The sequence below is a fragment of the Mycobacterium sp. IDUB_39 genome, from assembly GCF_055419205.1.
Genome location: NZ_JBVAXF010000013.1, coordinates 1 through 55,903, shown reverse-complemented (window position 1 = coordinate 55,903; position 55,903 = coordinate 1). Strand labels below are relative to the sequence as shown.

Annotated in this window: 57 protein-coding genes and 1 pseudogene (1 of these 58 cut by a window edge); 33 read left to right on the top strand and 25 right to left on the bottom strand. The window is 67.0% G+C overall.

All coding sequences use genetic code 11. The features are described 5' to 3' along the window. Window positions 1-287, top strand: the final stretch of a protein-coding gene (locus tag ACZY0X_RS30150) for an ABC transporter ATP-binding protein (RefSeq protein ID WP_463775639.1). The gene continues 547 nt to the left of window position 1, outside the view; 287 of the gene's 834 nt are visible here — the last part of the coding sequence; the start codon falls outside the window, past its left edge; the stop codon is at window positions 285-287. A 7-nt stretch (window positions 288-294) separates the two neighbouring features. On the opposite strand, the gene ACZY0X_RS30145 is transcribed toward ACZY0X_RS30150, so the two are convergent. Both ACZY0X_RS30145 and ACZY0X_RS30140 read right to left on the bottom strand, forming a co-directional pair. After that, a complete protein-coding gene (locus ACZY0X_RS30145; protein WP_463775637.1) occupies window positions 295-1,011 on the bottom strand; it encodes a YoaK family protein in 717 nt (238 codons plus the stop codon). 38 nt (window positions 1,012-1,049) lie between these two features. Then, complete coding sequence (locus ACZY0X_RS30140) at window positions 1,050-1,721, bottom strand: TetR/AcrR family transcriptional regulator (protein WP_463775635.1); 672 nt, start codon at window positions 1,719-1,721, stop codon at window positions 1,050-1,052. Window positions 1,722-1,814: 93 nt separating this feature from the next. On the opposite strand from ACZY0X_RS30140, the gene ACZY0X_RS30135 reads away from it, so the two are divergent. Further along, window positions 1,815-2,153, top strand: coding sequence for a hypothetical protein (locus tag ACZY0X_RS30135; RefSeq protein ID WP_463775634.1), 339 nt, complete (start codon window positions 1,815-1,817; stop codon window positions 2,151-2,153). Here ACZY0X_RS30135 and ACZY0X_RS30130 read toward each other — a convergent pair. Continuing rightward, window positions 2,150-4,411 carry a M20/M25/M40 family metallo-hydrolase gene (locus ACZY0X_RS30130; RefSeq protein ID WP_463775632.1) on the bottom strand — a complete coding sequence of 754 codons (2,262 nt, stop codon included), beginning with the start codon at window positions 4,409-4,411 and terminating at the stop codon, window positions 2,150-2,152. The two genes, ACZY0X_RS30135 and ACZY0X_RS30130, sit on opposite strands and share 4 nt — an antisense overlap. 73 nt (window positions 4,412-4,484) lie before the next feature. After that, window positions 4,485-5,945 carry a protein adenylyltransferase SelO gene (locus ACZY0X_RS30125; RefSeq protein ID WP_463775630.1) on the bottom strand — a complete coding sequence of 487 codons (1,461 nt, stop codon included), beginning with the start codon at window positions 5,943-5,945 and terminating at the stop codon, window positions 4,485-4,487. Window positions 5,946-6,027: 82 nt separating this feature from the next. Here ACZY0X_RS30125 and ACZY0X_RS30120 point away from each other — a divergent pair, with 82 nt between their 5' ends. From ACZY0X_RS30120 to ACZY0X_RS30100, 5 genes are all read left to right on the top strand, one after another. After that, the gene (locus ACZY0X_RS30120; RefSeq protein ID WP_463775629.1) at window positions 6,028-7,257 is read left to right on the top strand and encodes a DUF7373 family lipoprotein; all 1,230 of its coding nucleotides are present in this window, start codon (window positions 6,028-6,030) and stop codon (window positions 7,255-7,257) included. 110 nt (window positions 7,258-7,367) lie between these two features. Further along, entirely contained in the window at window positions 7,368-7,844 is a 477-nt protein-coding gene (locus tag ACZY0X_RS30115; protein WP_463775627.1) for an SRPBCC family protein, read from the top strand. Window positions 7,845-7,880: 36 nt separating this feature from the next. Next, a complete protein-coding gene (locus tag ACZY0X_RS30110; protein WP_463775626.1) occupies window positions 7,881-8,681 on the top strand; it encodes an alpha/beta fold hydrolase in 801 nt (266 codons plus the stop codon). Then, complete coding sequence (locus ACZY0X_RS30105) at window positions 8,681-9,859, top strand: SpoIIE family protein phosphatase (RefSeq protein WP_463775624.1); 1,179 nt, start codon at window positions 8,681-8,683, stop codon at window positions 9,857-9,859. Before ACZY0X_RS30110 ends, ACZY0X_RS30105 begins: the two co-directional genes overlap by 1 nt. 180 nt (window positions 9,860-10,039) lie before the next feature. Further along, window positions 10,040-10,438 carry a hypothetical protein gene (locus ACZY0X_RS30100; RefSeq protein WP_463775623.1) on the top strand — a complete coding sequence of 133 codons (399 nt, stop codon included), beginning with the start codon at window positions 10,040-10,042 and terminating at the stop codon, window positions 10,436-10,438. Window positions 10,439-10,448: 10 nt separating this feature from the next. Here the strand turns inward: ACZY0X_RS30100 and ACZY0X_RS30095 are convergent, their stop codons facing one another. Next, the gene (locus tag ACZY0X_RS30095) at window positions 10,449-11,615 is read right to left on the bottom strand and encodes a hypothetical protein (RefSeq protein ID WP_463775622.1); all 1,167 of its coding nucleotides are present in this window, start codon (window positions 11,613-11,615) and stop codon (window positions 10,449-10,451) included. A gap of 113 nt (window positions 11,616-11,728) precedes the next feature. On the opposite strand from ACZY0X_RS30095, the gene ACZY0X_RS30090 reads away from it, so the two are divergent. Beyond that, window positions 11,729-12,133 carry a VOC family protein gene (locus ACZY0X_RS30090; protein WP_463775620.1) on the top strand — a complete coding sequence of 135 codons (405 nt, stop codon included), beginning with the start codon at window positions 11,729-11,731 and terminating at the stop codon, window positions 12,131-12,133. Between the two features lie 18 nt (window positions 12,134-12,151). Beyond that, window positions 12,152-16,126 carry an ATP-dependent RNA helicase HrpA gene (gene hrpA / locus ACZY0X_RS30085; RefSeq protein ID WP_463775619.1) on the top strand — a complete coding sequence of 1,325 codons (3,975 nt, stop codon included), beginning with the start codon at window positions 12,152-12,154 and terminating at the stop codon, window positions 16,124-16,126. Between the two features lie 16 nt (window positions 16,127-16,142). On the opposite strand, the gene ACZY0X_RS30080 is transcribed toward hrpA, so the two are convergent. Beyond that, window positions 16,143-18,071, bottom strand: a complete 1,929-nt coding sequence (locus tag ACZY0X_RS30080; protein WP_463775618.1) for a potassium transporter Kup — start codon at window positions 18,069-18,071, stop codon at window positions 16,143-16,145. 321 nt (window positions 18,072-18,392) lie between these two features. Here ACZY0X_RS30080 and ACZY0X_RS30075 point away from each other — a divergent pair, with 321 nt between their 5' ends. Continuing rightward, on the top strand, window positions 18,393-18,560 hold the full coding sequence (locus ACZY0X_RS30075; protein ID WP_463775617.1) for a hypothetical protein: 168 nt from the start codon (window positions 18,393-18,395) through the stop codon (window positions 18,558-18,560). Window positions 18,561-18,627: 67 nt separating this feature from the next. Here the strand turns inward: ACZY0X_RS30075 and ACZY0X_RS30070 are convergent, their stop codons facing one another. The 7 genes from ACZY0X_RS30070 to ACZY0X_RS30040 are packed head-to-tail and all read right to left on the bottom strand — an operon-like array spanning window position 18,628 to window position 24,234. Continuing rightward, on the bottom strand, window positions 18,628-19,263 hold the full coding sequence (locus ACZY0X_RS30070) for an MOSC domain-containing protein (RefSeq protein WP_463775615.1): 636 nt from the start codon (window positions 19,261-19,263) through the stop codon (window positions 18,628-18,630). A 55-nt stretch (window positions 19,264-19,318) separates the two neighbouring features. After that, window positions 19,319-19,945 (bottom strand): hypothetical protein, encoded by a 627-nt coding sequence (locus ACZY0X_RS30065; RefSeq protein WP_463775614.1) that lies wholly within the window; start codon window positions 19,943-19,945, stop codon window positions 19,319-19,321. Beyond that, complete coding sequence (locus ACZY0X_RS30060) at window positions 19,942-20,928, bottom strand: vWA domain-containing protein (protein WP_463775613.1); 987 nt, start codon at window positions 20,926-20,928, stop codon at window positions 19,942-19,944. Before ACZY0X_RS30060 ends, ACZY0X_RS30065 begins: the two co-directional genes overlap by 4 nt. Continuing rightward, a complete protein-coding gene (locus ACZY0X_RS30055; protein ID WP_463775611.1) occupies window positions 20,925-21,893 on the bottom strand; it encodes a hypothetical protein in 969 nt (322 codons plus the stop codon). Before ACZY0X_RS30055 ends, ACZY0X_RS30060 begins: the two co-directional genes overlap by 4 nt. Further along, on the bottom strand, window positions 21,884-22,357 hold the full coding sequence (locus tag ACZY0X_RS30050) for a hypothetical protein (protein WP_463775609.1): 474 nt from the start codon (window positions 22,355-22,357) through the stop codon (window positions 21,884-21,886). The genes ACZY0X_RS30055 and ACZY0X_RS30050 overlap by 10 nt, the downstream gene beginning before the upstream one ends. Beyond that, a complete protein-coding gene (locus ACZY0X_RS30045) occupies window positions 22,347-23,231 on the bottom strand; it encodes a DUF58 domain-containing protein (RefSeq protein WP_463775608.1) in 885 nt (294 codons plus the stop codon). Before ACZY0X_RS30045 ends, ACZY0X_RS30050 begins: the two co-directional genes overlap by 11 nt. A gap of 1 nt (window position 23,232) precedes the next feature. Beyond that, window positions 23,233-24,234, bottom strand: coding sequence for an AAA family ATPase (locus ACZY0X_RS30040; protein ID WP_463775607.1), 1,002 nt, complete (start codon window positions 24,232-24,234; stop codon window positions 23,233-23,235). A 117-nt stretch (window positions 24,235-24,351) separates the two neighbouring features. On the opposite strand from ACZY0X_RS30040, the gene ACZY0X_RS30035 reads away from it, so the two are divergent. Next, a complete protein-coding gene (locus ACZY0X_RS30035) occupies window positions 24,352-25,038 on the top strand; it encodes a GAP family protein (protein WP_463775605.1) in 687 nt (228 codons plus the stop codon). A 126-nt stretch (window positions 25,039-25,164) separates the two neighbouring features. Here ACZY0X_RS30035 and ACZY0X_RS30030 read toward each other — a convergent pair whose 3' ends face one another. Further along, the gene (locus tag ACZY0X_RS30030) at window positions 25,165-25,461 is read right to left on the bottom strand and encodes a hypothetical protein (protein WP_463775604.1); all 297 of its coding nucleotides are present in this window, start codon (window positions 25,459-25,461) and stop codon (window positions 25,165-25,167) included. A 1,009-nt stretch (window positions 25,462-26,470) separates the two neighbouring features. Between ACZY0X_RS30030 and ricR the strand changes: the two genes are divergently transcribed. Continuing rightward, a complete protein-coding gene (gene ricR, locus ACZY0X_RS30025) occupies window positions 26,471-26,761 on the top strand; it encodes a copper-sensing transcriptional repressor RicR (RefSeq protein WP_463775603.1) in 291 nt (96 codons plus the stop codon). A 187-nt stretch (window positions 26,762-26,948) separates the two neighbouring features. Here the strand turns inward: ricR and ACZY0X_RS30020 are convergent, their stop codons facing one another. From ACZY0X_RS30020 to ACZY0X_RS30005, 4 genes are all read right to left on the bottom strand, one after another. Next, on the bottom strand, window positions 26,949-27,389 hold the full coding sequence (locus tag ACZY0X_RS30020) for a DUF5078 domain-containing protein (RefSeq protein ID WP_463775652.1): 441 nt from the start codon (window positions 27,387-27,389) through the stop codon (window positions 26,949-26,951). An 8-nt stretch (window positions 27,390-27,397) separates the two neighbouring features. After that, window positions 27,398-27,730, bottom strand: a complete 333-nt coding sequence (locus ACZY0X_RS30015) for a DUF732 domain-containing protein (RefSeq protein WP_463775601.1) — start codon at window positions 27,728-27,730, stop codon at window positions 27,398-27,400. Between the two features lie 110 nt (window positions 27,731-27,840). Next, entirely contained in the window at window positions 27,841-28,347 is a 507-nt protein-coding gene (locus tag ACZY0X_RS30010; RefSeq protein ID WP_463775600.1) for a universal stress protein, read from the bottom strand. Window positions 28,348-28,390: 43 nt separating this feature from the next. After that, on the bottom strand, window positions 28,391-29,833 hold the full coding sequence (locus tag ACZY0X_RS30005) for an MFS transporter (protein WP_463775598.1): 1,443 nt from the start codon (window positions 29,831-29,833) through the stop codon (window positions 28,391-28,393). A 151-nt stretch (window positions 29,834-29,984) separates the two neighbouring features. Here ACZY0X_RS30005 and ACZY0X_RS30000 point away from each other — a divergent pair. The 9 genes and pseudogenes from ACZY0X_RS30000 to ACZY0X_RS29960 form a co-directional block, all read left to right on the top strand. Next, a pseudogene (locus ACZY0X_RS30000) lies at window positions 29,985-30,140 on the top strand (IS1380 family transposase); the annotation flags it as partial. Window positions 30,141-30,385: 245 nt separating this feature from the next. Beyond that, the gene (locus ACZY0X_RS29995; protein WP_463775651.1) at window positions 30,386-30,811 is read left to right on the top strand and encodes an MmpS family transport accessory protein; all 426 of its coding nucleotides are present in this window, start codon (window positions 30,386-30,388) and stop codon (window positions 30,809-30,811) included. Then, window positions 30,808-33,690: an MMPL/RND family transporter gene (locus ACZY0X_RS29990; protein WP_463775597.1), complete on the top strand. Its 2,883-nt coding sequence runs from the start codon at window positions 30,808-30,810 to the stop codon at window positions 33,688-33,690. Before ACZY0X_RS29995 ends, ACZY0X_RS29990 begins: the two co-directional genes overlap by 4 nt. Window positions 33,691-34,075: 385 nt before the next feature. Next, window positions 34,076-34,285 carry a heavy-metal-associated domain-containing protein gene (locus tag ACZY0X_RS29985; protein WP_463775596.1) on the top strand — a complete coding sequence of 70 codons (210 nt, stop codon included), beginning with the start codon at window positions 34,076-34,078 and terminating at the stop codon, window positions 34,283-34,285. A 1-nt stretch (window position 34,286) separates the two neighbouring features. After that, a complete protein-coding gene (locus tag ACZY0X_RS29980) occupies window positions 34,287-35,255 on the top strand; it encodes a hypothetical protein (RefSeq protein WP_463775650.1) in 969 nt (322 codons plus the stop codon). A 28-nt stretch (window positions 35,256-35,283) separates the two neighbouring features. After that, window positions 35,284-37,581: a heavy metal translocating P-type ATPase gene (locus ACZY0X_RS29975; RefSeq protein WP_463775594.1), complete on the top strand. Its 2,298-nt coding sequence runs from the start codon at window positions 35,284-35,286 to the stop codon at window positions 37,579-37,581. Between the two features lie 350 nt (window positions 37,582-37,931). Then, the gene (locus tag ACZY0X_RS29970) at window positions 37,932-38,705 is read left to right on the top strand and encodes a GNAT family N-acetyltransferase (RefSeq protein WP_463775593.1); all 774 of its coding nucleotides are present in this window, start codon (window positions 37,932-37,934) and stop codon (window positions 38,703-38,705) included. After that, window positions 38,639-39,145 carry a GNAT family N-acetyltransferase gene (locus tag ACZY0X_RS29965; RefSeq protein WP_463775592.1) on the top strand — a complete coding sequence of 169 codons (507 nt, stop codon included), beginning with the start codon at window positions 38,639-38,641 and terminating at the stop codon, window positions 39,143-39,145. Before ACZY0X_RS29970 ends, ACZY0X_RS29965 begins: the two co-directional genes overlap by 67 nt. A gap of 54 nt (window positions 39,146-39,199) precedes the next feature. Continuing rightward, window positions 39,200-39,943 carry a class I SAM-dependent methyltransferase gene (locus ACZY0X_RS29960; RefSeq protein ID WP_463775591.1) on the top strand — a complete coding sequence of 248 codons (744 nt, stop codon included), beginning with the start codon at window positions 39,200-39,202 and terminating at the stop codon, window positions 39,941-39,943. A gap of 14 nt (window positions 39,944-39,957) precedes the next feature. Here ACZY0X_RS29960 and ACZY0X_RS29955 read toward each other — a convergent pair whose 3' ends face one another. Next, complete coding sequence (locus ACZY0X_RS29955; RefSeq protein ID WP_463775590.1) at window positions 39,958-40,851, bottom strand: AraC family transcriptional regulator; 894 nt, start codon at window positions 40,849-40,851, stop codon at window positions 39,958-39,960. A gap of 154 nt (window positions 40,852-41,005) precedes the next feature. Between ACZY0X_RS29955 and ACZY0X_RS29950 the strand changes: the two genes are divergently transcribed. Then, complete coding sequence (locus ACZY0X_RS29950) at window positions 41,006-42,085, top strand: aldo/keto reductase (protein ID WP_463775589.1); 1,080 nt, start codon at window positions 41,006-41,008, stop codon at window positions 42,083-42,085. An 82-nt stretch (window positions 42,086-42,167) separates the two neighbouring features. Here the strand turns inward: ACZY0X_RS29950 and ACZY0X_RS29945 are convergent, their stop codons facing one another. The 3 genes from ACZY0X_RS29945 to ACZY0X_RS29935 all read right to left on the bottom strand — a co-directional run bounded on the left by ACZY0X_RS29945 (window position 42,168) and on the right by ACZY0X_RS29935 (window position 45,027). Continuing rightward, window positions 42,168-42,533, bottom strand: a complete 366-nt coding sequence (locus ACZY0X_RS29945) for a cupin domain-containing protein (protein WP_241401916.1) — start codon at window positions 42,531-42,533, stop codon at window positions 42,168-42,170. 114 nt (window positions 42,534-42,647) lie between these two features. Further along, window positions 42,648-43,838, bottom strand: coding sequence for an acyl-CoA dehydrogenase family protein (locus tag ACZY0X_RS29940; protein ID WP_463775587.1), 1,191 nt, complete (start codon window positions 43,836-43,838; stop codon window positions 42,648-42,650). Then, a complete protein-coding gene (locus tag ACZY0X_RS29935) occupies window positions 43,831-45,027 on the bottom strand; it encodes an acyl-CoA dehydrogenase family protein (RefSeq protein WP_463775586.1) in 1,197 nt (398 codons plus the stop codon). The genes ACZY0X_RS29940 and ACZY0X_RS29935 overlap by 8 nt, the downstream gene beginning before the upstream one ends. A 126-nt stretch (window positions 45,028-45,153) precedes the next feature. Between ACZY0X_RS29935 and ACZY0X_RS29930 the strand changes: the two genes are divergently transcribed. Further along, window positions 45,154-45,963, top strand: coding sequence for an SDR family NAD(P)-dependent oxidoreductase (locus ACZY0X_RS29930; protein ID WP_463775585.1), 810 nt, complete (start codon window positions 45,154-45,156; stop codon window positions 45,961-45,963). Window positions 45,964-45,967: 4 nt separating this feature from the next. Here the strand turns inward: ACZY0X_RS29930 and lipE are convergent, their stop codons facing one another. Beyond that, on the bottom strand, window positions 45,968-47,215 hold the full coding sequence (lipE, locus tag ACZY0X_RS29925) for a lipase LipE (RefSeq protein WP_463775583.1): 1,248 nt from the start codon (window positions 47,213-47,215) through the stop codon (window positions 45,968-45,970). Then, on the bottom strand, window positions 47,212-47,697 hold the full coding sequence (locus ACZY0X_RS29920) for a peroxynitrite isomerase (RefSeq protein ID WP_463775582.1): 486 nt from the start codon (window positions 47,695-47,697) through the stop codon (window positions 47,212-47,214). The genes lipE and ACZY0X_RS29920 overlap by 4 nt, the downstream gene beginning before the upstream one ends. Window positions 47,698-47,784: 87 nt before the next feature. On the opposite strand from ACZY0X_RS29920, the gene ACZY0X_RS29915 reads away from it, so the two are divergent. The 5 genes from ACZY0X_RS29915 (at window position 47,785) to ACZY0X_RS29895 (ending at window position 53,120) form a co-directional block, all read left to right on the top strand. Continuing rightward, entirely contained in the window at window positions 47,785-48,696 is a 912-nt protein-coding gene (locus tag ACZY0X_RS29915; protein WP_463775581.1) for a DUF1295 domain-containing protein, read from the top strand. After that, window positions 48,693-49,808, top strand: a complete 1,116-nt coding sequence (locus ACZY0X_RS29910) for an FAD-dependent oxidoreductase (RefSeq protein WP_463775579.1) — start codon at window positions 48,693-48,695, stop codon at window positions 49,806-49,808. The genes ACZY0X_RS29915 and ACZY0X_RS29910 overlap by 4 nt, the downstream gene beginning before the upstream one ends. 68 nt (window positions 49,809-49,876) lie before the next feature. Further along, window positions 49,877-51,076, top strand: coding sequence for a PP2C family protein-serine/threonine phosphatase (locus tag ACZY0X_RS29905; RefSeq protein WP_463775578.1), 1,200 nt, complete (start codon window positions 49,877-49,879; stop codon window positions 51,074-51,076). Further along, complete coding sequence (locus ACZY0X_RS29900) at window positions 51,073-52,680, top strand: sensor histidine kinase (protein WP_463775576.1); 1,608 nt, start codon at window positions 51,073-51,075, stop codon at window positions 52,678-52,680. Before ACZY0X_RS29905 ends, ACZY0X_RS29900 begins: the two co-directional genes overlap by 4 nt. Beyond that, window positions 52,677-53,120, top strand: a complete 444-nt coding sequence (locus ACZY0X_RS29895; RefSeq protein WP_463775575.1) for a response regulator — start codon at window positions 52,677-52,679, stop codon at window positions 53,118-53,120. The genes ACZY0X_RS29900 and ACZY0X_RS29895 overlap by 4 nt, the downstream gene beginning before the upstream one ends. Before the next feature lie 27 nt (window positions 53,121-53,147). On the opposite strand, the gene mrf is transcribed toward ACZY0X_RS29895, so the two are convergent. Further along, entirely contained in the window at window positions 53,148-54,347 is a 1,200-nt protein-coding gene (gene mrf / locus ACZY0X_RS29890; RefSeq protein WP_463775573.1) for a ribosome hibernation factor-recruiting GTPase MRF, read from the bottom strand. Between the two features lie 111 nt (window positions 54,348-54,458). On the opposite strand from mrf, the gene rpmB reads away from it, so the two are divergent. From rpmB to ACZY0X_RS29865, 5 genes are read left to right on the top strand one after another with little or no spacing between them, the layout of a single operon-like run. Next, the gene (gene rpmB, locus ACZY0X_RS29885; protein WP_463775572.1) at window positions 54,459-54,695 is read left to right on the top strand and encodes a 50S ribosomal protein L28; all 237 of its coding nucleotides are present in this window, start codon (window positions 54,459-54,461) and stop codon (window positions 54,693-54,695) included. Next, the gene (gene rpmG, locus ACZY0X_RS29880; RefSeq protein WP_241401893.1) at window positions 54,695-54,859 is read left to right on the top strand and encodes a 50S ribosomal protein L33; all 165 of its coding nucleotides are present in this window, start codon (window positions 54,695-54,697) and stop codon (window positions 54,857-54,859) included. Before rpmB ends, rpmG begins: the two co-directional genes overlap by 1 nt. Window positions 54,860-54,861: 2 nt before the next feature. Next, window positions 54,862-55,167, top strand: coding sequence for a 30S ribosomal protein S14 (gene rpsN / locus ACZY0X_RS29875; protein WP_463775570.1), 306 nt, complete (start codon window positions 54,862-54,864; stop codon window positions 55,165-55,167). After that, complete coding sequence (rpsR, locus tag ACZY0X_RS29870; RefSeq protein ID WP_463775569.1) at window positions 55,167-55,430, top strand: 30S ribosomal protein S18; 264 nt, start codon at window positions 55,167-55,169, stop codon at window positions 55,428-55,430. Before rpsN ends, rpsR begins: the two co-directional genes overlap by 1 nt. Continuing rightward, window positions 55,427-55,783, top strand: coding sequence for a hypothetical protein (locus ACZY0X_RS29865; RefSeq protein WP_463775568.1), 357 nt, complete (start codon window positions 55,427-55,429; stop codon window positions 55,781-55,783). The genes rpsR and ACZY0X_RS29865 overlap by 4 nt, the downstream gene beginning before the upstream one ends. The last annotated feature ends 120 nt before the right edge of the window (window positions 55,784-55,903 follow it).

Below are 55,903 nucleotides of genomic sequence, written 5' to 3'. Positions count from 1 at the left end.
TTGCGGCATTGGACATCTCGATCCAGGCTCAGATCCTGAACTTGCTGGCCGACCTCCGCACCGAACTCGGCACGGCCTACCTGTTGATATCGCATGACCTGGCCGTCGTCCGTCAGCTCACAGAGGACGTCGTGGTGCTGCATCACGGCAGAGTGGTCGAGGCCGGCGCCACTGACCTGGTGCTGCGCGACCCTCGTGACCCTTACACCCAGCGGCTGAAGGCCAGCATTCCCAGCCCGGCATGGCGTCAGCCCGGTGTGCTCGAACAGCTGTCGTCGACCGGGTGAGCCTGACCTAGGCGGTCTTGGCCGCGCCGTTCCAATAGCGGTGTCCCACAAGCGCAGTCACAAGCGTGGCGGCCGCCGCCAGGTAGACCGGGACACTGATGTGGATCTTCATCATCAAACCGCCGGCCAACGCACCCGCGAAGATCGCGACGACGGCCCACAGTCGGCGATGCCGCAGCGCGGCGAATCCGCCGAGGAAGAGTGTCTCGCTCGCGTAGGACGTGATCGTGGACGTCACGACGACGGTGGTCATATCGGTCACCGCGAGGACACGCGCGGTACACGCCTGAGCGCCCATGACGACGGCGATGGTTGCGGCGACTAGGACGCCGGTGACGGTAGCGCCCGCATCCGGAACGAAGACCAGGACCGTCGCCACGGAGGCGAGCACGACGGCATTGAGCAGGATCGTGGCCGTGATCACCGTGTTCCAGCCGCTGCGACGGCCACGCAGCATCCTGCCCGCCGCGGCGGCACCAATCACATAGCCGAACAGGGCGATCAGAGGCCCGGCGACGGGCAGGCCGTCCTCCGCGGCGATGCCCATTCCGAGGATGACGACGTTGCCTGTCATGTTTCCGGTGAAGACGCGATCCAGGCCGAGGTAGCCGACCGCGTCGAGGGCTCCGGTGACCACTGTCAGCGTCATCATCAGCCATAGATGCAGATGTCGTCGTACGAAGGCGCTACCTCGCACGGCGGGGGCAGCTTGGACTGGACACATCGGCGCAGTCTATCGAACGATAGGGAGTTGTCGGATGCCTATGGGCTCGTTCGAGGTTCATTCAGCCGAGCGGACGTGGCTTCGCGGATGCCCGCAAGGCGGGACTGATCCTCAAGCAGGGAGCGCAGTAGGAACGAAGCAGCCTGAAGCGGTCGGTCGATACGCATCTCACCGGCAGGTCCGCCCTGTTCGCGCAGGGTTTCGAAGAGTACGCCGTTGATCGCCCGCACCACGAAGCTCGGCTCCACTGCGACGAACTCTCGTGCCTCGCGACCGCCTTCGATCACCTGCTCGAGCTGGCCGTGGAACAGCGCGATGCCCTCGCGCTCGGCTGCGAACTCGTCCAATGCGAGCACAGCGTCCTGGTACAGACCTCGCGCATCGAAGGGTTGTTGCAGGATCTCGCGGACGTCGTACGCAATGGACAGGTGCAATTTCTCGGCCCAGCTCGTGTCCTCGCTCAATCGCTCGTTCATCCGGGCGATCGACGGGCCCAGATCAAGTTCGATGAGGGTCCGGAAGATCTCGTGCTTGGCCTGGAAGTGGTGAAACAGCGACGGCTGCTTGATATGTACCGCCTCGGCGATGTCACGCGTCGAGGTACCGAAGTAGCCGCGTTGCGCGAAGAGGACCGAGGCCTCCAGCAGAATCCTTCCCCGCGTCGATGACCAGTCCACGACGGGGAGCCGCCAATTCTGCACGTACTTCACCGAAACACTGTGGCACACGACAGTGGATACCACGTACACACCGGTCGCCGGTGTCGGGTCGCCGGGTCTGGCTATCCTCCAGGAGTGCCTTTGGTGGAGATCACCTACGCGTCGTCGGTAACGCCTGGTGAACTGGAGCGACTGCAAGAGCTTCTGCCGCATGCGGTGAGCGTCGCTGTCAATTGTCCCGAGGAGCCGTACGTTCCGGGGACCTTGCGGCCTGGAGATGTGGATCTCCGCTTCCGGAAAAGGGGTGAATGGGACACCGGCGGTCTCGACATCGTGGTCGAGGTGCGGTCGAAGTGGACGGCGTCCCGAGTGGATTCCAGGCAAGCGCGTGTCGATGGGCTGCATGAGGCGATCGCTGATGCGGTCGACCACGACGTTGGCGTGTTTCTGCAGTTCCCGGTCGCAGCGTGGTCGGAGGGTTAGATGGTGGGTGTCGTGAACACCGCACTTTCGCTGTCTTGCATCAGAAACATGTCCGCGGGTGGTGGTTCGAAGGCCGGCAGTCCGGAATCGGGAAGCCACAGGTAGTCGCTGACGCGCAGCGTCAGCGGACCGGAGGGTGCAACGATCTCCACCTCTAAACCCTCTGGAGGCGGGGCGTAGAAGCGGAAGCCGTCCGAGGGTACCGGTGTGATATCTCGGCCAGCCACGGTCAGGGAACGGATGTCGGCAGCCTCGAAATGAACTCCGATAGCGGTCGCGCCGCGCAATGACCGCAGCCGCAGTCTCAGCCGTCGAGCGTCGGACTTGACGGTGTCTGACGTGATGTCGACCGCTGGTGCCGGAAGGTCTGCGGCAGAGGCGGGTCCGCTGTGGGACGTCTCAGTCCACAGTTCGCCAAACGGTCCCTCGGGGGACGCGTCGGAAACGAAACCACCACTCCATCGATCCGGTGGTGTCCGCGATATCCACTGTGCGGAGGCGTTGTCGGCGTCGAGTGCGTACTTCAGCTCGGACGGCATCGGATGTGATTCATCGAAACGATCCACCGCGAGCCCTGTCGCCGCCAATACGAGCACGAGCGCCAGCGGCACCGCGGGCAGTAAGCAGGCGTAACGCCGCGAGCGCGGGGCTCCCGGCGGCCCGACCTCGAGTAGAGGCAGCATCAGCCCGGTGAGCAGCACCACGGCAGGAACGACCCCGAATGGTGCTGTGCCAACGCCTAACTGAATGCTCGGCCAGACGCTTCCGCTGAGGAAGATTGCTGCCGGGACCAGTGCGACAGTCATCGCCACCAGGTGCCCTCGACCCGCTGTGTACGTGATCAGCCAACCTGCGAGGGCTGCCACAGCGGGGATCACCAACACGTGGCCGGCGGTGGGCACGGTGAAGGACAGCAGCGCGCCAGAGACCACAACGCAACACAGCATTCCCAGCGCAGTCGGCCTGGAGCCGAACCATCTGCGCGACAACACGTACCACGTCAGCAGCACGGCCACGGCGAGCAGCACCATGGCCCCGTAGTACGGCCATGGGCGGTACGGATCGGCCAGCTGGGTATAACCGGGACGGATTGTCGTCAGTAACCACCAAAGGCCGAAGGTCGTCGCCACGGCGATGGCCGTCGCGGCCAGCGCGGTCACGGCAGCCGCCAGCACGCGTGTGAGCGTGGCCTCGCCCGCACGTCGCGCCAACTCAACGACAACGGCCAATCCGACCAGCGCGAGAACCGCGAGGGCGATTGTCACCCAGGAGGGGAACACGAGGAGTAGACCTGCGGGCAGCTGGAAGTACGACCGATTGCGATCGTCGCTGAGCGATGCCAGGTCGCGCTGTCCCAGTTCCCGCGTCAGCGCAATTGTGTTGTCGCCCATCTGCTGCACCGTTGCCAGATTGACATGGGCGGGGTCGTCCAAGCGGTTGTGGTAGTAGGCTCCGCCGCCGACGTACGCCCAATCCAGCACCGCCAGCCCACCCGGGTCGAACGCTGCGAGGTCCGTGGTGCTGGACGTCAGGCTGGTGCCAAGCGCCGTCGACAACGAGTCCGCCGCCGGATGAGGCGCGGCGCCTTCGACGGCTCCGATCAGACCCCCGTCCGGCGCGGTGATCCGCCAGAGCAACGGCGGACCACCAGCACCGCGCGCCTCATGGTTGATCACTATCCCCGGTTGTGTGCTCTGCGGCAGGGCGTGCACGAAGGCCTCGGCGCCGAGCAGGCCGGGTTCCTCACCGTCGGTGAGCAGCACGACCACGTCGTTGCGCAGCGTGATTCCCGGGCTGCGCAGCGCCCGCACAGTCTCCAGTACCGCCGCGACTCCGACACTGTCATCGTTGGCGCCGGGCCCGGAGGGAACCGAGTCGTAATGCGCCGCAAGGTAGATCGTGCCAGAAGGATCTGAACCCGGCACCCGCGCAATGATGTTGGAGACGTGGCCGACGGAGAGCGTGTCGCGGTCGATGCCTTCGGGCCACCGTCCGACCCCTTCGTGAACTTCGGGCTCCAACCCGATGTCTCTGAGTTCGTTGACGAGGCGCTCGCGAACACGGGCGTGTGCGGGTGTGCCCATCGGGTGCGGTTCGCGCGCTATGTCCTGCACAATCCGGAACGCCCGCTCGGCGCTGAAGTCCCCGGCGGGAGCGGTTGACCCCTCCTGCCCTCGGGCTTGTTGATCCATGCCGACCGCGACCGCGATCAGTAGCAGGAACGCCAATGCGATGAACTGTTTCGCCTGATCGAGCACGACCCCGAGACTACGGACACAGACTTCGGTGCAGAAGACGGCGATCTCGGCAGGGAAAGTGGCGCGGGGAAAGCTAGGTGCCGCAGAAGGTTTGGTAGTCGCCGAAGTCCGGCGGGGCCGGCTGGGCGAAGCGCTCCAGTCCGGGGCGCTCGTCGTACGGGGCGCTGACCGCCTCCAGCAGATACTGAAGCGGCGCCAGGTCGTCGGCGGTGGCCGCGGCGAGGGCCTCCTCAACGAGGTGATTGCGCGGGATGTACAGCGGGTTCACTCGGTCCATCGCATCGGCATCGGTGGCAAGGGGAGCCCAGCGCGCCAGCCACGCATCGATTCCCGCCAAGTCGATGAACAGACCCCGGGCCGGTTCGGTGTCGCCTCGGACCGCCGCACTCAGCGACCGGAAGAACGTCGTGTAGTCGACGGGGCTCTGGGAGAGCAGGTCGAGCAGATCGCGGTTGAGCGCGGTGAAGACCTCGTCGTCGACGTCGGGCCGCAGACCGAGCTTGGCGCGCATCCCGGCCGACCACGCCCGCTCGTACTGCGGGCCGAACGCACCGAGGGAGGCCGTGGCGACCTTGATCGCACGATCCGCGTCGTCGTCGATCAGCGGTAGCAGCGTCTCGGCGAACCGGGCGAGATTCCACGCCGCGATGGCGGGCTGGTTGCCGTAGGCGTAGCGGCCGGCGTAGTCGATGGAGCTGAAGACCGTCACCGGGTCGAAGTCCTCCATGAACGCGCACGGTCCATAGTCGATGGTCTCACCCGAGATCGTCATGTTGTCGGTGTTCATCACGCCGTGCACGAAGCCAACGAGCATCCACCTGGCGATGAGTTCCGCCTGCGCCGAGACCACCGAGTCGAACAGTGCGACATAGCGATTCGGGGCGTTAGCGGCGGCCGGGTGATGCCGGGCGATGGCGTGATCGGCCAATCGTCGCAGCACATCGCGGTCACCGTGGTTGGCCGCGTACTGAAAGCTGCCCACTCGCAGGTGGCTGGCGGCGACCCGGGCGAGGACCGCTCCGGGAAGCGCGGTGTCGCGGTACACCTGACCGCCCGTCGCGACGACGGCCAGCGACCGCGTGGTCGGGATTCCCAGCGCGTGCATCGCCTCGCTGATCACGTACTCCCGCAGCATCGGTCCGACCGCGGCGAGGCCGTCGCCGCCGCGTGAGAACGGGGTGGCGCCCGAGCCCTTCAGTGCGAGATCACGAAGACCGTCGTCAGTCCTGAACTCGCCGAGGAGTAACGCGCGCCCGTCGCCGAGACGCGGGACGAAACCGCCGAACTGGTGGCCCGCATATGCCTGGGCCACCGGCGTGGCACCGTCGGGCACGGAGTTGCCGAGCAGGAATCGCAGCCCATCCGCGCTGCGCAGCCACGCGGGATCGAGGCCGAGATCGTCGGCGAGCACATCGTTGAGGACGAGCAGTCGCGGATTGTCGGCCGTCGCGGCCTGCCATCGGATCGACATCTCCGGCAACTCGCGCGCGAAGAAGTCGTCAAGTGCGATGGAGGCACCCGGTGCAAGGCTCACATGACCCAGGGTACGGACGACACCCGAATGCCCTGGCGTGAACGGCCAACACATCTGGGCCGTCCCGATAGGTTTACCGACGATGAACCGACGAGAGAGCACCACGATGCGGCGCGCCACGAGAATCGGTGCAGCCCTGGCCGGAGCGCTGATGATCGCCGCATGCGGCGGCCCGACCGAGCAGGCAACCCCGACACCTGAGCAGCAGCCCGCACCGGCACCCGCGCCGATCGTCAGCCCCGACAAGCTCGACGTGGGCGGTTATCCGACCACGCCCCGGCCTGCACTGGGCGTCGCGGGCAACGCCCCGGCCGGGATCGTCGCCGAGGCCCAGCACATGGCCGACTTCGTCGTGGGCCCGTGGGACGTCGACCCCGACATGGTCCACCCGTACCTGTCGAGCACGTACCTCATCACCGCACCGGCGGCGCTTGAGCAGATCGGACCGGCGACCGTCGCGGTGGCCGCCGAGCAACGTGGCATGGTCGGCGGGTTCGTGTCGGCTCGGCAGGCCCCCGACAAGAGCATCCTGGTCAACGGGGTGCTGCGGTTCCCGGACCCGGCCGCCGCCACCGCAGCCGCGGGCGAGATGAGTCAGGCCGCCGCGCAGCAGTCGATCCAGGGTGCCACCCCGACGAGCACCGCGATCCCCGGTCATGCCGACGCTGTCGCATCCACCTATCCGTTCACACCGCACGGCTCGGAACGGCCGTGGGCGGCCGTTCGATCATTCACACCGCGCGGGCCGTTCGTGCTCATGCAGATGGCCCAGTCGATCGACGGACTCGACCCCGCCGCGGGCATGGTGGCCAAGGCGATCGACCTGCAGGGGCCGCTGATCGACCAGTTCACCCCGACCCCCATCGAAGCGCTCGCGGATGTCGCGCTGGATCCCACCGGGTTGCTGGTCCGGACGATTCCCGCCGAGGCGGGTACCGCCCCGGCAAGCAAGAACGCCGCCTACAGCCCCCGCGGGGCCGTGCACTTCCAGAGCAATCCGGTCGGCTCGGCCACGCTGTTCGACGACGCCGGAGTCACCGTCGTCGCGATGGGAGAGGCGAACGTCTATGAGGCCAAGGATGCGCCGTCGGCGAGCCTGGTCGCCAACTCGTTCGGCAAGGAGGTCTCGGTCGACGGTGTGAGCGCGGCTGACCCCGTACCGGCACTCCCCGGCAGTCGCTGCCTGCAGTTCCCGAAGGGCTTCTATTGCGTCGCCTCGGGTGATCGGTACGCCATCGAGGTTCAGGCCGAGCAGTTGAAGGATGCCCACCAACAGGTGGCCGCGCAGTACGTCTTGCTCACCGCCCACTGACCGCACCGCCGGGTTTCGTCGCCAGCACCTCCGGGTAGGTGACACGGCAGCGGGCCGACTATCGATCACTCGGTGGCCGAGCCCGCTGCGGCGGTGAGAGGTGTTATCCGATGTCCGATTCCGACGATGCAGATAGTTCATTGACGGTGAAGCGGGACATCGCGGCCACACGGCAGCGCGTGTGGGACGTGCTGGCCGACGGTTGGACCTATTCGCAGTGGGTGGTGGGTAACAGCCGGATGCGTGCAGTCGACTCCGACTGGCCGACGTCGGGTGCCACCATCGAGCACTCCCTTGGAGCGTGGCCCGTCCTGCTGGACGATATGACCGTCGTCGAGGAGTCCGTACCGCTCGAGCGCTTGGTGCTGTTGGCCAAGGGCAGACCGTTCGGAAAGGCACGGATCACCCTGCGGTTGTCCGACATCGAGGATGGATGCCGCATCGAGATGGCGGAGGTGCCCGTCGGCGCGCCGCTCGGCTGGCTGCCCAAGCGGCTCGCGCTTGCCGCCGCGGCCCCCCGCAATCGTGAGTGCACGAGGCGCCTGGCATCGTTGGCAGAGCATCGCCAGCCTGAGCAGCAGGAGTAGCGACTGCCCGGTGGTGCCGAGTGCAGGGGGTGGACGGTGAATGTGCGCACACGCAACAACGTGCACGTGGTGGGGAACCCGGCCGGCCAGACAGTGGTACTCGCTCACGGTTTTGGCTGTGACCAGAACCTCTGGCGCCGCGTGACCGACCGTCTCGCACCACACTTTCGAGTGGTCCTGTTCGACCACGTCGGTTGTGGTGCAGCGGATCCGGGCGCGTGGGATGAGCAAAGGTATTCGACGCTGCAGGGGTACACCGACGATATCCTCGAGATCCTGCACGACCTGGACCTGCACGACGTCGTGTTCGTCGGGCACTCGGTGGCGGCGATGATGGGAGTACTGGCCGTCGCCGCCGATCCGGCGCCCTTCGCCAAGCTCGTTCTGCTGACACCGTCCCCGTCCTATCTCAACGACGACGGATACGTCGGAGGGTTCTCCCGGGCCGACGTCGACGAGTTGCTGGCCGCGCTGGATAGCAACTACCTCGGCTGGTCTCGGACCATGGCCCCCACCATCATGGGCACCCCGGATCGACCCGAACTCGGCGATGAGCTGGCGGACACCTTCTGCCGAACGGACCCCGCCATGGCCCGAGTGTTCGCGCGGACGACGTTCCTCTCCGACAACCGCGACGACCTGAATCGGGTCGCGGTGCCGACGCTCATCATCGAGTGTGCACACGACACGTTGGCGCCACGCGAGGTCGGTTCCTACGTGCATCGGCAGATCGAGGGCAGCGTGCTGGTCACGCTCGACGCGTGGGGGCACTGCCCGCACGTGAGCGCACCCGCAGACACGGCCGATGCGATCATCGAGTTCATCGGAACGCGTTGATGTCCGAGCACGACCTGTATCACTACGCGCCCTGCGGCATCCTCGCGATGTCACTCGACGGCACGATCACCGCCGCCAACCACACCCTCGCAACCTGGTTGGGACGCGCACCGGTGGACCTGGTCGGCCGCCCGTTCTCCGACTTCCTGACCGTCGGCGGGCGGATGTACTTCGAGACGCACCTCGCGCCGGTGCTTCAGATGGTTGGCAAGCTCAATGGCATCACGGTGGACCTGGTGGCTGCCGACGGCAGCCGGTTACCCGCGTTCGTCAGTGCAAATATCGGATACGACGCGACGGGGCGGCCCGACCTCATCCGGGTGACCGTTCAGGACGCCAGCGACAGACGGTCCTATGAACGCGAGCTGCTCGTCGAACGCCGTCGCGCCGAGGTCGCCCAGGAGCGCGCCGAGGTCCTCGCCACCACACTGCGGCGCTCGCTGCTGCCTCCGTCGCTGTCGCCACCGCCCGGCCTGCAGGCGGCGGCGTACTACCACGCTGCATCCGCTTCGGAGGTCGGTGGAGACTTCTACGATTTGTTTCCCCTCACGCGGAGCCGGTCGGCCTTCTTCCTCGGCGACGTCTGCGGAAAGGACGCCGAGGCAGCCGCGCTCACGTCGCTGACGAGGTACACGCTGCGCGCCTCAGCGGTCAACGACGACCACCCCGAGGCAGTACTGCACAGTTTGGACACGATGCTGGCCCACGAGTCCGGCGGTTACGATCCAAGGCGGTTCTGCACCGTGTTGTTCGGTGTGATCACCAAGTGCGGCGCTTGCGAGTGTCCAAGGGACTGTGCGGGTTTCGAGATCGAGATGGCCAGCGGCGGGCACCCCTCCGCTCTGCTACTGGGCGCCGACGGCGAGGCGCGGTACGTGCCCACGCCGGGCGGGCAGGCGGTTGGAATGTTTCGCAACCCGCAGTTCGCCTCCGTTGCGATCCACCTGGGTCCCGGTGACACGCTGCTCCTCTACACCGATGGCCTGACCGAGGCGCGGACCAGCGGCGACAAGGAGCGCTTCGATGATGACGGCGGGCTGTTGCGCTTCGCACGTGAGCGCTCCCCGGCCACGGCCGGGGAGATTGTCGGAGCCTTCAGCCGACTGCTGGCCGACATCGACGCCGGCGTGGACGACGACACCGCCCTGCTCGCCCTTGGCGTGCCGCCCGCGCACTGAGCCCATCAACGAGTACGGCGCCCGCGGACGCGGTTAACGACCTCATTCTCAGTTCATCCACGATGACTTCTGTGTCCATTCGCGGTCTACACAGAGCAGACCCGCGCCGGTTCGCCGACAATGGACACGGAGGACGACCATGGATGCACCGACTGACGCCACGTCTCGAGCCGTCGGCTCATGACCGCTGCGCTGAGTGTGCTCGGACGCCGCACGTGCGCGGCGCTGGCGGCGTGCTCGGCGGTGCTGCATGGCGTCGCAGTGGGTCACGCGACCGGCTCCGCGGCCGTCGTGGTGATGCTGGGGATGGCCGCGGTGTGCCTGTACTGCGCCCGCGACCTCTGGATCAGCGGGACCTCCCGCGCCTGGGTGCTGGTCGCCACCATGAACATCGCCATGGTTGCCCTTCACATGCCGACGGCAGGACACCGTCACGGCGGTGAGGTCCCGGCGAGCACCGCGGGCATGCCGGCCCCGATGGCGGTGGCGACGATGATCGCCGTCGTCGAGGTCGTCGCGGCGGTGACTGTCCTCTACCAGCGCAGCCGGGGCTCGGCGGGTCGGCTCGCCTCGCCCTGATCGCGGTCCGTTACGACGGCGCGGCGGCGGGGATGACGTCGATCGTGTCGACGCCGGGTTTGACGGGGACGCGTCGCCCGCTGTCCTCCACGACCAGCGTTCCCGCCTCCTCCGGTGTCTCGCCGCCCTGCGGGATGATGAGCGCGCGCTGACCCGGCATGATGTCGGCGGCCTGTAGCGCCACCGTCCGCGGGTCCACCTCCTTGAGGTGGTCCTCGCCGAACTCCCACACCAGCGGGGAGTAGTAGCTCTTCGGATCGCACCGCCACGTGGCCAGGCTCAGCTCCATCGGACCCGTCTGCTGCCACCACATGCGCATCACCTGCGAGCCGGTCTGCGCGTCCGGTGCGGCGACGTCGAACGTGTGTTGGGAGCCGTCGGCGCTGGTGACCACCACGGCGGCCGTCCCGCACGTGTCGCTGGTGGGCCGGAACAGTCCGTACGCCAACCGGCTGCCGTCAGGGCTGAGGGTCGCAGCGGCCACCGGGGTGTCGGCGTCGACGACGCCGAGCGAGGTCGGCTCACCGGTGGCGCGCACCGCGTACAACGTCTCGGGACCGCCGTCGGCCGAGGACCCGGACTCCGCCCTTGCGAGCACAGCCGTGCCGCCACGAGCGGTCAGCAGCCTCGACGCAGGCACGGGTGTGATCGACACCGCGGGCAGGGCGATCTGCTGAAGCAGCGTCGGGCCCGGGGCGGTGTCGGCGAGGTCCACCTGCATCAACCGGCCCGGCTGCTCAAGCCAGACGATGGTGCTGCCGCCACCTGTGCCGATCCGCACACCGGGTGGCACGGGCACCGCGCTGGTCTTCTTCGTGGCCACCTCGATGGTGACGACGTCGCCGTCGGCGGCGTGCGCGAAGACGAACCGCCCGTCCTCGGTGGTGAGGGGATCGTTGAGCGACGCGAAGTTGCCGGGCGCCGAGGCCATGACGCTGGTCCCGTCGACTATCCCGATCTCGCCCGCCGTGCGATAGGCCAGCAGGGGTCCCGTCGGCGCCGAGCTGCTCGACGGCTGCGTCGTGCTGGTGCCCGGCGTCAGGGCCGGGGTGGTGGTGCCCAGTGACCCCGCCGGCCCATCGACCGGGGTGCCGCAGCCCGCACTCACGAGGACTCCGACGAGGACCAGAATCGTCGCAGCCGGCGGACAGCTGCGTCCCAGATGTCGTCGGCTCACCGTGTCCATGAAAGCCGAAATTGCCGGACAGGGTGAATCCGACGTCCTGCGCAGGGCCAACGCCGACGGCCACCGCGCGACGACTGTCGCAGCGTCGTGCCAAGGTGGAGTGCGTGACGACTCCGACGGGCGAAGTCCCGACCGAACCGGTGGGACGACTGGCGGCGACCTCCATCGACTGTGCCGATCCGGCCGAACTCGCGGACTTCTACGGCGCGCTGCTGGGCATGCAAAGGCTCGTGGAGACACCGGATGGCAGCGTCATCGCCATCACCGACGGCACCCAGATCCTGGCGATGATGCGTGTGGAAGATCACGTGCCACCGACCTGGCCAGGCCCGCCCCAGCGCCAGCAGATGCACCTGGACATCTCGGTCACCGACCTCGATGACGCGGTGCAACGGGCTGCCGCGCTGGGTGCCCGACTCGCCGACCACCAGGCCGGACCAACCATGTGGCGGGTGCTGCTCGACCCCGCCGGGCACCCGTTCTGTCTCACGACGGTGACCGCAGGCTGACCGCCTATCCTCAACCGAGTGTCCGAACCGCCCCGCGCCGACGTCCGCGCACTGCGTGACCGCCTGTCGGGTGTCAGCATCCGCGACGCGGCCCGGCTGAGCCGGCGGCTGAAGAACCTGCGCGACCCCAGCCCCGAACACCTCGAGCGGCTCACCCAGCAGATCGCCTCGGCCGAGGCGCTGATCGCGACCCGAACCGCGGCCGTCCCCGCCGTCACCTACCCCGACCTGCCGGTGACCGAGCGTCGGGACGAGATCGCCGCCGCCATCCGCGAGCACCAGGTGGTCGTCGTCGCCGGCGAGACCGGGTCGGGCAAGACCACACAGCTGCCGAAGATCTGTCTGGAACTCGGCCGCGGGATACGCGGCACCATCGGGCACACGCAGCCCCGCCGACTCGCCGCGCGCACGGTGGCGCAGCGCATCGCCGACGAGCTGGGCACACCACTGGGCGAGGCCGTCGGTTACACCGTCCGGTTCACCGATCAGGCCAGCGACCGCACCCTCATCAAGCTGATGACCGACGGGATCCTGCTCGCCGAGATGCAACGTGACCGCCGGCTGCTGAGCTATGACACGTTGATCCTCGACGAGGCCCACGAGCGAAGCCTCAATGTCGACTTCCTGCTGGGGTACCTGCGCGAACTGCTGCCTCGCCGCCCCGATCTCAAGGTGATCGTCACCTCGGCGACCATCGAGCCGGGGCGCTTCGCCGCGCACTTTGCAGGGGCCGACGGAGTTGGTGCCCCGATCGTCGAGGTGTCGGGCCGCACCTACCCGGTCGAGATCCGGTACCGCCCACTGGAAGTGGCGATCCCGGCCGACGGCGACGACGATCCCGACGACCCCGATCACGAGATCGTGCGCACCGAGCTTCGGGATCCGACCGAGGCGATCGTCGACGCGGTGCGGGAGTTGGAGGCCGAGCCGCCCGGTGACGTGCTGGTGTTCCTGTCTGGTGAACGCGAGATCCGGGACACCGCAGAGGCGTTGCGTGATGCGCTCAAGAGTGATCGCCTCCCGACCGAGATCCTGCCGCTGTACGCGCGGCTGCCCACCGCCGAGCAACAGAAGGTGTTCGCGCCGAGCGGCGGGCAGGAGCGAAGCGACCGGGGGAATCGGCTGAGGCATTCCGGACGCCGCGTCGTGCTGGCCACCAACGTCGCCGAGACCTCACTCACCGTGCCGGGCATCCGGTACGTCGTCGACCCGGGTACCGCACGGATCTCGCGGTACAGCCGCAGGACCAAGGTGCAGCGGCTGCCCATCGAACCGATATCGCAGGCGTCGGCCTCCCAGCGGTCGGGCCGGTCGGGACGGACCGCGCCCGGTGTGTGCATCCGGCTGTACTCCGAGGATGACTTCGAATCCCGGCCGCGCTACACCGATCCGGAGATCCTGCGCACCAACCTCGCCGCCGTCATCCTGCAGATGGCGGCCCTGGGCCTCGGCGACATGGAGCAGTTCCCGTTCCTCGATCCGCCCGACAGGCGAAGCGTTCGAGACGGTGTGACGCTGCTACAGGAACTCGGCGCATTCGACGGTGACGGCGCGATCACCGACATCGGACGGCGCCTGGCCAAGCTACCGCTGGACCCCCGGATCGGCCGGATGATCCTGCAGGCCGACGCCGAGGGATGCGTGCGCGAGGTGCTGGTGCTGGCCGCGGCCCTCTCGATCCCCGACCCGCGGGAACGGCCGACCGATCGTGAGGACGCGGCCAAACAGAAGCACGCCCGCTTCGCCGATGAGCACTCGGACTTCGTGTCGTTCCTCAACCTCTGGCGTTATCTCGGCGAACAGCGAAAGGAACGTTCCGGCAGCTCATTTCGGCGGATGTGCCGCGACGAGTTCCTGCACTACCTGCGTATCCGGGAATGGCAGGACCTGGTGGGGCAGCTGCGCAGCATCTCCCGGGACCTGGGCATCGTCGAGTCCGGAGATCCAGAGCCTGCCGACCCGGCTCGGGTGCACGCCGCGTTGACCGCGGGGCTGCTGAGCCATGTCGGTCTGCGCGAGGGTGACTCGCGCGACTACCAGGGTGCGCGCAACTCGAAGTTCGTCCTCGCGCCGGGGTCGGTGCTGACGCGCAGGCCGCCGCGCTGGATCGTCGTCGCCGACCTGGTGGAGACCAGCCGGCTGTTCGGCCGCGTCGCCGCGCGCATCGAACCCGAGACGGTGGAACGCGTCGCCGGGGACCTGGTGGCGCGCACCTTCAGCGAGCCGCACTGGGACGCCAAGCGAGGCGCCGTCATGGCCTTCGAGCGGGTGACGCTCTACGGCCTGCCGCTGGTGCCGAGGCGTCGGGTGGGATACGCACAGGTCGACCCGGTGCTGGCCCGGGAACTGTTCATCCGGCACGCGCTCGTTGAGGGTGACTGGCAGACCCGCCACCACTTCTTCCGCGATAACACCCGGCTGTTGGAGGACCTCGCCGAGATCGAGGAGCGGGCCCGGCGTCGCGACCTGCTGGTCGGCGATGAAGAGCTGTACGCGCTGTACGACAGCAGAATCCCGGCCGAGGTCGTCTCGGCGCGGCACTTCGACGGCTGGTGGAAGAAGCAACGGCATCGCACACCCGACCTGCTCACCTTCACCCGCGATGACCTGCTGCGCAAGGATGCCGACGTCGATCAGCCCGACGAATGGCAGGCCGGTGACCTCACCCTGCCCATCACCTACCGCTACGAGCCGGGCGCGACCGACGACGGCATCACGGTGCACGTACCGGTCGAGGTCCTCGCACGCCTCGGTGGTGACGAGTTCGCCTGGCACGTACCCGCCCTGCGTGAGGAACTGGTGACTGCGCTCATCCGTTCGCTGCCCAAGGACCTGCGACGCAACTTCGTGCCCGCGCCCGATACCGCCCGTGCCGTGCTCGAGACCATGGAACCCGGCAGCGAGTCACTGCTCGAGGCACTGCAACGCGAACTGCGCAGGCGCACCGGCGTACTGGTGCCGATCGACGCCTTCGACATCGCCAAGTTGCCTGCCCACCTTCGGGTCACGTTCGCGGTCGAGGGCACCGACGGTGCTGAGATCGCCCGGAGCAAGGATCTCGACGAGCTGAAGGAACGGTTGGCCGCGCCGATCCAGCAGGCCGTCGCCGGTGCAGTGGCCGGAGACCTGCGCCGCACCGGGCTGCGGGGATGGCCTGCCGACCTCGACGAGATACCGCGCAGTGTCGAGAGTTCCGGTGGCGGGCACACCGTGCGGGGATTCCCGGCCCTGGTCGATGCCGGTGCGACCGTAGATCTGGATGTTTTCGCGACGGCGGCCGAGCAGCAGGCGGCGATGGGTGCCGGAACCCGACGGCTGCTACGACTGGAGGTGGCATCCCCGGTCAAAGCCGTTGAGCGCGCGCTCGATACGCGTACCCGTTTGGTGCTTGGTGCCAACCCGGACGGCTCCCTGGGTGCGCTCATCGAGGACTGCGCCGATGCCGCGGCGGACGCCTTGGTGCGCGAACCAGCCTGGAACAGAACCGATTTCGCAACGCTGCGGGAGCGTGTGGCGGCGGGTCTGGTTTCGACGACTCTCGACGTGCTCAAGCGGGTGGAGAGGGTCCTGGTGGCCGCGCATGACGTGCGTGTCGCGATTCCCGATAAGGCGCCTGGGGCGCAGGCTGCCGCCATCGGTGACATCACCGCACAGTTGGCTGCGCTGCTGCCAAGCGGCTTCGTCACCCGCACGGGCGCAGCGCATCTGGCCGACCTGAACCGATACCTACTGGCCATCGGTAGGCGCCTGGACCGGCTGCCGCATGGCGTGGAAGCCGACAGGGAACGCATGGCACGCGTACACGCGGTTCGCGGGGCGTATGAGGAACTGCTCGGCGCACTGTCGCCGAGCCGGGCGGCCGCCGCGGATGTGCGCGATATCGCCCGCCAGATCGAGGAACTTCGGGTGAGTCTGTGGGCGCAGCAGTTGGGCACCCCGCGTCCGGTCAGCGAGCAGCGCATCTACCGGGCGATCGACGCCGTCGTGAGCTGACGAGCAGGCCTCGTGCTCACACCTCGAGGCGAGAGCCGATGATGATTGTGCGGGGGACGGGCAGGTTGAAGTGCGCTGCCGCGTCCGCGGTGATGTAGGACGTCGCGATGAAAAGCCGGGTGCGCCAGGGTGACATGGTCGGCTTGTCGCAGACCACCAACTCCAGCTTCGACAGGAAGTAGGACGCGGTGTCGAGATCGACGGGTCCCTCGGTCTGTGACGGGTCGAGCAGCCGCAGCGCCGCCGGGACGTCCGGTCGCTCCATGTAGCCGTACCTGGCGCTGACGAGGATGATCCCGTCGTTGGACAGGTCGAGGTCGTCGACCGAGACGCGTTCGGCCTCAAGTACGCGCGGGACGGGTTCGGTCTCCAACGACACGATCACGACCTGTTGATGGAGGACATGGTTGTGCTCGACGTTGGACCGCATCGACAGGGGTGCGGTCTCGCCACCACGGTTGAGGAAAATCGCCGTGCCGGGGATGCGGGTCAACGGTGGATCGCGGTCGAGTAGTCCACCGATGAAGGGTCGCAGTGGGCCCTCGACCTCGGCCCGCCTCCGCGTGACGATTGCGCGGCCCCGCTTCCACGTCGTCATCACCGTGAACGCCGTGACCGCGATGAGAAGCGGCAGCCACGCACCGTGCACCAGCTTCGTCAGATTGGCCGCGAAGAACAGTAGGTCAACCGCGAGCAGTAAGCCGCCGCCGATCAGAATCGCCCACAACGGCCAGCGCCACCGGGTCCTGGCGTAGTACAGGAAGAGCGTCGTCGTGATGGTGATCGTTCCGGTGACCGCCATGCCGAAGGCGTAGGCGAGTGCCCCCGAGGAACGGAACGCGAATACCAGGATCAGGACGGCGATCATCAGCACACCGTTGATGACCGGCACGTAGATCTGGCCGATCGTCGATGCGGACGTGTGCATGATCCGCAGCCGCGGGAGGTACCCGAGTTGCGCCGCCTGCGACGCCACCGAGAATGCGCCGGTGATGACGGCCTGCGAGGCGATCACCGTCGCCGCCGTCGCCAGTACGACCAGTGGGATGAGCGCCCAGTCCGGGGCCAGCAGGAAGAACGGTGCATTCACCTTCTGCTCGTCGCCGAGCAGCAGCGCGCCCTGACCGAAGTAACTCAGCGTGCACGCAGGCAGCACCAGGCCCAGCCAGCCGATCGTGATGGCCTTACGGCCGAAGTGCCCCATATCGGCGTACAGCGCCTCCGCGCCCGTGACCGCGAGGACGACAGCGGCCAGCGCGAAGAAGCCGATGTGGAAGTGCGTGGCCATGAAACCCAGTGCGTACGTGGGCGACAGTGCCCTGAGGATCTCGGGCTCGCGGGTGATGCCGATGACGCCCAGCGCACCGATGGTCAGGAACCACGCGATCATCACCGGTCCGAAGAACCGGCCGACCGCGGCGGTCCCGCGTCGTTGCACGGAGAACAGCGCCACGATGATCACGGCGGTGATGGGCACAATCCACGGCTCAAGTTCGGGCTCAACGATTTTGAGGCCCTCGACAGCGGACAGCACGGAGATCGCCGGGGTGATCATGCTGTCGCCGAAGAACAGCGCCGCGCCGAAGATCCCCAGGGCAGAGAGCATCACCGATGTGCGTCGGCTCGCCGCGCCGGTCCAGCGCCGCAACAACGTGATGAGGGCCATGATGCCGCCCTCACCGTTGTTGTCCGCACGCATGACAAGCGTGATGTAGGTGAGCGTGACGATCAGCATCACCGACCAGAAGATCAGCGAGACGATGCCGTAGACGTGGTCTCTCGCGATGGGCACCGGATGCGGGTCCCCGGGATCGAACACCGTCTGCAGGGTGTAGATCGGGCTCGTGCCGATGTCACCGAACACGACGCCGAGGGCACCGATCACGATCGGTGTCGACAGGCGTGGTGCGTGCGAGGGCGCCGCAGACTCCGGGTTCGTGGCCACGCCTCCTCCTCAGTCCGAACGCATCGTAGGCTGCGGACCCCGTCCGCGGAGGCTATCTGTTGTCATGTTTGCTCGGATTTATTCCGCCGCGTTGGGTGCGTTGCCTCACCTGGGTATCGATTGGATGCCGATTCTGGCCCGCATTCGATCACTTACTGCCACGCGTCGGGCAATTGCTGCCAGGGGAATTAGACCGCTGACATGGGCGTTAGAACAGGCATACCGGAATGAGGGAATCCAACACCGGTCGACAGAAGGTTTGAACCGCGATTTTCATAGGGCGGTTCGAACGCACAGAGGGCATCAGGAAGAGGAAGAGAAATGAAGAAGTTCGGATTTGCCAGCATTGCCGCCGCAGGATTAGCCGCGGCCGTCGTGGGCCTGGCCGCCCCGGCGCAGGCGGGCATCGACCACCACGAGTGGGTGCACAACAACCAGCAGACGGCCAGCGTCGGCTCCGCGACCTCGACGGTCGGCAACGGCCGCTAATCCAGCGCGCGGCAGGAGAAGGGCACCCGGTTCGCCGGGTGCCCTTCTTCGTGTGGTGGCGAGCGCCTCAGGCGTGGAGTCGCCGGCGGACGTGTTCCCTGACGTCGTCGGGCAGCGCGTCGGCGGCCAGGATGCCGGGTAGCAGGTCGGGTTCGAGCATGAGCGCGCGGTACACGGTACCGATGGTGATGCCGTGGTCCGGGCGGTCGATGACCTCAACGGAGTCGCCGCCGCGAACCGTTCCGCCAGCAAGCACGCGAAGGTAGGCGCCCGGGGTGCCGCCCTGGGTGAACGTCTTTATCCAGCCGTCGATTCCGAGTCGGTGGACGAACGTCTGGCACGGTATCCGCGGCCGGGTCACCTCGAGCAGCAGACCGTCCGCGCCCACCCGCCACCGCTCACCGATGACCGCGTTCGTGACGTCGAGGCCGCTGGTGGTGAGGTTCTCGCCGAACATGCCGTTGGTGAGCTCGCGGTCGAGTCGGGCCTCCCACACGTCGAGATCCTCGCGTGCGTAGGCGTACACCGCCTGGTCATCACCGCCGTGCACCCTCTGGTTGCCGATGACGTCGCCGACCAGGCCACTGCCGAGGCCGCCGTGCATCGGGCCGGGCGCCCGGACGGTGACGTCCCCCTCGACGGGCCGCTTGTCGATGCCCGTCCTTGGTGCCGATCCGTCTGGACCGACATGGGCGCTGTTCACCGTCAATACTGTTGCCCCACCGCGCGTTGCCACACCCAGAGACTAGTTCCGACGGTCACGGCGCGCCGCGTACCTCGGCCGCGTCCTCGAGCAGCTGGCCCAACTTGTCGAGCGGATCGCCGCCGGAGGGATCTAGCCGACGCACGTCGGGCGGCTCTTCGGGTACCAGACCCTCTGCCGGTGGCGGCGCGGCCGGCGGGGGTGGAGGTGGTGGTGCCGCGGGCGGTGGCAGTGCAGGTAGCGGCGCCTGAAGTCTTTCGAGCTTGGTCTGCAATCGGGATGCCGAGTCGGCGCGCACGGTGCGACGCTCAGCGTCGGAGTCCTCATTTCCCGCGAAGCACCCGCCCGGAGCGGAGGTGACGACGGCCAGTGCGTCGCGGTAGCGGTCGATCGCACGCGGCCCGTCGCCGGTAGCGACGGCGTCGTCGCCGCGGGTCTCCCGGACCAGGACCAGGTTCACCAGCGCCGGACAGGAGTCGGCGGGGTCGCGGTCCGCTGCCTCGGCGAAGTGCCGTTCGGCCTCGGGCAGGCGGCGGTCGGCAACCGCCGTGACGCCCGCCTTGAACTCGGCGGCGGCGGACTGGCCGGCGATACCGGTGGTGCACAGCCAGACGATCGCCACGACCAGCAGCAGCGCGATGGGTGCCGACCACACCAGCAGCCGGCGGCGGGAGGCGCTCACGTGATCACGTCCACGGGAGGTGGCCGAGTGCGCCGGTAGTCGCGCAACATCAGCGTCAGTTCGAGCAGGATCAGCGCCGCGGCGGCGATCGCCGGTGCCCAGTACGTCTCGACGGCCGCGCTGGCCGCGGTCACCGCGTCGGGTGCCTCGGCGGGTTCGTCGGTGCCCTCGAACAGGGCGCCCTCGCTGTCGGGCCTGCCGTCACGGGCGACATACGGCACACCGATCTGCTCGGCGACCGCCCGCAGCGCCGCCTCGTCGACGCTCGAGCGCACCGATGGGCTCTGCGGGACCACACCACCCGCGGCGGTGCCGAAGCCGAGTACCGCGCCACCGTCCACCGAGTTCTCGGCCAAATCGAACTGCCGCTGAGGCGCTCGCGACGCTCCCGCGCCCGCACCGAGGTAGAACACCAGGTTCTGCGCGCGCGGAAACTGCTGACGAGCCGAGATCAGTTGGTAACGAAGCACATTGCCTGCTGCGGCGACGTTCGTCTCGAACACGGCGTCAGGGTCGGCGGCGTAGGGTGTCTCGGCCGCCAGCACTGGACGCAGGCTCCAGGTGTCGGGCGACAGTGGCCACTCCAGGTCTGGGCGGGACGCGAACGCGATCACCGCGAACCGGGCACGTGGATACCGCGCGATCACCGCGGCGATGTCGGCGCGCGCCGCGTCCATCCGGGACTGCTCGCCGGCCATATCCGTGACGCCCATCTCGGGGGAGCGGTCCACCACCAGGAACACGTTGGGTTCGCCGTCGGCTGATCCGGCAGGTGTGGTCTGCGCATCGCCCCCGATGACCGGGCGCGCCGCCGCCAGCAGGAGCAGCAGCGCCGCCGCGGTGACCCCGGCCCACCGCCACACCGCCGTCGGCCTCCGCCGGGGTGCCGCCAGCAGGCGGCGCAGCGTCACGACGCGCGCGGCGATGACGACGGCCGCGACGAGGAGCAGCAGCAGTGGTGGCAGAACCGGGTAGAACGTCATCGCCGCACCACTATCGGAAGCAGCGACAGCGCCGCCACCGCAAGAATGGCCACCGCCAGCGGGATATCGGGTGAGTCCGGTGCCGCGGCTCGCACGGTCTCTGCGACGTCGGGCGTGGGGGGTGGGGGATTGGAGCGGATCTCCGCGAGGCGCCCGGCGACATCGGACTGGGCGTCGAACGAGCGGCCGCCGGTGTCGCGCGCCAGCGCCTCGAGGTCGTCGCCACCGGGGCCGGTCACCAGCACGTTGATCTGCGCGCCCGCCGCATGCGCCATGGCCCGCAATTGATCGGAGTCGAACAGGGCGGGCCGTGGATCGTCCGCCCTGCGGAGGTCGCCGGGCCCGACGTAGATCACCGAACGGCGTTGCGCGCTGGGCTCTTCGAACTCCGGGAACCCGGTCAAGCACAGCGCCAGAAGATCCGAGACGCTCTGCGCGTAGTCGGCGTAGCGCACCGCGGGGGCGAGGTCCGACGGCTCGCCGGACGCGGCGGCCTCACCGAATCGGGCCGAGGCGAACTGGTGATCGCGGGTCAGGGGGATCACCCGTCGATTGGGTACCGTCAAGCCGATGCGTTGCGTGCCAAGGGTTGTCGCGTTCCCGGCGAAGTACCGCATTGTCGCCTCCACCGCCGCATCGCTTGCCGGCGCGCCAGCACACACCATGACGTCCTCGGGCTGGCCGGATTCGACGTCCTGGGCCGCGGTGGGCAGCCCGGTCGGTCGGGCACCAGCGATCAGGGCGCACACGAATACGACAGTGAGCAGGCCCAGCGTCGCAGCCGTCGTCAATGCCCTGCGGCGGACCGCGCGGACGTAGCCGGGCAGGCTGGTGAGACGCTCGACGTTGGCAAGGGGGCGGAAACGCCGCGCATCGGTGTCGACGGGACGCCACACCGCCACCACGATGCCCGCGGCCAGCGCGACACAGGCCACGATGACGACCACCCACCACCTCAGGTCCATGTCAGGATCAGCTCCTCGGTGGCACCGCTCAAGTCGGCGACATCCTCGGCCGAGTGCGCGTTGAACTGAACGTCGTTGATACGGGCCAGAAGTGGCGTCGCACGTGCCACCTCGCCGTCGGTCATCTCCGCGAGTTGCATGTACTGCGCGCGTGCGCCGGTGGCCGCGGTCAGGAAGTCGCGCAGGGTGGCGCTGAGCGCGGCGCCCGCCTGTGCGCCGCCCAGTTCGCCCGCGCGGTAACGTTCGCCCACCCGGCGCACCGCGGTCGCGAACCTGCGCCTGACCAGCGCGGCCTGCACGCGTTCCACCACGTGTGGCACGTGTCGCGACTCCGGCGGCCGCGTCCACAGGATGACCGCGATGTACCAGCCGGCCAGCACCGCCACGAGCAGCAGGGCCAGCCACATCCACCACCACGACACCGGCGTGGGGCCGATGACGTAGCGCAGCAGGTCATCCGGCACGGGCGAACACTCCGGCCAGACCGACGAGCCCGGCCCGCACGCCGCGGCTGCCCTGGACAACGACGTGCGGCACCGCGTGCGCGGTCATCAACTCCGAGACTGCCTCCCGGCGGGCGGCTTCCGCGTCGCGGTAGGCCGCGATCACGTCCGCGCCGAGATCCGCGGCACCGAGCACCGTACGACCGTTGGAGACGTCGTATCCGATGGTGTCGTCCGCGGTCGTGTCGTCGGGGGAGTCCACCGCCGAGGCGTCGGCCACCATCGCCCACAGCACGTCGTGGCGGGGACGCAACCTCGTCAGCGTGGCGGTCAGCCGTTCGTCGGCGTCGGGTTCGTCGGACACGACGACGATCAGATGTGGGCGACGGTAATGCTCTGTCACCCAGGACAACTGGGTGATGACGTCGCTGCGGCCCGGGTGTGTGAGCGTGTGACTGAGGTAGTGCGCCAGCATGTACTCCAGATGGGTCTCGCCGCGGCGGAGGCGGATGTCAACGCATCCCCTGGTGTCGCCGAACACCATGCCGATCTCATCGGAGCGACGCAGCGTGATCAGTCCGAGGGCGCCGATGAGATGCATGGCGACATCGCGCTTGAACTCGCCGGACGGGGCCACCGCGGTCATGTTTCGGCCGGCGTCGGCGACGACAAGGATCTTGTGGTGCTTCTCCGAGACGAACCGCTTGATCAGCACGTCGCCCGAGCGGGCCGACGCCTTCCAGTCGATATCGCGCACGTCGTCGCCGGGGACGTAGGGCCGCAGGTCGTCGAACTCCAGGCTGCGGGTGTGGACCAACGAGTACCGGCCACCGTCGAGCAGGCCCGCGGTGTCGCGGCCGAAGTGCGCCTTGGCGCTGTCGAGATGTCTGCCCACTTCACGGCACCCGCACCGCGTGCAGGACGGCGTCGACGACGACGTCGGGGGTGATGCGTGCGCTGGCCGCCTCGAAGCCGAGGATCAGGCGGTGCCGCAGCACCCGGTGCGCCAACGATGCGATGTCGTCGGGCACGACGTGGTCGCGGCCCCGCAGCATCGCCAGGGCGCGGGCAGTGCGGCAGAACGCGATGGTCGCGCGGGGGCTGGCGCCGTACTCGATCACACGGGCGATCCCGGCGGACAGGAACTCGTCGGGGAACCGGGTCACCTCGACCAGGCGGCTGGCGTACTCGATCAGCGAGCGGTCCATGTGCACCGATCCCGCCACGTGCTGCGCGTGGCGCACATCCGCCAGCCCGACCACCGGTGATGCCCGATGCTCCCGGTCGTACAGACCCGCGTCCATCCGGGAGATGACCTCAACCTCCTCCTCGGCGGACGGATAGCGGACGACGTCCTTGAGCATGAAGCGGTCGGTCTGGGCCTCCGACAAGGGGTAGGTGCCCTCCTGGTCCACCGGATTCTGGGTGGCGATGACCAGGAACGGCTCGGGGATGAGGTGCTCGACACCGGCGATCGTGGTTTGCCGCTCCTCCATCGCCTCCAGCATTGCGCTCTGGGTCTTCGCGCTGGACCGGTTGATCTCGTCGAGCAACACGATGTTGGCGTGCACCGGGCCGAGCTGCGTGACGAACGAGTTGGTGGCGGCCTCGTAGATCTGGGTGCCGACGATATCGCTGGGCAGCAGGTCCGGCGTGCACTGGATGCGGCGGAACGCGCCATGGACGGATTCCGCCACGACACGCGCGGCGAGGGTCTTGGCCAGGCCGGGCACGCTCTCCACCAGCAGGTGACCGCTCGCGAGCAGGGCGATCAGCATCGACTCCCGCAGATGCAGCTGACCCACCACCTTGGCGGAGAACGCCGCGGCGACGGCGTTCACCGTGGCTTGCGCGGCATCGAGATCACGCCGATCGAGCTGTGTTCGAGCTGCGGTCATAGGTCCTTCCGGGGCCGATGGCTGACGATCTTGAATACCCGCGGACGGCGATTTCATACCCTCGGGAGTTCGCCGGTGGTGCAACTCACCGACATGACCCGTAGGTTCAGTGCCGATATGCCGGCACTTCTCCTGCCCCTCGCGGGGTTCGCGTTCCTCGACTCGCTCAACGTCCTCAACCTGGGCGTGACGACCGCGGTCGTGTACGACAGCCGGCTGAGCCGTCGCTCTCCGTTGCCCGCGGGTCTGAGCTTCGTGGGCGGTGTGTTCCTCGCCACGTCGACCTTCGGCGTCGGTGCGGTGCTGGGCCTGACATTCCTCACCACGCAGGTCGACATCGAGGTGACGCCGACCGTCCGATACTGGGGGCAGCTCGCTCTGGGGCTGGTGCTGATCGCCGTCGCTGCCCTCACGGGTTCGGTACGGGGGCCCAAGCCGCCGGACTGGGCGCTGCAGGCGGCCCGGCGCAACCCGTGGCTGTTCGGCGTCGTCGGCCTGGTGGTGGGGTTGGGGCAGGCGGCCACCTCAGTGCCCTTCCTGACCGCGCTGGCGCTGATATCAGCCCGCAATCCGCTGCCGTCGGGCTGGCCGTTCTACGTATTCGGCTACTGCGCAATGGCCTTGGTGCCTGCACTGCTGATGCTCGCTTTGTCGGTGCGCAAGACGATGCGCGCGCGGCGACTGCAACGCACGCTGGTCCGCGTACTGGGGCGCTACGGGCCGGTGGTGGTCAGAATCCTGTTCATGGGTATCGGTCTGGTTCTCGTCGGTGATGCGCTGATGCACTACGCCGACCTGTGGTGAGGGGCTGTCTCACCCACCTCGAACGTGAAGAAGATGTCGAATTCTCGGCCGGATCTCGCACACTTCTTCACGTTCGGCAGGGGGTCAGACCAGTCCGATGGCGTTCAGGCATCCGTCAGGATTCCGTCAGCATCGCGCGACGACATACGCGGTCGTATAGCTGAGTATCTCTTCCCGAACACCGCCCGTTGCATCTATCGCAGTGATCGCTCGGCCGGGCCGGACGGCAGCAACATCGCACTGATCCAGTGGAACCGTGCCGATCTTGTTGAGAATGACCTTGTAGCCATTCTGCTGCAAAGAATCGACGACGTCCTGGGCTGACCGGGCGCCCGATGGTGCCGCGGCAGACGGAGCGGCGGCGGCGATCGATACAGCGGCCAATAGTGTTGCGATGAAAGCGTTGAGTCTGGATTTGGTCACTACGTCGCCTTTCGTACGTGAAATTGCCTCGTAGACGGCGAAGCCTCCGCTAGGAAATACCCCCAGGGGGTATGACAGAACGGTACCCCCCAGGGTTATCAAGGCAAGTTGCCGGTCTGTCGCCAGGTCAGACGTCGAGCCGGTCAGGACGTGGCGACGCACACCTCGGGTGGCGAGAACTTGGAGGAAGGAAACCATTTGTCCGCAACGGTTTTGCCCGCCGATAGCGGTCCTCGGTTGCGGCGAGGTCTCGTCGCACCCTCGGATGCGCGGCTACCGCCGCGGGTCGGGTCGGCCGGCGCCGTTCGGGCGATGCGTCACCACAGTTGGGTCGCGCCGCAGGCCATTTCGGCACCGCAGATCGTTTGACGCTAGTACCCTACGGGGGTATGGTCGGAAGCATGAGCGAGACACAAGAGAGTAAGTCCTGTTGTTCCACGTCGGCCTCCTGCCAGTGCGGTGACGCCTCGTGCGCCCAGGGGTCGGGCTGCCAGTGCGGCCACCCCTCTTGCACCTGCAACGACTGATCAACGACACGCAAGCGCCGCGACGGTTCTTCGCCCCCTTGGCCCGGATTGGTTAAACGTGACTGAAGGCCCAAGGGGGCGGAGCGGTACTGTCAAATTCTTCAAACCGCGGGGGCTGGAAATCCAGGGGATGGGCGGTCCGGCCGCCGCGACAACTAACCTGCAGTGCAGGGCCGATAACGGCCGCGATGCGCTGTCGGGTGTGCCGCTACCGGCGGAGTGAACAACGCGCCCAGGCACGGAACCGTCGAGTCGCATGGCCTAGCCCGGGCTCGGCGAGCGCTCAAGCGACCCCGCCTTCACCATTGTACCCCTACGGGGTATGATGGTTGCATGACACCTGCCGGTCCTCTGCGCTCCCGCGGTCCTGGCCCTTGCCTGGCATCGGTGGAGTTGCAGTCGATTACCGGCCACCACCGAGGCGCGATTGGGATGGCTAATACGGTCGAGTCCGCACGGTGGAGAAGAAACCGGGAGGCTAGATGACAACCACACACGGATACACGGCGCAGAAAGACAACTACGCTAAGCGGCTGCGCCGTATCGAAGGCCAGGTTCGCGGCATCGCCAAGATGATCGACGACGACAAGTACTGCATCGATGTCCTGACCCAGATCAGCGCGGTCAACAGTGCCATGCGCTCGGTGGCACTGGGCCTGCTCGATGAGCACCTCGACCACTGCGTGACCCGGGCGGTCGCCGAGGGGGGCGACGAGGCCAACGCGAAGCTGGCTGAGGCCTCCGCTGCCATCGCACGACTCGTACGTTCCTGAGTTGGCCCGCGCCACAGGCCATTTCGGCATCGTAGAGCAACAGGCCCACGCCAACCCCGAGCACACGTACAGCCCCGCCTGAACTCACGCCACAACGTTGATCAGCGGATCGACAAGAGCGCGCCGACGAGTGCCAGGGCGGCGACAGCTGTGCTCCGATGCTTGCGCACCGGGTCAATCTAGAGCGTCACCAGACCCAGACCGACATGTCGTCGGGAGGGTGGTTCATGCAGACCGCGGTGGACGCTGCGACGACGCCCTTGTTGTTGAAGAAGATCTTGGCCCAGTTGGGCCAGTTCCAGGCCAGTTGCTCATAGAAGGCGTTGGTGGCCGTGTCCTCGGAGTACTGGCGGCGGCCCGCGTAGTCCATCGCGAAGAACCAGTGGATGCGGTCCTGCACGGCGCGGTGCACCTCGGGGGACTTGTTGTTGTAATCGATCATGTAGCGCTCGTAGTAGACCGGGTTGGTGTCGCGGGTGGCGGCCAGGATCTGCTCCGCGGTGCACGGGGTGTGCAGGATCTTGCGCGGGATCGGGTAGTTCTCGGTGGCGTCGGCCGACGCGGTGGGGGCGAGAGCCAGGGCGGCGGCCGCGGTCAGGGCCGCGAGGCTCAGCTTCTTGAGTTTCATCATCTTCCCTACTGTTGGGTGAGCAGGACGCGCTTGTCGGGGCAGTAGTAGTTCATTGCCGCGCCGAGGAATTGGTAGGACTGTTCGGTGCTTGTGCCGCGCAGCAGTTGATCAGAGACGAACTTGGCCGAGTCCCGGGCGGTTACATCGACGCCGCGGTCGAGGCGCTTGCAGGCGATCTTGCCGATCCAGGCGTTGAGGTCTCTCTGCCCGTAGATCCCGTAGCCATGCAACTCCTTGGCGAAGGCACTATCCGGATCGGCCTGCGCCGGAGCGGCCAGGGCGAGTGCGGCAACGGATGCGACACCGGCAGACAACACAGCCAACTTGGTCTTGAACATCTTTAACTCGTTTCCTGCGAGGAGCTTTGGGCGCAACCGGCTCGGGGATCACCAACGTACGAAGAGCAGACCCAGACCGATCGTGTTGGTCTGCTGACGCTGCCGGACGCTCACGCGTGTCGGGCGCCGGGTTCCGGCTTGCTCGGACGCTGGCGGGCAGAGACGACTGCCTCGGACGGTACGACCAGGGTTGGTCGGCGGGCATGGTGCAGCACGTTCACCGACGTGCTGCCGAGCACGGCCGACCACAGCCCACGGCGGCCTCGGGAACCGAGGACGATGAGGGCCGCGTCAATCTCATCGGCGGCCTGCACGATCGCCTCCGATGCGGTGGCCATCCTGGATAAAACCCGCGGCTCGGCGTCCAAACCGGCGGCGCGCGCACGCTCCGCGCCTTCGAACGCAATCCGTTCGGAGGCGTCGAGGCTGGCTTCTTCGATACCCCGAAGGTCCTCCAGGGCAGGATGCCCTTCGAGGTGAGCTGCGAGGCCTTCCATCGGCTGGCGGGCGTACAAGACAACCGCATGAGCGCCAGGGAGGAGCCTGGCGGCTTCGTCAATTGCCGTGCGCGCGTCGGGAGAGCCGTCGTACGCAATCAGAACAGGCGCTGTGGTCATGGTGATCCTGCCTTTCTAGGTGCGGGTTGGAGCCGGCCTGTGTTCAGACGTGCTCTGCAGCGGATTTGCTGCCGGGAACGGGACCTTCAGGCTGCGGCGTGCGGAGGGTCAGTGCAGCGATCACTGCACCCGCCAGCGCGATTAGACCGGCCCCGAGGAAGGCGGACGAGAAGCCGTCGGTGAGCGCGGCCGGGTCGCCGAGCTGGTCCGCGCCGTAGGAAGCGGCGACGGCAGTCATGGCCGCTAGGCCGAGTGCGGAACCGACTTGGTAGCTAGTGTTGACGATCCCTGCCGCGAGGCCACCCTCTTCGGGCCGGGCGGACGAGATGGCAGTTCCGAGCGAGGGGATGAAGGCGAGCGACATACCAAGTGCCGCCACGAGTGACGCGGGCAGCACGTCGGCCCAGAAGTTGCCATCAGGCCGGATGAGGGACAGCCAACCCATGCCGATGGCGAGAATCACCAGGCCGGTCACGATCATGGTCTTGGGTCCGAAACGGTTGATCGCTCGCGGCGCGAGGGCGATCATTCCGATCATGATGAGGAGGGTCATCGGCAGCAGGGCGGCACCGGAGGGGAAGGCGCTGTAGCCGAGAACCTGCTGCAGGTACAGGTTGAGGAAGAACCACATCGGGATCCACGCACCGCCGAGCAGCAGCTGTGCGATGTTGGCCGCACCCAGGTTTGGCGTACGGAAGATGGTCAGGCGCATCAACGGTTCACGACGGGACGCCTGCACTCCGACGAAGATTCCAAGCAGGACGACCGAGATGGCGAGCACGCCCCACGTCTCAACGGAGCCCCATCCGACCTCGGGAGCCCGGACGATGGCGTACACCGCCGCGCCGAGACCTCCGGTGACTGTGAGCGCGCCTGCTACGTCGACGGCGCCCCTCGAACTGGTGCCACCCGCCGGCATGAGTGCTGGCGCGGCGACCAGCGCGAGCACCGCGACCGGAATGTTGATGTAGAAGACCCATGGCCACGACACGTACTCGGTGATCACGCCGCCGAGAAACACACCGGCCGTGCCGCCGGCCGGGGCCGCGGCGCCGTAAAGAGCCAGAGCCTTCGTCAGCTCACGCGGGTTTGAACCGAAGTACATCATCAACAGAGTCAGAGCCGACGGCGCGATGAGAGCCGCGCCAGCGCCTTGCACGGCACGACCGGCGAGTTCGACGCCCACGGTGCCAGCGAGGCCGGCCACCGCAGACCCGACGAGCAGGATGCCCCATCCCACGCTGAACATCCGGCGAGCCCCGAAGAGATCGGACAGACGACCGCCGAGCAAGAGCAGGCCGCCGAAAGCGACCACGTAGGCGTTGAACACCCAGGACAGATTCTCCTGCGAGAAGCCGAGATCTTCCTGCATACGGGGCAATGCGACACCGATGATCGAGGTGTCCATGATGACTATGAACTGAGCTGTGGCGATCAGTGCGAGCGCCCACCAACGCCGGGAGGGGGGAGGTGATGCGACTGACATTTCGTTACCTCGTACCAGTATGGGGTATCTGGTCAACGTTGGCCAGGCACCGAGAGTTTGAACGGGGGCATGTGCTTCGCGTCGACTCGCTCCGTAGCAAGACGATCGCCATACCCTACCAGGGTATGGTTAGCACGCAAGAGGCATCAGGAAATTGGCCACACTGATCGCGGCCATGTGCGCAGGTGCGGACAGTATCGACGGCGCCAGCATTGTGCGCAGCGGACGAATGAAGCCGTTGTTCGGCGGTGCGTGCGCATCCTCGACTATCGGAACACTGTTGCGCGAGTTCCCCTTCGGGCATGCGCTACTCGCTGACCCTGGGATGCGGCCTGGTTTGCACTGCGGCACAACGTCATCGACCCGCTGACGGAAACCAGCAGGGGGGTCCGAGGCTGGACCGTGCGTCCGCGCGACTATCGGGTGTATACGGCATAGGGGTATGGGGTGTAGGCTCCCCGGCAGTTGATCGACAGCTCGGCGAAGGCGGACAGCGCGCCGATTTCTGCAGATGTTTAAGCCGGTATGGCTGACGCTTTGAAGGGACGAAAGATGTTTGGGGTCATGCAGCGGATGTGGATACCGATGGTCGTGGTGGTGGTGGTGGCGATCGCAGTGTTCGCGGTGATTCGGCTGCATGGGGTGGCCGGTTCGACAACGGACGGTCCGAGCGCCATCAGGGATGGATCCGAACCCGTCATTCCCAAAGACGTCATCTATGAGGTGTTCGGTCCCGCGGGAACGACGGGCCAGGCGAACTTCCTCGACGAGCATGCTCAGCCGCAGCACGCGAACTTCACGACATTGCCGTGGTCGTACACGATCTCGACGAAACTGATGTCGGTCTTCGCCAATGTGGTCGCGCAGGGGGACAGCGGCACGCTTGGCTGCCGGATCACCGTCAACGGCGTGGTCCGCGACGAGCAGTCGGTGACCGCCCATAACGCGCAGGTGTTCTGCTTGGTGAAGTCCGCATGAGAACACTCATGGCCGCTGCCAAGCCGTCCCGCGTCGCGTCGGCCATCCGTCGGGTGCCCGGACTGATGATCGTGGCGTGGCTCGTGGCGATGGTGGCGGTGAGTGTCGTTGTGCCGTCGCTCGAAAAGGTGGGGCAAGCGAACTTGGTCTCGCTGGCGTCCCAGGATGCGCCGTCCTACAAGGCGCTCAAGAAGCTGGGCGAAGAGTTCGATCAGTTCGGTTACGACAGCATGGTCATGGTGTTGCTGGAAAGCGATACCGAGCTCGGCGACGAGGCGCGCGACTACTATCGCGGCCTGGTCGCTCAGTTCAAGGATGACCATGAGCACGTCGACCACGTTCAGGACTTCTGGGGCGACCGTGTCACCGCGGGCGGGTCGCAGAGCATGGACGGCAAGGCAGCCTATGTGCTACTGAATATGGTTGGTGACCAGGGGACTACGCCGGCCAAGAAATCTGTCGAGTCGGTCCGCGATATCGTCGATCGAAGCAATCCGCCGCCCGGGCTGAAGGTCTACGTCACCGGTCCGGCCGCGCTCACGATGGACTTGAATTCCGCCGCTGACGAAAGCCAGCTGATGATGACGTTGATCACCTTCGCGATCATCGCTCTCATCCTGTTGGTCATCTATCGCTCCTTCGCGACGATGTTGCTCGTCACGATCACGGTCTTCGTCGAGCTCAGTGCCGCGCGCGGAGTGGTTGCCATCCTCGGGCATTACCAGGTCATGGAACTGTCGAACCTCGCGGTGAACCTGCTGACGATGCTGGGGATCGCGGCAGCTACCGACTACGCAATCTTCTTCCTCGGCCGATACCACGAGGCGCGAGCGGCCGGCCAGGATCGAATTGCGGCGTATTACACGACATATCACAGCGTTTCGCATGTCGTCCTCGGGTCGGGTTTGGCGATTGCGGGTGCGACGCTCTGCCTGACGTTCACCCGGCTGCCGTACTTCGCAGCGGTGGGTATTCCCAACGCCGTGGCCATGCTTGTCATCGTCGCCGCGGCACTCACGCTCACTCCGGCGGTGCTGCTGGTGGGCACCCGCTTCGGGTTGCTCGAATCAAAGCGCAAGCTCAAGACCCGGCGATGGCGCCGGATCGGCACCGCCCTCGTGCGCTGGCCGGGACCGATTCTGGTCGCGACGATGGTTGTCTCGCTGATCGGTCTGGGGGTGCTGCCGTCGTACACGGTCAACTACAACGACCGGTATTACGTCCCAGACAGGATGCCTTCCATTCAGGGCTATCAGGCATCGGACAGGCACTTCTCCAAGGCCAAAATGGACCCGGACATCCTGTTGATCGTGGCCGACCAGGATCTGCGCACCCCCGCCAACATGCTGATCCTGGACAGGATCGCGAAGAACATCCTCCGCGTCGAGGGAATCAACAAGGTACAGAGCATCACCCGGCCCTTGGGGGCGCCGATCGACCACAGTTCGATCCCGTTCCAGGTGAGCATGCAGTCGGTATCGATGACCGAGAACTTGCAGTTCATGAGGGACCGCATGGGCGACATGCTCGAGATGACCGACGAACTCGGTGCGATGATCGCCATCATGGAACGCATGCACGGCCTCATGCAGCAACAGGCCGACATCACCCACGACATGGTCGGCAATGCGAAGGATTTGCAAGCGACTTCCGACGAAATGCGTGATCACATGGCCAATTTCGACGATTTCTGGCGGCCGGTGCGCAATTACCTGTACTGGGAACCGCACTGCGCCAACATCCCGATCTGCTTCTCGGTGCGGTCATTGTTCGACGGCCTTGACGGGATCGACAAGCTCAGCGAGAACATGGCTTCGATGCTGGTCAATATGGAGAAAATGGATGCGCTGATGCCGCAGCTGGTCGCTCAGTTGCCGCCGATGATCGCAATCTCCAAGAACATCCGGTCCACCATGCTGACCATGTACAGCAGCTTCAACGGGATGATCGACCAGATCAGTCGCATGACCGACACAGCGACTGCGATGGGTCAGGCCTTCGACGCCGCGAAGAACGACGACTACTTCTACCTGCCGCCAGAGGCCTTCGACAACCCGGACTTCCAGAAGGGCCTCAAGCTGCTGGTATCACCGGATGGCAAGTCCGCGCAGATGATCATCACGCACGAGGGTGATCCGGCGGGACCTGCGGCGCTCGCCACGACACCGGCGGAGCTGACGGCGGCGAAGGAAGCCATCAAGAGCGCGCCGCTGGAGGGGTCCGAACTGTATCTCGGCGGTACCGCCGCGACGTATCACGACATCGAGGAGTTCACGAAGTACGACCTGATGATCGTCGTGATCGCGGCGCTCAGTCTCATCTTGATCATCATGCTTGCCATGACGAGAAGCATCGTCGCGGCCCTAGTGATCGTCGGAACGATCGCGATCTCGCTGGGTTCGTCGTTCGGGCTCTCGGTGCTCATCTGGCAGCACATTCTCGGCCAGCAGCTGCACTGGTTCGTGCTACCGATCACGGTCATCATCTTGTTGGCCGTGGGATCGGACTACAACCTGCTGCTGGTGTCCCGGTTCAAGGAAGAGCTGCACGCCGGCATGAAAACGTCGATCATCCGCGGGGTCGCCGGTTCCGGGAGCGTGGCCACGCAGGCAGGCCTGGTGTTCGCGATAACCATGGGCTCGATGATCACCAACGACCTGATCGCCATCGGTCAGGTGGGATCCGCGATCTGTCTGGGCCTGTTGTTCGACACCTTCGTGATCCGCGCGTTCATGACCCCGGCGGTTGCAGCGCTGCTGGGTCGCTGGTTCTGGTGGCCGATCAAGGTGCTCCCCACCTCGGTGATCAGTCGGAGGGCCGCCAAACCCGACGATTCCGCCGGCGAGGACACCAGCGAGATCCCGGTTCCGGCCCACTGACCTCGCGCCCGGATTCGGCTTGGGCGCTGGGGATTTGGGTGGGAAGGTCTGGATGGTGGCGCTGCGCCCCGGTCGTGGTTCACGGCCGGGGCGCGGTAATCATCCGCTGCGCCAAAGACCTCGAACTGGTCAAATGGCCATCAGCGCCATACCGGATGAACCGCCCCTGGGGGCCGCGGTCGCAAGCAGATCCTCGAGGGCCGACTCTGCGTGAAACGGTCATCGCGGATCACGCCGTCCCCGTTGCACGCTCGCTTCCAACAGATCTGCGATCGCACAGATTGAAGCGTCGCCAGTTCTTGACGAAATACTCCGTAGGGGTATGGTGTTGTTCGTAATGCCATATACCCCCACAGGGTATAGTGGCGGATGTGAAGGAGAGTCGATGACCACGACCACGTACCAAGTGACCGGAATGTCCTGTGCACATTGCGAGGGCGCGATCACCCAGGAAGTCAGCCAGATCGCAGGCGTCGAGCACATCGACGTCTCCGCAGCCACCGGCATACTCGCGGTGACCAGCGCGGGCGAAATCAGTGACGCTGAGGTTCTGGCTGCCGTCGAGGAAGCCGGTTACTCGGGGGTGCGTGCCTGACATGCGTGCACCCACCAAGCTCGGGTTGTACGTCGTAGGCCTGGTGGCGATCTTCGTCGTCGGCTTCGCCGGAGCCCGCGCATTCATTCCCACGGACGCGTCCGCGTCGTGGACAGAGCAAGCAGAGGCAGCGCAGATGGACCACGGAGCACAACAGCACGCCGACACCACCGGATCGCCATCCTCGGTCGAGATGCCCGGTCTGTCGATCGAACGGAGCGGTTACCAGATCCGCGACGTGGCAGCCCCCGGCGTCGTCGGACAGGACGGCACGCTGTCGTTCCGGTTGACCGGCCCTGGTGGAGCTGCGGTCACCGAGTACGACACCGCCCACGACAAGGACCTGCACCTGATCGTCGTCCGTAGCGACGGCGCCGAGTTCCGGCACGTCCACCCCACCAACGACGGTGACGGCTCGTGGTCGATTCCGTGGCGGTGGAATGCGGCAGGCTCCTATCGGATCTTCGCCGACGCCGTTCCGACGGACCTTGGCAGCAACGTGACGCTGACCTCGACCACGTCGGTCGCCGGCGACTTCGTGCCGAGGCCGCTGCCGCCGGAATCCGCGGTCGCCACGGTCGACGATCTCACCGTCACCCTCGACGGATCGCTCGGCGTCGGTACAAGCTCGACCCTGACGTTCACCGTCACCCGCGCGGGGCAGCCGGTGGATACGCTCGAGCCATATCTTGCCGCCTACGGGCACTTAGTGGCGCTGCGCGTCGGTGACCTCGGGTACCTGCACGTGCACCCGATGGGTGAGCCGGGCGACGGAATCACCCAGCCCGGTCCCGACATCGAGTTCATGGCGGCCGCACCCACCGACGGCACGTACCTGCTGTACCTGGACTTCAAGGTGGACGGACAGGTCCGCACCGCAGAGTTCACGGTCACCGCGGCACCAGCCGCGGCTGCCGGCAATGCCACCGCCGGCTCGCCCGAGCACGGCCACTCCGGCGCCGGTCACTGACCGACAGCACGATGGAAGGACTGATCACATGACGACATCGCCCGCTCAGCCGCAGACGCCGGATGCAGAGAGCATCGAGCTCGACATCAGCGGCATGACCTGTGCGTCATGCGCCATGCGGATCGAGAAGAAGCTCAACAAACTCGACGGCGTCTCGGCGACGGTGAACTACGCCACCGAGAAGGCCCGCGTCAGTACCCCGCCCGGATTCGACACCGCGGTCCTGATTGCCGAGGTCGAGAAGACCGGTTACGGCGCCGCCGTGCCGGCCGCCAAGAACTCAGTGTCGGACGCCGATGAACAGCGCGAGGATCCGGAGCTGACGACCCTGCGCAACCGTCTCATCGGCTCGATCGTGCTGTCGGTGCCGGTGATAGTCCTTGCGATGGCGCCGGCGCTGCAGTTCACCTACTGGCAGTGGGCGTCGCTGGCGCTCGCCGCGCCGGTGATCGTCTGGGCCGCATGGCCGTTCCACAAGGCCGCGTTCGCCAACCTCCGGCACGGCGCTGCCACGATGGACACCCTCATCTCGGTGGGCACCTCCGCGGCCTTCCTGTGGTCGCTGTATGCGCTGTTCTTCGGCACCGCCGGGGTACCCGGGATGACGCACGCGTTCGAGTTCACCATCGCCCCCGGGGACGGGTCCGCCAACATCTATCTGGAGGTCGCCGCCGGCGTCACCACGTTCGTCCTGGCCGGACGCTACTTCGAGAAGCGATCGAAGCGCCAAGCCGGCGCGGCCATGCGGGCACTTCTGGAGTTGGGCGCTAAAGACGTTGCGGTACTGCGCAATGGCGTAGAAACCCGAATCCCAACCGAGGACCTGGCAGTCGGCGACGAGTTCATCGTGCGGCCAGGCGAGAAGATCGCCACCGACGGCGTCATCGTTGACGGGAACTCCGCGGTCGACGCGTCAATGCTGACCGGTGAATCGGTGCCGGTCGAAGTCACCGAAGGCGACACCGTGGTCGGCGCAACCGTGAACGCCGGCGGACGCCTGGTAGTGCGTGCCACCCGGGTCGGATCGGACACGCAGCTCGCGCAGATGGCCAAGCTGGTCGAGGACGCTCAATCCGGCAAGGCCGATGTTCAGCGCTTGGCGGACAAGATCTCCGGTGTCTTCGTGCCAATCGTGATCGGTATCGCAGTCGCCACCCTTGCGGTGTGGCTTGGCGGCGGGTTCGGAATCTCGGCCGCGTTCACCGCTGCGGTCGCAGTGTTGATCATTGCGTGCCCCTGCGCACTCGGCTTGGCGACCCCGACCGCACTCTTGGTCGGGACTGGCCGCGGCGCCCAGCTCGGCATTCTGATCAAGGGCCCCGAGGTGCTGGAATCGACGCGCAAGATCGACACCATCGTGCTCGACAAGACCGGAACGGTCACCACCGGCAAGATGACCCTGCTCGGTGTCACGACCGCCGCTGACACCACCGACGACGAGGTGTTGCGGCTCGCCGGAGCCGTCGAGGACGCATCCGAACACCCGATCGCTCAGGCGATTGCAAAAGGTGCAGCACAGCGGGTTGGCACTCTGCCCACCCCGGAGTCCTTCAAGAACATCGAAGGCAGGGGCGTGCAGGGGATCGTCGACGGGCACCTCGTGGTCGTGGGACGAGCGTCATTGCTCGAGGACTGGTCAATCACAATGAACGCAGACCTGACCGCCGCCAAGGAGGCTGCCGAGAAGGCCGGGCAGACCGCGGTTGTGGTCGCCTGGGACGGAGCCGCCCGCGGCGTGCTGGTGGTCGCCGACGCAGTCAAGGACACCAGCGCCGAAGCCATCGGCCAACTCAAGGCGCTGGGATTGACCCCAGTTCTGTTGACCGGCGACAACCGAACCGTCGCCGAGCAGGTCGCCGAACAGGTCGGGATCGAGCAGGTCATTGCCGAAGTCCTGCCACGGGAAAAGGTCGACGTCGTGACCCGCCTGCAAGCCGAGGGCAAGGTAGTCGCGATGGTCGGCGACGGTGTCAACGACGCCGCCGCACTCGCGCAAGCAGATCTCGGCCTGGCGATGGGCACCGGAACCGACGCTGCAATCGAAGCCGCCGACCTGACCCTGGTGCGCGGCGACCTTCGATCGGCCGCCGACGCAATACGGCTGGCACGCAAGACATTGTCGACAATCAAGGTCAACCTGTTCTGGGCGTTCGCCTACAACGTCGCCGCGATCCCACTGGCCGCGCTCGGGCTACTCAACCCGATGCTCGCCGGCGCCGCGATGGCGTTCTCGAGCGTCTTCGTCGTCAGCAATAGCCTGCGGCTGCGAACCTTCCGTTCCGGCACAGACAGCACCCCCAACCTCGACACGCGGCAGTTCGGCTGATATTCACAATGATCCGCGGGGGTTGCGATGTGAGCTCTCCGCTGCCAGCCAGGCTGAACACAAAACCAGTTGCCATGCTTCCGGTTCTTGTCAACACTTGGAGCAACAACAGATTTGGATAGCAAGCGTCGGATCTAGAGGTTGTACCCAACCGGGCATGAACGAGGCGAACGAGTCCATGGTCGTTGAAACACGGCGGTCTGCGGCCACTGTCGCGGCGGGTCGATGCGCCTGCCGAGGTGCTGCTGATGGACTCTGCTTCGGTGCCGGGCCCGGCGAGCGGAGTTGGTTGCATCGCCTCGGATTTGGGGCCGACCCACGGCTTCCACCTCAAACTTCCTAGGAGACTCGTGCCCGAATTCTCGCCGGTCGTAGCCGACTGCTGGCTTGCGCCGTTCACCGGAGACGTGTTGCACGGCGACGAACGCTTGTCGATCTTCGTGAACCCCAGCCTCGACGACGACGAGCGGGTCACCGTCTTGTGGACGGCAGCTGATGATCGCGTTTCGATCGCGCTTACCCCTGCTGTAGCTGGCGCGATCGCCCTCCGTTCTAGCCCTGCTGAAACTCTGTCCGAGACTGGAATCCGCGCAGCGCTGGCCGCGGAGAACATCGTCTTGCACGGCGCCGACAACATCTTCTGCCTGACCGAATCTGCGGAGGTCAAGCTGCTCGCAGAGACCGACGGTCCCGGTGTCCGCCAGCTCACTGACGACGACGCCGATGTGTTCGCCTCATTCGAAGCCGGGACGTCCGAGCAGGACCGTGATGACGCAAGCGTTGAACTAGATCACTGGGCAGTCTTCGGCGTGTTCGACGAGGAGGGTCATCTCGTCAGCGCGGCCAGCATGTATCCATGGGACGACGAGTCCACGATGGTCGATCTCGGAGTCCTCACCCGCACGTCCGCCCGAGGCCGCGGATACGCCAGCAAGGTGGTACGCGCCATGTTTCGCTACGCGCTCGCTCACGGCCACGAACCGCAGTTCCGATGCCAGCTCGACAACACTGCCTCGGTCAATCTAGCGGCGAGTCTGGGTCTGCACCTGTTCGGCAGATGGGAGGTCATCACCCCCGACGGCCGACATCCGGACGGTACGCAGACGTCGAGGAATTCGCGTTGACCGTTCGGCGGTTCTCACGCGCGGACTGGGACTGGTATCGCGAGTGGTTCGCTGATCGTGAGCTCGATCGTCGGCTTGGGCCGATAGATGAGGAATGGCTCGCGCACGTGCTGGAGGAGCGTGACGGTGTGCAGCTTGTTGTCGAGCAGCGTGGCCATCCAGTCGCAGTGGTGGGGTGTGTGTGGGGCGCACCTGCGATGGGCCACGCGATCACCGATCTTGCAGTGGCTCCGCTCCAGCGCCGACAAGGCTTCGGTTCAGTGGCTGTGGATATGACGACTCGGTGGCCGGGGCATCCGCCCACGAACTTCTGGTGTGCGTACGTTGAGTTGGACAATGAGCCCGCGTTCGGTTTCTTCACCTCTCGCGGATGGTCCTATCTGGGTGTTGACGATGGGATGCATGGGTTCCGGCGAGACCCTGTTGACGTGACGCATTGAAGGCGCGGAAAACCCGTTGAAACGGTTGCACCCACGTGGGTACAGTCCCGCCGTGTGTCCGATGCGATCTATGCGAATCCACGACTAGCGCCGCTCTACGACGAGTTCGAGGACAACCGCGCCGACCTCCTTGCCTATGTGGCGTTTGCCGAGGCGCTCAACGCCGAGCTGGTTCTCGACATCGGATGTGGGACTGGCACTCTCGCTGTACTGCTCGCGCGCTCCGGTCGTACGGTGGTGGCCGTCGATCCAGCCCAGGCGTCTTTGGAGGTCGCAAAGACGAAAAGCGCGCCACCGGGAATCACCTGGCTGCACGGGCATGCTGCGGACGTACCTGAAATCAGTGCCGACCTCGCGGTGATGACCGGAAATGTGGCCCAGGCGTTGGTTACCGACCACGAGTGGACCACGACGCTGGCATCCGCACACCGAGCGTTGCGCCCTGGCGGTCATTTCGTGTTCGAAACCAGGCGTCCCGCCCGCCGCGCGTGGCAGGACTGGGCCGCCGACACTGAGACCGAGATACGCGATATCGCCGGAATCGGACGGGTTGCACGTCGTTTCGAGGTCACGGCAATACAGTCTCCGGTCGTGTCGTTCCGATACACGTACACGTTTGGCTCCGGCGGCGATGTTCTGGTGTCGGAGTCGACGCTGCGGTTTCGTGAGCGCGAGGACGTCGAGGCGGATTTGATCACCCATGGGTTCCGCGTCCACGAAGTCCGTGACGCCCCCGACCGTCCCGGCGAAGAGTTCGTGTTCATCGCCGAGAAGATCAGCGGGAGTCAGCTGGCGTAGTAGTCGGCGCGGGGTCAGACGTCGACGCGTAACCGCGACGCGTCCCGGCCCGGTGGGGCGCCGAACAGGCGGCGGTACTCACGGTTGAACTGCGACGGACTGTCATAGCCCACCTCGTGGCCGACGGTGGCGACGTCACTGCGCTGGGCCAGCAGCAGTGAACGGGCGTGCTGTAGCCGGATGCGCTTCTGAAACTGCAGGGGCGTCATGGCCGTGACCGCGCGGAAGTGGCGATGGAAGGCCGACGTGCTCAGCCCGGCCAGCTGCGCCAGGTCATCGATGCGCACCGGTTCCGCGTAGTTGTCCCGGACCCACGTGATCGCCCGGCTGACATGAGACAGGTTGCTGTCCGCCAGTCCGATGGCGCGCAGCGCCGCACCCTGCGGTCCGGTGAGCGTCCGCCACAGGATCTCGCGCTGCACCAGCGGTGCCAGCACGGCGGCGTCTGCGGGGTTGTCGAGTAGTCGCAGCATGCGGACAACGGCGTCGAGCAGGTCCGCCCCGGCGTCGCCGGTGCTGATGGCCGACGCGTCGTCCGACCTGGCCCGTGATCCCGCTGGCGCCTGCAGGATCAGCTCGGCGACGTCCGCAGGTCGCAGGACCAGACCGAGACCGAGGGACGGCGACTCTGCGCTGGTGTCGATGTGGTGGCCAGTGACCGGAACTGTCGCGGTGACCACCAGGCACTGACCGGCGCGGTACTCGTAGGTCCGATCGCCGAGCAGCAGACGCTTTCCGCCCTGGGCCATCACGACCAGCAGTGGCTCGGTCAGCGTGTAGTCGGGGGTGACGGCGTCGGTGGTGACCCTCGACAGCAGCAGGCCGTCGACGGCGGTGCGCATGTCCGGCCGCGCGTGTGCGGAGATGCGGTGGCGAATCTCGTCGAGTAAGTCGGTGCGGGATTGCATGGATCCACGGAAGCACCCGGGACGGCGAACGGCAAGACGATCCTCGCGAATCGAGCAGGATCGTGCAATCACGTGATGGCTTTGGTCTACCCCGTCGATGGGCTCCGCGATTCGATGAGTGCACACCACATCGACTGTTCAAAGGAGCAATTTCATGTCACTGGATCACTACGTCACCCTCGGCAGGTCCGGTCTGCGGGTCAGTCCATTCGCGCTCGGTGCGATGACATTCGGCACCGACCCCGGCGGCGCCGGCAGCACTGTCGAGGAGTCGGAGCGCGTTCTGTCGACCTATCTCGACCTCGGCGGCAACCTGATCGACACCGCGAACTTCTACACCAATGGCCACTCCGAGAAGATCCTCGGCGACTACTTCGCCAGCCGCGCCGGGCTTCGCGACCGGGTGGTGCTCGCCACGAAGTTCTTCACCAACATGTATCCCGGTGACCCGAACGGCGGCGGGGCGGGCCGCTCGTCGATCCGCGCCCAACTGCACCAGAGCCTGCGCCGGCTCAACACCGATCACGTCGACATCTACTGGATGCACAACTGGGACCGGCACACGCCGATCGAGGAGACCGTGTCGGCACTCGACGATCTGGTTCGCGCCGGCACCGTGCGCTACATCGGCTTCTCGAACACCCCGGCGTGGGTGACGGCGCAGGCACAGACCCTCGCGCTGCTCAGGGGTTGGACGCCGCTCATCGCGTTGCAGGTGGAGTACTCACTGCTCGCGCGCACCGTCGAGGGTGAGGTGGCGCCGCTCGCGCTCGACACCGGTATGGCGCTGCTGCCGTGGAGTCCGCTGAAGGGTGGCTTCCTGTCCGGCAAGTACCGCCGCGGCGAACAGGTCACCGACTCCGCGCGGGCGGACTTCGTCGGCGGTCCCAGCGAGGAGCAGTTCGCCGTCATCGACGTCGTCGCGGCCGTCGCCGAGGAGATCGGTGCGAGCCCGGCCGCGGTGTCGCTGGCGTGGCTGCGGTCCCGGCCGGGCACGGTCGTGCCGATCATCGGCGCGCGGCGCGTCGAGCACCTGACCGGAAATCTCGCAGGCCTCGACGTCACCCTCAGCGCCGACCAGATCCGCCGCCTCGACGACGCGTCGACCCCGGTGCTCAACTACCCCGCCGAACTCAACGGTGGCATTCGCGCGATGCTGCAGTTCGCGGGCAGCACCATCGACGGCGAGCCCTCCGGCGTGTACCCGCCGCTGCTGGAGGACGTCCGCTACTGAGGTCACCGCCCCGCGAGACTGCGGTGAGATCGCGAAACTCGACGAAATCGCGATCTCCCCGCAGTCTCGGCGTCGGAGGAGGTCAGCTGGCGTAGTAGTCGGCGCCCCTGGAGAACTCGATGAACGTGCACGCCTCGTCGCCGACACTCCAGGCGTCGTGTCCGGGCGGGAGCAGCATGACGTCACCGGCGGAGAACACCTCCTCGGAGCCGTCGACCATCTGCACACCGAGCGCTCCGCTGGTCACCACGGCGACGTGCGGCAGTTCGCACAGGTCGGTGCCCGCGTACTCCTTGAGGTCCTGGGACCACCGAGCACCCTTGCCGAACGTCACCTCCGTCACCGACACTCCGTCGAGTTCGGCGGTGCGCTTGGAGATCAGTCCGTGGACATCGCTCTCAATGTCGGCGAGCCGGGCCTTCTGCATGGCGGGGTGGTAGGTACTCATCGGGTGATCTCAGCACGCGACTGCGGCTTTGCCTAGGGAAAGGCTCGCCGAACGTGAAGAAGTGTGCGAGTTCACGGCCGGATCTCGCACACTTCTTCACGTTCGGCGTGGGGGTCAGGCGGGGGTGCCGTCCGCCACCCGAGGCGCCCGGTCCGCGGATGCGGTGTCGAGCACCATGGCGGCCACCCGCGACCGATGCTGCTCGGGGCTACCCAGCAGTGCGGCGTCTGTGGTCGCGCGCTTGAAGTACAAGTGCGCCTGGTGCTCCCACGTGAACCCGATGCCACCGAGAGTCTGAATGGTGTCGGTGGCGACGCGGGCGAACGCCGCCGAGCACACCGCCTGGGCGATGCTGGCCGCCAACGCGGGATCATCCGACCCGTCGGCCAGCGCCCACACGGCGTGGTAGGCCGTCGAGCGGGCGTGCTCGACGTCGACCAGCATGTCGGCCAGGCGGTGCTTCACGGCCTGGAACGATCCGATCGGCCTGCCGAACTGCAGCCGTGACTTCGCGTACTCGACCGCCAGGTCCAGCAGATGCTGTGCGGCACCGACCTGTTCGACGGCGAGCAGCGCGGAGCCCACCGCCACGGCGTGCTCGATGACCCGGGTCGCCTCGTCGGGCCCGGCGACCAACCGCGCCGGCGCGTCGGTGAGCACGATGGTGGCCTGCGGTCGGGTGAGGTCGAGTGTGACCAGTGCCGTGCGCTGCACACCGGCACCCGCGGCGTCGACGACGTAGAGCGCAACGCCGTCCGGGCCGTTGGCGGCGACCAGCAGGTCATCGGCGGCGGTGCCGTCGACGACACGTTCCAGCGTCCCGCTCAGCGTGGTCTCCGCACCGCTGCCGGCGGCAGTGACCGCGACATCGGCCGGGTCGAACCCGCCCGCCCGATCGGCCACCGCGAACGCCGCGGTACGACGACCCTCGACCAGATCGGCCAGCACGGCGTCGCGCACCTCACCCGACGACGCGGCGACCAGTGCGGGAATGGCGAGGAACACGGTGCCGAACACCGGTCCACACGCCAGCGACGCGCCGAGCTCCTCGACCGCGACGGCCTGATCGACCAGCGAACCACCAACGCCGCCATCGGCTTCCGGCACCGACAGGCCGAGAACGCCGAGTTCGCCGCCCAGCCGCGCCCATACCTTGGCGTCGAACGTGGGCTCGGACTCCATGAGTGCACGGACCGTCGGCTCGTCGAAGTTGTCGGCGCAGAACTTGCGCACGGCCGACCGAAGCTGGCCCTGCTCATCGGTGAACGTGAACGTGGGATTCAGGGTGGAAACGGACTCAGCCACGGGGGATCTCCTTCCAGGGCATGCCGGCATCGGCACGTAGGTCGCCAGGCAGCCCGAGGATCCGTTCGCCGAGGATATTGCGCATCACGTCTGAGGTGCCGCCTTCAATGGTGTTGGCGCGGCTGCGCAGGAACCGTTGCTGGATCGGGCCGCGCCAGTCTGCCTCCTCCCGGTCCGGGTCGGGCGACCCGTAGCCGTGGTACAGAATGCCCTCGGGCCCAAGCAGATCCATGCAGAACCGATAGATGTGCTGGTTGAGTTCGGCACCGACGAGCTTGCCGATCGAGCCCTCCGGCCCGGGTCCGCCGACGCCCGCACTGGCGCGAGAGCGTTCGGCGGTGAGCCGCTGCGCCTCCGACTTCAGCCACAGGGACGCGAGCCGGTCCCGCAGCACCGGCGTCTGAAGGTCGGGCCGCGACGCCCACAGCGACACCGCCTCGGAGATGGTGCCCGCGCCGCGCTTGCTGCCGCTGCCGCCGAGCGCGCTGCGCTCGTTCATCAGTGTCGTCATCGCGACGTTCCAGCCGTTGCCGACCGCGCCAAGGCGATGCGCATCGGGGATGCGGGCGTCGGTGAAGTAGACCTCGTTGAACTCGGCGTGCCCTGTCAGCTGGCGCAGCGGCCGGGTCTCCACACCCGGTCCGTGCATGTCGATGACGAAGTACGTCAGCCCCTTGTGCTTGGCCACGTCCGGATCGGTGCGCGCCAGCAGCAGGCCCCACCGGGCCCGGTGCGCGAGGCTGGTCCAGACCTTCTGGCCGTTGATCACCCAGTCGTCACCGTCGAGCACCGCCGAGGTGGCCAGCCCGGCCAGGTCGGAACCGGCGCCGGGTTCGGAGAACAGCTGGCACCAGATGTCCTCGGTGGTGGCCAGGGGACGCAGCCAGGACTTCTTGACGTCCTCGCTCTGTGCGTGCTCGCGGATGGTGGGCGCGGCCATGCCGTAGCCCATCGGGTTCAGGCCGAGCGGGACCGGCCCGCCCGCGCCCTGCAGAATCTTGTCGGCCACCGCCTGCAGACCCCGCGAGACGCCCAGGCCGCCGAGGCCCTCCGGGAAGTGCACCCACGACAGGCCCGCGTCGTAACAGGCGGCGAGGTACTCGGGAATGGGGACGGACTTCGGGTCGTGGTCGGCGACGACCCGGTGCGCGAGATCCGCGACCCGTTCGGAATCAGCAGCGTTGCTCATCTGGCCACGATAGGAAACTGACACCCGTCAAACGACACCGGGGCCGAAACGTCGCGAAGGCCAGCCTCCGGGTAATAGAGTTCTCGCATTAGGAGAAGATAATTCTCGTCACGTCAGGAGAGTCCGATGGTGCTCAAGCGCGATGCCGCATCTCTCGAGGGCAGGGTCGCCGTGGTCACGGGCGGCGGATCGGGGATCGGGCGTGGAATCGCGCTCGGATTCGCGGAGTTCGGTGCGCGCGTGGCGATCTGGGAACACGACGCCGACACCGCGACGGCCGCTGCCCACGAGTGTGGCGGCTTGGCGTGCACGACCGACGTCCGCGACCCCGAGCAGGTGGACGTCGCACTGGCCACGACCATCGAGACCCTCGGAGTGCCGACGATTCTGGTGAACAACGCCGGTGGCGTCTTCTGGTCGGGAATCCTCGACACCTCGCCGGGTGGATGGGACGCCCTGATCCGATCCAATCTCACCCACGTGCTGCTGTGCACGCAGCGCGTCGCGCGTGCCATGACCGCCGCCGATGTCGGCGGCAGCATCGTCAACGTGACGTCCATCGAGGGCACCCGGGCCGCCCCGGGCTACGGCGCCTACGCCGCGGCCAAGGCCGGGGTCGTGAACTTCACCAAGACCGCCGCCCTCGAGCTGGCCCCGCACGGGATCAGGGTCAACGCGTTGGCTCCCGACGTGACGGCCACTGAGGGCCTCGCACGGCTGGCGCCGGAGGGCTGGGAGGAACGCACCGGGCACAACATTCCGATGGCCAGAGTCGGACACGTCGACGAGATGGCCGGTGCGGCTGTGTTTCTCGCCTCCGACCTCAGCTCGTATGTGACAGGCCAGACGTTGCACGTCGACGGCGGCACATCGGCGGCGGGCGGCTGGTATCACCACCCCGACGACGGGCACTACGTGCTGGGCGCAGGCGTCTAGCGAGTCAGAACGGGGGCAGTGCCGCCGTGATGGCGTCCAGCAGCGCCGGGTAGCGCTTCGCCTCGGGATGACCGCCGGGCTTTCCGCTGCTGACGACGGCCGCCGACAGCCGGCGGGCCGGGTCGGCCCAGACCGCGATGTCGACCAGGCCGGTGTGTCCGAACGCGGCGGGTGCGTTGCGGCCGAACGGGCCGAAGCGCTTGGACCCCAACATGTATCCGGTACCCCATCGCAGTGGCATTAGGCCGGTCGCCACGTCGGGCCGCAATCGGCGGGCCTCCCGGGTCGCGGCGCGCAGGGTCTCGGGTGACATCACGCACACGCCGTCGAGATCGCCTCCGCGGCGCAGAATCTCGGCAAAGCGGGACAGCTCGTCCGCGGTCGACACGGTGCTCGACGACGGCACCACGCTGGTCAGAAACGCCGGTGTGTTCGAGAACGGGATGATCTGGGTGGGCGTGCCGCCGACGGCCTTCTTGAACACCGCCGCCATGGCTGCCGGCGCCGGCTTGCCGGTCACGTGACTCGGCGCGACCAGTGGCACGTCGCTCTCGGCCACGCCGTAGTTGGTCCACCGGAAGCCCAGCGGGTCGAGGATCTCGGTCGCGAGGATCTCGCGGATATCGCGCCCGGTCGCGGCCGAGACGATCTCGCGGACCAGCGGTCCCCAGGTCAGGCCGTGGTACATGTGCACCAGTCCCGGCCGGTAGATCGGCCTGAGATTGCCGAGCATGTCGCGGGCGTAGTCGCTGTCGTCCATCCGCTTGAGGTCGGGACGCGGGCCGGTCGCCAACGGCACACCGGCACTGTGCGTCACCACGTGCCGGATCGTCGTGCGGTCCTTGCCGTGGCTGGTGTAGGTCGGCAGATAGTCGCAGACCCGGTCGTCGAGGGAGAACGCCCCGCGCTCGACGAGCATGTGTACGACGGTGGTGCTGATCGCCTTGGCCGCCGAGTACACGCAGAACGGTGTCTCCGGCGTGACCGGGATCTTCTCGGCGTCAGGCGAATCCTGCGGTCCGTTGCCCCACCCGTGCCCGATCGCGCGGTTGAGCACGACGCGGCCGTCGACCCGCAGGCAGACCTGGATCGCGGGGTGCATGCCCGCGCGGTACCAGTGCCGTGCGGCATCCCAAATTCCCTCGACCGCACCGCGATCCACGTCGGAGTGATCCTCGTCGGCCACCGCGGTGACGGCGTCGAGGTCGGCCGGGACCCGGATCCGTCCCTCGGTGTCCGCCTCGGCGGTCACGGTCGCACTCGATGCAGAGTCGCGGCCAGGTGGTGTTGAAGGGGTTGGCCGACTGCCCCCATTCGGACGGTGTAGGTCAGGAGGTCCCGTTCCATGCGGAACGAGCGAGACAGGGCGTTGACATCCTTGGCCGATGACGTGCGCCCGATGGTCGTCGCAGTCAGTTCCATCTCGATGACGCCCTCGGTGACGGTCAGCGTGCCCTCCTCGATCTCGGTCACGCCCGTCGGATGGGCGAGCACCCATTCGACCCGGCCAGGCGCGGGCACCCGCACGTATCCCGTCTCGGCGTGCAGCGGTCTGCCGTCGGAGACCGACCGCGTGCGGTGCCCGTAGCTCAGGAACGGCTTGCCGACGTGACCGAACGTCACCTCCTCGATGTACTCGAACGGCTCGATCGTCGGGTACTCGCCGGAGCCGCGGCCCGTCCAGGTGCCGAGCAGTGCTGCCAGCACGGCGATATCGGGATGCAGATCGACCACGCCGCCAGGGTACGGCGAGCACGCGAAACGACGCCGTCCCATAACTAGAACGTGTTACATTTCTGCCACCTCCGATGCAGGGAGATCATGAGTAACACCAGGTCCAAGGCAGTCTCGCTGACGATCGTGACCGTCGCGTACGTTATCGCCATCGCGGCCGGAGCCAGCTGGCTGGCGTGGGGTCCGACCACCGACCGGCTGTGGCTGGACGCCCTGATCGCCGACGTGCTGGCGACGCTGGTGGTGTTCGCGTTCAGCCGCGCATACCGCAACTCGAGCTTCTACGACGCCTACTGGAGCGTGATTCCACCGCTGCTGCTCGTGTACTGGTGGAGCCAGGCCGGACCCGATGTCGACCAACTGCGGACCTGGCTGGTGGCGATCGTCGTTGTGCTGTGGGCCGTGCGGCTGACCGGCAACTGGGTCTACGCCTTCCCCGGCCTGCACCATGAGGACTGGCGCTATCCGATGTTCCGGGAGCGCGGCGGCAAGTGGGAGTTCTTCGTCGACCTGTTCGCCATCCACCTCATCCCGACCCTGCAGGTGTTCCTCGGCATGGTGCCCGTCTACGTCGCGGTGACGCGCCCCGGCACGGGGTTGACCTGGCTGGTCTGGGTCGCGTTCGTGATCGGGGTCGCTGCCGTCGCTCTCGAGTTCGTCGCCGACGCACAGATGTATCGCTTCGCGCGGACACGCAAACCCGGCGAGGCGATGGAGAGCGGTCTGTGGTCGTGGTCGAGGCACCCGAACTACTTCGGTGAGTTCAGCTTCTGGCTCGCCCTCGGATTGTTCGGCGTGGCCGCCGCACCGAACGACGCGTGGTGGCTGCTGGCGGGCGCGGCCGTCATGCTCGCCCTGTTCCTGGGTGCCAGCATCCCGATGATGGAGCAGCGCAGCCTCGCGCGCCGACCCGATTACCAGCTCGTGATCGACCGGGTGTCGAAGTTCGTGCCCCGACCGCCGAAGCAGCCCAAGCCGCGGAAGCCCGTGGCGCCGTGAAGCGCGTCGTCGTCGCCGGACTCGGTGACAGCGGCGTTCTGACCGCGATCCGGCTGGCGAAGGACTGCGACGTCGTCGGCATCTCCGGCAAGACCGCGTTGGTGAGCGGCCAGGAACTCGGCTGGCGGATCAGCAGGCCCGACCACTGGGCGACGCACAACTGGATATCGTTCGACAGGTTCCGCGGCCTGGACCGGGTCCGCACCGTGCACGGCATCCTGACCGCGGTCGACCTGGCGAGCCGCACCGTCACCGTGCGTGGCTCCGACGGCGAGGACATGCGGGAGGGCTACGACGCACTGGTCATCTCGACCGGCGTCACCAACGGGTTCTGGCGGCAGCCGACGCTTCAGTCGGCCGAGGAGATCGGTGCCGACCTGCACGCGGCGCACGACCGGCTCGCCGCGGCGGCATCGGTGATCGTCGTCGGTGGCGGCGCTGCAGCGGTCAGCAGCGCGGCCAACATCGCGCGCACCTGGCCCGACAAGCGGGTCGAGCTCTACTTCCCCGGGGACCGGGCGTTGACGCAGTATCACCCCCGCACCTGGGCGCGCATCAACCGTCGCCTCGAGGAGGCCGGCGTCACGCTGCGGCCGGGGCATCGCGCCGTATTGCCCGACGGTTTCACCGGCGACGAGATCACCACCGGCCCAGTGCAATGGAGCACCGGGCAGGAGCCGGCGAACGCCGACGCCGTGCTGTGGACCGTCGGGCGGGTACGACCCAACAGCGGATGGTTGCCGACGGAGTTGCTCGACGACGACGGCTTCGTGCGCGTGACACCGGAACTCCAGGTTCCCGGGCACCCGGAGGTCTTCGCGGTCGGAGACATCGCCGCAACGGATCCGCAGCGCAGCTCGGCCCGCAACCGTGCCGACGGGCTGCTCGCCCACAACGTCGTGGCGGCATTCGAGGGCCGTCCGCTGCGCTCCTACCGGCCGCCGAGATCGCGCTGGGGTTCGGTGCTCGGTATCCAGCGCGACGGGCTGGAGGTGTTCGCACCGAACGGGCGTGCCTTCCGGATCCCCGCGTGGTCCTTCGAACGCGTGCTGATGCCGTTGGCCGTCCGCAGGGGCATCTACCGGGGAGTGCGGGGCGACCGGACCGTGTGACTCTGCCCGCGTCCTCAATGAACCTGGGTATGGTTTGTTCATCATCATCAAGTTCGACGTGCTCACCCATGCTGGTGCCCGTGACCAAACCTGACGCCATGGCCGCCGAACCGGGGCGGCACATGTCGTTGCTGCTCGTCGAAGACGACCGCGGCGACGCGCTGCTGGTCGAGGAACTGATCGCCGACGCCAACGCCGACATCCGGGTGCGGTGGGCGCAGTCCATGGCAGAGGCCGAACGAGCTCTCGCCGCGGAACCTCCGGACTGCGTGCTGCTGGACCTCAACCTGCCCGACGCCAACGGGATCAGCGCGCTGGACCGCATCACCAAACAGGATGACACCGTGCCCGTCGTGGTGCTCACCGGCTTGACCGACGAGCACTTCGGCGTCTTGGCGCTGGCGTCGGGCGCCCAGGACTATCTGGTCAAGGGTCGGGTTGAACCCGAGACGCTGCGGCGCGCGCTGATGTACGCCATCGAACGCAAGCGCCACGAACTCACCGCCGTGGACCTGCGGGCAAGCCAGCTGCTCGCATCGGAGAACGCGCGACTCGTGCGCGGGTTGCTGCCGTCACCGCTGCTGTCGGAGGACCCGGGCGTCGACATCTTCACCCAGTACCGACCCACCGCGCAGAACGCGCTGATCGGCGGTGACTTCTACGACTTCGTTCAGACCCCCGACGGCACGGTGCACGTGATGGTCGGTGACGTCGCGGGCCACGGTCCCGACGAGGCAGCGGTCGGGGTGGCACTGCGCATCGGCTGGCGGGCACTGACGTTCGCCAACCTGCGAGGCAATGAGCGGATGTGGCAGCTCGAGCGTCTGCTCCGTGCCGAACGCGCCCGCCCCGGTATGTTCGCGACGGTGCTGAGCCTCGCCTTCGCCCCGGACAGCAGGCGCTTCACCGCCGTGCGCGCCGGCCATCCCGGAATGCTGGTTCACGGACCGGACACGGTGCAGTGGCTGGAGCCGCCGGCCGGACCCGCGCTCGGCCTGGGTGCCAGCGACTGGCCATTGAACGAGCTGGAGCTTCCCGAGAACCATGCCCTGCTGTTGCTCACCGACGGCCTCTTCGAGGGCCACTCCGGTGAGGGCAACGAACGGCTCGGTGAGGACGGGCTACTCGAACTCGCCCGATCGCTGGCCGGGCTGCCCGGTAAGGAGTTCGTCACCGCTCTCGTCGACGGTGCGGAGAAACGCGCCGAGGCGCACGGTGGTCTGAGCGACGATATCGCCGTCGTCCGCGTGGAGCGGAAGACCCGATGACCAAGGACGACGGATCCGGCGGCTCCGGCGAACGCAAGCTGACGGTGGCCGGCTGGCAGAACCTGGTGCTCGCTCTGATGGGTGTGGTGGTGCTGGCCGGGGCGCTGATGGGGTGGACGCTGATGAACCGCACCGACAACGTGTCCCGGGAGCTGATCGACGACATCCAACCCGCGCGCGTCGCGTCGTATCGGTTGCAGACCGCACTGCGCGACCAGGAGACCGCCGTTCGCGGTTACGCGATCGCCGCCGACAGAGAGTTCCTGGCGCCCTACTACGACGGCCTGCAGGCCGAGCAGTCCGCCTCCGACGCGATACGTGCACGGCTGGCCGACAGACCGGATCTGCTGGCCGACCTTGATGCCGTCGAGACCGCCGCGGCGCAGTGGCGGGCCAGGTTCGCCGAACCGGTCATCGCCAGCGTCCAGGTCGGCGCCCCCAGGGCCGTCAATCCGGCGGTCATCGAGCGCGGCAAGGTTGAGTTCGACGGCATTCGCCAACTGTCCGATGCACAGACGGCGAACCTGACGGCAGCGCGCGACCATGGGGTGGCGAACCTCGACGCCACGCGCAGCTGGCGCGACCGGGTCCTGCTGGGCATGGTCGTCGCCTTCTTCGTCACCGCGGTACTGCTGGCGGTGCTGATCCGCAGTGCGATCACCCGCCCGCTGGCCACGCTCGCCGCGGCGTGCCGGCGCATCACCGAGGGCGGATTCGACGAGAGGATCGTGCCTCGCGGACCCAAGGACATCCGGGCCATCGCCACCGACGTCGAGAACATGCGGCAGCGCATCGTCGCCGACCTCGAGGTATCCCAGACGGCCCGCTCGGCACTCGCCGAACAGACCCTCGAGCTGCAGCGGTCCAACGCTGAACTCGAGCAGTTCGCCTACGTTGCCTCCCACGATCTGCAGGAGCCACTGCGGAAGGTGGCGTCGTTCTGCCAGCTGCTCGAGAAGCGCTACGGCGACCAACTCGATGGGCGTGGCGTGGAGTACATCACCTTCGCGGTGGACGGCGCCAAGCGCATGCAGGTGCTTATCAACGACCTGCTCACCTTCTCTCGGGTGGGCCGACTGAACACCACGCACGGCGACGTCGATCTCGGCGTCACCCTGGACGCCGCGCTGTCCAACTTGAGCACGGCCATCGAGGAGTCCGGTGCCGAGATCTCGACGTCGGGGACACTGCCGACGGTGATCGGTGACCCCACGCTGTTCACGATGTTGTGGCAGAACCTGATCGGCAACGCCATGAAGTTCAGTAGGGAGGGCGTCGCTCCCCGGATCGTGATCGAGTGTGAGGCCGTCGACGACGATTGGTCGTTCAGCGTGGCGGACAACGGAATCGGCATCGCCGAGGAGTTCGTGGACAAGGTCTTCGTGATCTTCCAGCGGCTGCACGGCCGTGATGTCTACGGCGGCACCGGTATCGGGCTCGCGCTCTGCAAGAAGATCGTCGAATACCACGGTGGCACCATCTGGATCGACACGTCCTACCCGGCCGGAACGCGGTTCCGGTTCACCCTGCCCAATGCCTCGGCCGAGACCGCCGCTGAGTCAGAAGAAGTGCCCGTGGCCGTTCTGGAGGGAACACGCGAATGACATCTGCTGGTCGAGCGATAGACGTCCTGCTAGTCGAAGACGACCCGGGGGATGAGTTGATCACCCGGGAAGCTTTCGAGCACAACAAGATCAAGAACAATCTGCACGTCGCGCACGATGGTGAGGAGGGTCTGGACTTCCTCTACAAGCGAGGATCCTTCGTCGGCGTTCCGACGCCGGATCTGATCCTGCTCGACCTGAACCTGCCAAAGTACGACGGCAGGCAGCTGCTCGAGAAGGTGAAGTCCGACCCCGATCTGAGCCACATCCCGATCGTGGTGCTCACCACGTCCTCTGCCGAGGAGGACATCCTTCGCAGCTACAGGCTCCACGCCAACGCGTACGTGACCAAGCCGGTGGATCTCGACCAGTTCATGAGTGCGGTGCGCCAGATCGACGAGTTCTTCGTTCAGGTCGTGCGGTTGCCGCAGTCGCCATAACGGCGACGAACATCACGGGTGCGGGTTTCATCGCCGGTCTCCCTCACCGGTGCCGGGCACGGCGTCCTCCTCGGATACGTCCGCGCGGTGACCGCACGGGTCCTCGTGCCAGTCGCCGAACGGATCGTCGTAGCCGGACGCGATGCCCGGATTCGTCATCTCGGCATCGGTGAGCAGCGCGCCCGACAGTGCGGCATGAATCTCGGCGGGACGCGCCCTGCAGACCAGTGCCACCAGGGCGCTGTGCCGGTCACCGAAGTCATTGCGCCACATCAGGTTCGCCATGGCACGCCGCTCCGGGTCTGCGTATGCGATCTCCCGGGGTGTCATGGCGGCCAACCACTTGCCGGCGGAGGTGACGCGCAGGCCACCGCCGGCCGACTCCAGCCACATCGCCTGATCGGGTCGGCCCGCCAGCCACAGCCGGCCCCTGGTGCGGATCACCCCGTCCAGTAGGAGGTCGACAGCGTCGTGTAGACGCTGCGGGTGAAATGGCCTGTCCGCGTTGAACTCGAGCAGTTCGACCCGCCCCTCGGCGCGCAGTGGTGGCTGTCCCGCCAGCAGCGGTCCGTGCGGATCGTCACTGCGGCCGCGTCGGGCGTCCGGCTCGAGATGGGCCAGGGCCTGTTCGAGCCGCTCGACACCCACGGTGATCCTGGCCCGCGGCGCCAGTCGACGGAGCACATCCAACGTCGTCGAGTCCGGCGCGCTGAGAACGAGGGTGTCGGCGAACTCCGCCTGCCCCGCCACGACCTGCGCGATGGTGCGCCCGTCGTCGAGTTCGTTGTCGCCGAGCGCTCGTGGCAGCCACGATGCTGGGTCGACGCAGGTGATCACGCCGGCGATCTCGACATCACGGGCAGCCGGGCCGTCGGGGTATCCAGGGCCGACGCGCACCCGAACGTGGTTGATCGCCCAGCAGATCGGCTCGGGCTCCAGCCACGGTGCCAGGTGCACGACGATGCGGTCGACGTCGCTGCGGCGGTGCAGCTTGCGGAGAAGGGTCAGCAGGTCATTGCGCACGGTGCAGGCGACGCAGCCGTGGGCCAGTTCCAGCGCGGATTCCGTCGAGGTCGGCACGCCGTCCCTGAGGCAGGTCAGCGTTCGCCGGACGATGTGACCGTCGAAGCGATGCTCGACGACCAGCGTGCCCGGGGTGCGCAGCAGGACCCCGGTCGCGGTGTCGGTGGCGCCCTGGCCTGCGACCAGCAGCAGAGGTGTCCGCACATCACTCCTATTGATAATGATTTTCAACAAGTGGCTGCCTACGCTACAGTGCCAACCGAGTGTTGTCGAAAATCATTTTCAATAAGAGAATCGAGCAGGGGAGGGTCAAGTATGTCGGCGAGATGTCAGATCACCGGCAGGACAGTGGGTTTCGGAAACAAGGTGTCCCACTCGCATCGGCGCAGCAAGCGGCGCTGGACGCCCAATATGCAGACCAAGACCTACTACCTGGCATCCGAGGGTCGTCGTGTCCGGCTGCGCGTGAGCGCCAAGGGCATCAAGGTCATCGATCGGGACGGCATCGACGCGGTGGTCGCGCGCCTGCGTCGCGACGGCCAGAGAATCTGATGGCGCGCAATGAGATCCGGCTCAAGGTGAGGCTGCGTTCCACGGCGGACACCGGCTACACCTACATAACCCGTAAGAATCGCCGCAACGACCCCGACCGGTTGGTGCTCCGCAAGTACGACCCCGTGGTCAGGCGGCACGTCGACTTCCGAGAGGAGCGCTGACCATGGCCAAGAAGTCCAAGATCGTCAAGAACGAGAAGCGCCGCGCCACCGTGGCGCGATACGCCGAGCGACGCGCGGAGCTCAAGGAGATCATCCGCTCGCCACAGAGCGCCGCCGAGCAGCGCGACACGGCCATGCGGGCACTGGCCAGACAACCCCGCGACGCCAGCGCGGTCCGGGTACGCAACCGCGACGCCGTCGACGGCAGGCCCCGCGGGCACCTGCGCAAGTTCGGCCTGTCACGAGTCAGGGTCCGCGAACTCGCGCACGACGGCCACCTGCCCGGTGTGCGGAAGTCGAGCTGGTGATGGCGAAGAAGCCCCCGCGACAGCCCCGAGCCCGGGCCGGCGACAGCAGGCCGGGCCGACGCAACATGCTGGCGGGACTCGGCCTCGACGAGGTGGACTACAAGGACACCACCACGCTGCGCCTGTTCATCTCCGACCGCGGAAAGATCAGGGCGCGCAGTGTCACCGGTCTGACAGTGCAACAGCAACGGCAGGTGGCAACGGCGATCAAGAATGCGCGTGAGATGGCGCTGTTGCCCTACCCCGCAGGCCGGCCGCGATGACCACCGGCGCCACCGACCGCCCGTTCACCGTGGTGGTGTGCACCGGCTGTCTCCCGCCCGCGGCGTGGTCGGTGCTCGACGAGCTTCGCGGTTCGATCCGACGCTGCAGGCACGGTGTGCTGGTGGCCGCGGCGGACCCGCACCGGGGGCCGGGCGCGGTGGTCATCGTGCAGCCCTGCACTCACGACAGGTCGCCGGTGGGGGCGGCACGCCTGGTGGGGCCGATAACCGACCGCAACGACGCCGCCCGGGTACGCGACTGGGTGGAGCGCGGTGAGTGGGATATCGAGGAGCTGCCTCGCCGACTGCGCCTTGCGCGCAACGACGTACGCGTCACGGCCGCCCTGAACTGAGCGTTCTGCACGCCGACTTCTGCAGGAGCGTCGTTGTCAGGCGCTTGCATTCAGGCGGTCGCTGCAACGAATGTGGAGGGGTCTGAGAGTAATCGGTCGAGTTCTTCGGCGGGGGTACGC

What these genes read in the sequence shown, in the direction of transcription:
- ACZY0X_RS29950 (WP_463775589.1), top strand. Translation starts at nt 41,006, where the DNA reads ATGTCACTGGATCACTACGTCACCCTCGGCAGGTCCGGTCTGCGGGTC.
- ACZY0X_RS29930 (WP_463775585.1), top strand. Translation starts at nt 45,154, where the DNA reads ATGGTGCTCAAGCGCGATGCCGCATCTCTCGAGGGCAGGGTCGCCGTG.
- ACZY0X_RS29965 (WP_463775592.1), top strand. Translation starts at nt 38,639, where the DNA reads ATGGGAGGTCATCACCCCCGACGGCCGACATCCGGACGGTACGCAGAC.
- ACZY0X_RS30105 (WP_463775624.1), top strand. Translation starts at nt 8,681, where the DNA reads ATGTCCGAGCACGACCTGTATCACTACGCGCCCTGCGGCATCCTCGCG.
- ACZY0X_RS30100 (WP_463775623.1), top strand. Translation starts at nt 10,040, where the DNA reads ATGACCGCTGCGCTGAGTGTGCTCGGACGCCGCACGTGCGCGGCGCTG.
- ricR (WP_463775603.1), top strand. Translation starts at nt 26,471, where the DNA reads ATGACAACCACACACGGATACACGGCGCAGAAAGACAACTACGCTAAG.
- ACZY0X_RS30075 (WP_463775617.1), top strand. Translation starts at nt 18,393, where the DNA reads ATGAAGAAGTTCGGATTTGCCAGCATTGCCGCCGCAGGATTAGCCGCG.
- rpmB (WP_463775572.1), top strand. Translation starts at nt 54,459, where the DNA reads ATGTCGGCGAGATGTCAGATCACCGGCAGGACAGTGGGTTTCGGAAAC.
- ACZY0X_RS29945 (WP_241401916.1), bottom strand. Translation starts at nt 42,533, where the DNA reads ATGAGTACCTACCACCCCGCCATGCAGAAGGCCCGGCTCGCCGACATT.
- ACZY0X_RS30015 (WP_463775601.1), bottom strand. Translation starts at nt 27,730, where the DNA reads ATGTTCAAGACCAAGTTGGCTGTGTTGTCTGCCGGTGTCGCATCCGTT.
- ACZY0X_RS30020 (WP_463775652.1), bottom strand. Translation starts at nt 27,389, where the DNA reads ATGAAACTCAAGAAGCTGAGCCTCGCGGCCCTGACCGCGGCCGCCGCC.
- ACZY0X_RS29905 (WP_463775578.1), top strand. Translation starts at nt 49,877, where the DNA reads ATGCTGGTGCCCGTGACCAAACCTGACGCCATGGCCGCCGAACCGGGG.
- ACZY0X_RS30040 (WP_463775607.1), bottom strand. Translation starts at nt 24,234, where the DNA reads ATGACCGCAGCTCGAACACAGCTCGATCGGCGTGATCTCGATGCCGCG.
- ACZY0X_RS29900 (WP_463775576.1), top strand. Translation starts at nt 51,073, where the DNA reads ATGACCAAGGACGACGGATCCGGCGGCTCCGGCGAACGCAAGCTGACG.
- ACZY0X_RS29990 (WP_463775597.1), top strand. Translation starts at nt 30,808, where the DNA reads ATGAGAACACTCATGGCCGCTGCCAAGCCGTCCCGCGTCGCGTCGGCC.
- ACZY0X_RS29980 (WP_463775650.1), top strand. Translation starts at nt 34,287, where the DNA reads ATGCGTGCACCCACCAAGCTCGGGTTGTACGTCGTAGGCCTGGTGGCG.
- ACZY0X_RS30145 (WP_463775637.1), bottom strand. Translation starts at nt 1,011, where the DNA reads ATGTGTCCAGTCCAAGCTGCCCCCGCCGTGCGAGGTAGCGCCTTCGTA.
- ACZY0X_RS30060 (WP_463775613.1), bottom strand. Translation starts at nt 20,928, where the DNA reads ATGACGTTCTACCCGGTTCTGCCACCACTGCTGCTGCTCCTCGTCGCG.
- ACZY0X_RS30010 (WP_463775600.1), bottom strand. Translation starts at nt 28,347, where the DNA reads ATGACCACAGCGCCTGTTCTGATTGCGTACGACGGCTCTCCCGACGCG.
- ACZY0X_RS30120 (WP_463775629.1), top strand. Translation starts at nt 6,028, where the DNA reads ATGAACCGACGAGAGAGCACCACGATGCGGCGCGCCACGAGAATCGGT.
- ACZY0X_RS30035 (WP_463775605.1), top strand. Translation starts at nt 24,352, where the DNA reads ATGCCGGCACTTCTCCTGCCCCTCGCGGGGTTCGCGTTCCTCGACTCG.
- rpmG (WP_241401893.1), top strand. Translation starts at nt 54,695, where the DNA reads ATGGCGCGCAATGAGATCCGGCTCAAGGTGAGGCTGCGTTCCACGGCG.
- ACZY0X_RS29995 (WP_463775651.1), top strand. Translation starts at nt 30,386, where the DNA reads ATGTTTGGGGTCATGCAGCGGATGTGGATACCGATGGTCGTGGTGGTG.
- ACZY0X_RS29895 (WP_463775575.1), top strand. Translation starts at nt 52,677, where the DNA reads ATGACATCTGCTGGTCGAGCGATAGACGTCCTGCTAGTCGAAGACGAC.
- ACZY0X_RS30055 (WP_463775611.1), bottom strand. Translation starts at nt 21,893, where the DNA reads ATGGACCTGAGGTGGTGGGTGGTCGTCATCGTGGCCTGTGTCGCGCTG.
- ACZY0X_RS29975 (WP_463775594.1), top strand. Translation starts at nt 35,284, where the DNA reads ATGACGACATCGCCCGCTCAGCCGCAGACGCCGGATGCAGAGAGCATC.
- ACZY0X_RS30115 (WP_463775627.1), top strand. Translation starts at nt 7,368, where the DNA reads ATGTCCGATTCCGACGATGCAGATAGTTCATTGACGGTGAAGCGGGAC.
- ACZY0X_RS29955 (WP_463775590.1), bottom strand. Translation starts at nt 40,851, where the DNA reads ATGCAATCCCGCACCGACTTACTCGACGAGATTCGCCACCGCATCTCC.
- ACZY0X_RS29935 (WP_463775586.1), bottom strand. Translation starts at nt 45,027, where the DNA reads ATGAGCAACGCTGCTGATTCCGAACGGGTCGCGGATCTCGCGCACCGG.
- ACZY0X_RS30005 (WP_463775598.1), bottom strand. Translation starts at nt 29,833, where the DNA reads ATGTCAGTCGCATCACCTCCCCCCTCCCGGCGTTGGTGGGCGCTCGCA.
- rpsR (WP_463775569.1), top strand. Translation starts at nt 55,167, where the DNA reads ATGGCGAAGAAGCCCCCGCGACAGCCCCGAGCCCGGGCCGGCGACAGC.
- ACZY0X_RS29985 (WP_463775596.1), top strand. Translation starts at nt 34,076, where the DNA reads ATGACCACGACCACGTACCAAGTGACCGGAATGTCCTGTGCACATTGC.
- ACZY0X_RS29865 (WP_463775568.1), top strand. Translation starts at nt 55,427, where the DNA reads ATGACCACCGGCGCCACCGACCGCCCGTTCACCGTGGTGGTGTGCACC.
- rpsN (WP_463775570.1), top strand. Translation starts at nt 54,862, where the DNA reads ATGGCCAAGAAGTCCAAGATCGTCAAGAACGAGAAGCGCCGCGCCACC.
- ACZY0X_RS29915 (WP_463775581.1), top strand. Translation starts at nt 47,785, where the DNA reads ATGAGTAACACCAGGTCCAAGGCAGTCTCGCTGACGATCGTGACCGTC.